This window comes from Micromonospora sp. U21, from assembly GCF_018070045.1.
Lineage (GTDB): Bacteria > Actinomycetota > Actinomycetes > Mycobacteriales > Micromonosporaceae > Micromonospora.
The window spans coordinates 115,344-170,756 of record NZ_JAGPYK010000014.1 but is presented as its reverse complement, the minus strand read 5'-3'; the positions used below and the strand labels follow the sequence as shown (position 1 = coordinate 170,756).

Genomic DNA, 55,413 nt, shown 5'->3' with positions numbered 1-55,413 from the left:
CCGGGGGCCACACGACAGCGATGTCGTTCACCGTGCCGTAGCCACCGGTCCCGGTCTTGTCAGCCACGATCCAGCCCCGCGGCACGCCGGCCCGGATCCGCTGCGCGCCGACGCTGGTGGCGTTGCGCTCCAGCAGGTCCCGAAGAAAGGCCCGCTTGTCGGGCGGCAGGGCCTCCCCCAGCACGATGTGGTGGTAGTTGGTGCTCAACGCTCGCGGGGTGGTCGTGTCCCGCGGGTCCCCCGGTGTGGCGGTGGCGACCGCCGGCTCGGTCCGATCCATCCGGGTGACCGTGTCGCCGAGGCCACGGGTGTACGCCGTCAGCTCGCTCGGCCCACCCAGGTCGCGGAGCAGGAGATTGCCGGCCGTGCCGTCGCTGTAGCGGACCGCGGCGTCGCACAGTTGACGGATCGTCATCCCCCTCGCCACATGCTGTCGGGTGATGACGGAGCTCTCCATGAGATCGTCTCTGGTGTACCTGACGACGCTGTTCAGTTCTGACAGCGGATGACGATGCAGCACCGCCGCCGCGGCGAGCCCCTTGAACGTCGAGCAGAACGGGAAGCGTTCGTCCGCCCGATGGGCGATCGTGGCCCCGGTGCCGGTGGCCAGTGCGTACACGCCCAGGCGCGCGTCGAACTTTCGTTCCAACGAGACCAGGCGATGGTGCTGGTCGTTCGCCGAGGCGGTCGCGGGAGAGACCGGAGCGGAGGACGGCGAGGCGGAGGCGGAGGAAGAGACCGGCGGGGTGTCGCGCTCCGTGCATCCGGCCAATGGCACAACGACCGCTGCCCCCAGGAAGGCGCGTCGGGTGATGGTCGGCTGCGATGACGTCATCGTCTTTCCTCCGCTGGTGAGTAGCGAGGATGACGCGGCCGGGCCACCCCCTAGGCGACACGCGCCGCCGACCACCAACGGTTGCATTCCTGCCCTCACCGGCAGGCCGAACACCCGGACGAGGGCGGGTCACGCGACTGCGGAAACCCGAATGGCTGGCGTGTCGTCGTTGATGTCCGGCCCGAAGAACTTGAACACCACGAGGTCGTCCTCGCCCGTGTTCTCCACGAGGTGCGGTGCCGTCGCCACGTCGTGGGTCACGAGGAGTTCGTCGCGGTCGGACTGTCCCGCCTGCACGGCGTGACCGCAGTACCGCCCCCGGCCCGACCAGGTCAGGATCGAGTAGACGCCGCGTTCGGTCGTCGTGTGCCGTCCGTCAGGTGGGACGACGAGCTTCTTCCCGCTGAACTTCGGGGTGTTGTAGAAGATCCACGACTCGTGGCCGCCGGTCGGCTCTCCCGAGTTGATCGGCTGCGGCGTCAGGTGGTTGTTCTCGTAGAAGAACGGATCGCCGTTGAGGTCCCACTTCACAAATCCGAGCGGAAACCGCTCGGCGTGCCGGCGCCGGTCGGCGGGCGACACGTCCTTGAAGAGCAGGTCCTTGGAGATGATGCGGCCGGCGTTGAGGGCCTGGAACATGGCGAACACGTCCGAGTCCTCCTGAAGCTCCACGGTCAGCGCCGTTCCCGGCGCGTGCAGCACCCCCGACGGAACCTGGAATCCTTCGTCGGGCACCTGCAACTCGGCGCGCGCGTGCCGCAGGATCAGGTCGCTGTCCCAGTCGACGAGGTACGGGAGCAGGACGTCGTAGGCGGCGTCGCGGGCGATCCACGGGTGTACACCGAAGAACGTCTCCGGGTGCGGGCCCGTGTCGACCCCGGCGGGAAAGTAGTAGGCCTCGTCCTTCGACCGGCGCCCGACCAGTTCCGCGAACCGTTGCGGCGGGTGCACGTGGTACGGGATGCGGGCACCGTAGTCGAGAAGCTTCGCCAGCCGACCGAGCCCCTGCGGGTGGGTCGCCGCATACGTCTCGCCCATGATCGCGGCGGGGTCGGCCCGGACGGCGTTCCGCAGTGTCAGCCGCCGTCGCCCCGCGCCGTCGACGACGTGGCTGAGCCCTTCGTCGGCCGGGCCGATCCGGTTATCGGCCCTGGTGGTCGAGCCGAGCCACCGTTCGCAGACGAAGCCGCGCTCGCCGAGGTCGTACGCGTCCTCCGCAAGGCCGAGCCGTCGCCCGGGCGGCACCAGGTCCCGCGCGACGAACGCCGGCGCGAGGCGCAGCACTCCCCCGCCCTCGTTCAGCAGCTCCTCGACCAGCGGTCTCAGCGAGGCGACTTCCCCGTCGGTCATCCCTTGAGCCCGCTCATCGAGATGCCCTGGATGAATCGGCGCTGGAACACCAGGAAGGTGATGACCATGGGGAGCGTGGCGACGACCGAGCCGGCCATCAACAGGTTCCAGGACGTCCGGTTCTTGACGACGAAGAGCGCCAGGCCGAGCGGGGCCGTGTACTTGTCCGAGCTGGAGATGACGATGAGCGGCCAGAGGAAGTCTTCCCAGGCGTAGGTGAAGGTGAAGATGGCCGTGGCGGCGAGGGCGGGTCCGGACAGCGGCAGGACCACCCGCCAGAAGACCCGGAACTCTCCGGCACCATCGATGCGGGCCGCGTCGAGCAGCTCGTCCGGGATCGACATCATGTACTGCCGGAGCAGGAAGATGCCGAACGCGCTGACCGCGCCGGGCAGGATCAGGCCCCAGTACGAGTCGAGCCATCCGTGGCCGCCGTTACCAAGGACGTCGTTGCCCCCGAAGAACGGGATGTGCTTGAGCACCAGGTAGTTCGGGATCAGCGTCACCTGCGGCGGCACCATCATGGTCGCCAGGAAGACCAGGAAGATGGCGTCGCGGCCGGGGAACTTGCGCTTGGCGAAGGTGTAGGCGGCCAGGGCGTTGAAGAACAGTTGCAGCACCGTCACCGAGCCGGCGACGAACGCGCTGTTGAGGAACCAGCGCCAGGCGCCCTCGCTGCCCTGCGCGTCCTCGCCGGCCTTGCCGATGTCGAAGAAGCCCTTGTAGCCGTCGAGGGTCGGGTTCTTCGGGATCCACTGCGGGGGCCAGGAGAAGATGTCACCGACGTGCTGGAACGAGGCGCTCACCAACCAGGCGAACGGCGCGACGAACAGGATCGCGCCCGGCACGAGGATGGCGTAGCAGAAGGTCAGCCACAGTCGCCGCGCGACGACCGGGCGGCGGGGCGGGGTCGACGCCCGCGGCGGGGCGGCCGGCGGGTCCTTCACGGTAGCCGTCACAGGTCCGCCTTTCTGTAGAGCCTGAGCTGGAATGCCGTGAAGACCAGCAGGAGTACGAACAACCCGTAGGCGAGGGTGCTCGCGTACCCCATCTCGTAGAACTTGAAGGCGGCCTCGTAGATGTAATAGACCATCGTCGTCGTCCGGTTGACCGGGCCGCCGCTGGTCATGATGTAGATCTGCGTGAAGACCTGGAATGAGCCGATGATGCCCATGACCATGAGAAACAGGGTCGAGGGCGAGAGCATGGGGAGTGTCACGTACCGGAACCGGGCCCACGGCCCCGCCCCGTCGATCCGCGCCGACTCGTAGAGCTGGTCCGGAATGGCCTGCAACGCCGCGAGGTAGACCACCATCGAGAATCCGACGCTGGCCCAGACGCTCATCAGCACCACGGCGGGCATCGCCAGGTTCTTGTTCGACAGCCACACCAGTGGCTCGCTGATGAGGTGGGTCTTGAGGAGGTAGAAGTTGATCGGCCCGAAGTCACCGTTGTAGAGCCATTTCCAGACGATGGCCGACACCACGAACGGCGTGATGGTCGGCAGGAAGTAGAGCGTCCGGAACAGGCCCCGGCCGCGGATCGGCTGGTTGAGCAGGAGGGCGACGCCGAGCCCGATGGCCATGCCCAGCGGGACGGACGCGCCGGTGAAGTACGCGGTATTGATGATCGACCGGCGGAAGTCCTCGTCGTGGACCATGTCGCGGTAGTTCTGGAGGCCGACGAACGGCGTCTCGGGCTCGAGGATGTTCCATTCCCGGAACGTGAGGTAGAACGCGAACAGCAGTGCGAACACGGTGAACACCGAGAAGACGATCAGGCCGGGCGCGAGGAAGCCGTACGCCGAGCGCTCCCGCCAGATCAGCCGCGACGTTCGTCGCAGGCCGCGTCGGCGGGGTCCACGGCCGCCCTTGCGGGGGGCGCGTCGCCCGGTCTCGCCGCCCCCACCGGGAGACGGGGTCTGCGGGGTTGCCAGCGCCGTCATGCCGTCACCATCCCCGAAACCTGCGGCACGCCCGCGCCCGGCCCACACCTCACCTGATGACCTTCTCGGCTTCGGCCGCGGCCGCGTCGAGCGCCTGGGCGGCCGTCTGCTCGCCGTAGATCGCCTTGGCCAACTGCTCGTTGAGACTCTCCTCGATCTTCGGCCAGTCGGGGTTGGCGACCACGTTGCTGACCCCGCACTTCATGGCCGCGGCGAAGCCCTCCAGCACCGGCTTGGTCTGCACCAGGTCCGGCGAGTCCAGCAGGCTGCTGATCGGAGGAAGGGTCGTGCCGTCCTTCGACTTGTAGGTCCAGAAGGCGACGTTGTCGGGCTTGGAGAGGAACTCGATGAACTTCCACGCGGCGTCGGACTTCTTGCTCTGGCTGAAGATGACGAGGGCGTCACCGGCGATCGTCGTGCCGCACCCCGCCGAACCCTGGGGCAGCGGGGCGGTGGCCCACTTGCCGTTGATGGCGGGGAACTCGTCGGTGAGGGTTCCGGCGAACCACGATCCCGCGACGTACATCCCGACCTGACCGTTGGCGAACGCCTGCCGGCCGTCGTACGAGTTGGAGTTGAGGTAGTCCTTGGGGGCGTACTTCGCCATGTTCACGTAGAACTCGGCGGCCTTCTTGCCTTCGGCGTTGTTGAACAGGACCTGCTTGCCGTCCTCGGAGAGCAGGTGCCCGCCGCTCTGCCAGAGCCAGGGGTACCAGTAGTAGGCGGCCTCGGGCGAGCTGGTGAACATGGCGTGCCCGTAGGTCCGCTTCGCCGGGTCGGTCAGCGCCTTCGCCGTCGACTCGTACTGCTCCCAGGTGGTCGGTGGGCTCATCAGGCCGGCGGCGGCGAACATGTCGGTCCGGTAGTACAGCGCCGTCGACTCGCCGTCGAACGGCAGCCCGTACATGTTCTTCTCGAAGGTGGTGAAGGTCTTGAAGGCGGGCACGTACGCGTCGGCCTTCACGATGTCGCTGCGGCTGATGTAGTTGTCGAGGTTGACCAGCGCCTTGCGGGACGCGAAGTTGGCCACGGTGCTGGCGTCCATGTAGGCGACGTCCGGCGGGTTGCCGCCGGCGATCTGCGCGGTCAGCTTCTCGTTCGCCTCCTCGGCCGGCACGTTCTGCGCCTCGATCTTGATGTTGGGATGTTCGGCCTCGAACTTCTGGATGAGCTGCTTCATCTCCGGGATCTCGGCGACCCAGGAGGCGAACGAGATGGTTACCGGCGCGGTGGGCTCGGGAACCGGGCCCTCTCCGGCGCCTTGGTCGGTTGACGAGGACCCACCGGTCGAGCAGCCGGTCAGGGCCAGCGCGGCAGCAGTCGCCGCCGCGACCATCGCCAGGGAACCACGGGACGCGCGATACTTCATCGGATCACTCCCAATGTCGTTGCCGGCCAGTGACGTGCAGATCACACTTCGGATGCCCTGTGCAAAACGATTGGCATGCTGCGGCTAGGGTCTGCCGCCTGCACCAGGCTTGTCAAGGGATCGCGGGTAACGAACGCAACAGAACCGTCATCAGCTGTTCTTCTGCGCCCGCGCCGTGACGGCGCTGTCGCCCACGGTGCGCCCGGCCGAGGGCGGCTGACCGAACCGGCGCCGGTAGGCACGCCCGAAGTGCGACGGGCTGTTGAAGCCGGCCGCGTGGCAGATCTCGGTGACGCCGAGCGTGGTCGACGCCAACAGCGACCGGGCGAACCGCAGCCGCCGGTTCTGCAGGTACGTCTGGAAGGACGTGCCGGCCAGTCGGCTGAACCGTTCACTCAGGTAGTTGGGCGACAGGTGCACGTGCGCCGCCACCTCGGCCAGCGTCAGCGGCTCGCGGAAATGCCGCTCGACGTACTGGACGGCACGCCGGATGTCGGCGGCGGCGTCCCTCGGCCGCGGCGGGTCCGGTTCACCGTCGACCACAGGGGTCACGCACCGCCGGGCGAGTTCGATGAGGATGCATCCGAGCACGGCGTCGGCCAGCGCTGCCGCTCCGGGACGGCGGCCGTCGGACTCCCGCCACAGCCGGTCGAAGTCCGGCCCGAAGTCGGCACAGTCGTCCGCCAGCCAGGGTGGCCCCGTCACGGCGGCCGGGTGTGACCCCAACGAGTCCAGCCACCGCTCGACGACGCGCGGCTCGATGACGACGTTGTAGCAGGACAGCGGCGCGGCGGAGGTGACGCGCAGTTCGTGGAAGTCGGTGGGCGTCAGCAGGAAGACGCCGCCGGGCCCGAGCGGGCGGGGCACACCATTGACCACGTGCCGCGCCGACCCGTCGACGACGTGCCCGAGCTCGTAGTAGTCGTGCCAGTGGGCCGGCACGTCGCGCAGGAGCGGGCGCATCACCCGGACGCTGGCGTCGCCCTCGACCAGTCCGTCGATCATGTATCGATCGAGGAGTCGGGTCATCGCGCCTCCCGGGACGCATCGTGGCTCGCGAAAACGTTTTGCTACCGTACGAAGTCAAATCGCAGTGGTCAACGGCGCGAGAGGGCGATGTCGATGTCCGACAAGCAGCCGGCGGCACCGACGCCCGACGAGACCCGGGTGACCCTGGTGCAGGTGGCGAAGCTCGCCGGGGTCAGCCCGACCACCGTCTCGCACGTGCTGTCCGGCAAGCGCTGGGTCGCCGAGGGCACCCAGGAGACCGTCCGCGACGTGATCCGGCAGCTCGGTTACCGACCCAACAACGTGGCACGGAGCCTGCGGACCCGGCGGTCCCGGATGGTCGCCGTCGTCGTACCGGACATCACCAACACGTTCTACGCCGTGCTCACCCGCGGGCTCGCCGACGCGGTCGACGGCGCCGGATACGGCACCTACGTCTGCAACACCGACGGCAACGCGGAACGGGAGGACGCCTTCCTCGCCGACGTGCTCGACCGCGGCGTGGACGGGGTGGTGATGGCCGCAGGAAGGGTCGGGGCGCAGGTACGCATGGGCCCCGCGGGCTCGGGCGTTCCCGCCGTCTGTGTGGGCGGCGCCCTCGACGACGACCCGCTCATCGACCTGGTGATGCCGGACGACACGGTGGGCTCGCACGCCGCCGTCACGCACCTGATCCGGCGGGGCGCGCGCCGCATCGCGATCATCGAGGGCCCCCTGCCGTCCGGGTCGGCGCGCGAGGAGGGATACCGACAGGCGCTCCTGGAGAAAGGGATTCCGGTGGATCCCGACCTCATGGTGCGCGGCGACTGGACGCGGCCAGGCGGCCGCACGGCGATGCATCTGCTGATGGCGGTGCCCGAACGTCGCCCCGACGCGGTGTTCTGCGCCAACGATCTCACCGCGATCGGCGCCATCGACGCCGTGCACGAGCTGCACCTTGCCGTGCCGGCCGACGTCGCCATCGTCGGGTTCGACGACGTCGACGCGGCCACCATCGTCAACCCGCCGCTCACGACGGTCCGTAACCCGGCGTACGACATCGGCCGGACGTCCGGCGAACTCCTGCTGAGCAGGATGAACGGCACGTACGACGGCGAGGGCCGAAAGGCCGTCCTGCCCTGCCCGCTGATCGTCCGCCAGTCCGCCTGAGGGCGGCCCGACAGCCTCCAACGGTGACACCGCCCGCCGGGGCGGTGTCACCGTTGGTCAGTCGAACACCACCGTCGCCTTGACGAACCCGGCGGGCTTGTCGCGTGCGGCCCGGAACGCGGCACCGATGTCGTCCGGCGCGAAGCGGTGTGTCACCAACTCGCGCAACGACAGCACGCCCGAGGCGAGCAGACGCATGCCGACGGTCACGCCACGCATGATGGTGTCGATGTCCCGGTAGTGCGCGTTGATGATGCCGAACGCCATCCAGTTCCAGTGCCCCAGGTTGATGGCGCGCGGTGCACCCTGATGGAACCCGACGAGCACGACCGTGCCACTCATCCGGGTCACGTCACCGACCACATCCAGCGCCGCCTGCCCGCCGGTGCATTCGAACGTCACATCCGCGCCCCGGCCCCCGGTCAGCTGACCGACGACGTCGGCGAGCGACTCGGTGCGCACGTCGACCACCCGGGTGGCACCGAGCGCGGTCGCCCGTTCCAGCGCGTCGGGCCGGGTGTCGGCCACGATGAGATGCCGCACCCCGCGCAGCCGCACCAGCTTCTGCACCAGGTTGCCCATGAACCCCGCGCCGATCAGCACCACGTCGTCACCGAGCCGGACGTCGGCCTCCTCCACCGCGTTGACCGCGCACGCGAGCGGCTCGGCCAACGCCTCGTCGAGCGGGACGTCACCGGCCGGCCGGCAGTGCACGGCCTTCGCGGCGACGTACTCGGCGAAGCCGTGGGAGGTCACCCAGACACCGACCGGATCGCCCACCGCGAACGATTCCACATCGGAGCCGACCGCGGCGACCGTCCCGCTCACCTCGTGACCGAGGTGGCGGGGATAGTCGGACGGCTGCTCGCCGCTCCACGCCGCCAGCTCGGACGTGCAAACCCCGCAGGCCCGTACCCGCACCAGAACCTCGTCCGGCCGGATCTCGGGCGGCGGCACCTCGGCGATCTCGAACCGCTCCGGACCGGTCAGCACCGCGATCCTCATTCCGCCCCACCTTCGAGGACCACGATGGCGTACGGGCCGAGCGCGTCCAGCGTGACCGCGTGGATCCTCCCGTCGACGCGCACGTCGACCGGCGTCACCTTGCCGTCGCAGGAGTAGGCCGTGCCCACCGGCAGCCGCTCGGGCAGCCGGACGCGCAGGTCGAGCCCGGTGAGCGGGCGTACCTCGTCGTCGTCCGGCCGGTAGTCGTAGTTGACGAGGTGGACGGCGACCGAGCCGTCCGCCAGCCGGGCGGTGTTGGCGGCGACGGCGGCCGTGCCGGCGGTGGCGGTGAGCTCGATCTGGGGGCCGTGCGGCAGCAGGGTCGACAGGTCGGCCGGCTCGGACACGCTCATGCCCGGGTGGTTGTTCAGCACGGCCCGCTCGTCCTCGGCGAGGTTGTCGCCGATTCCCGCTGTCCGCACGACCCGCCCGCCGCCGTCGAGGTAACCGTGCAGGGCCGCGACCTGGGCCGCCGTCAGGTAGGTACAGGCCGGCAGGAGCACGGTGTCGTAGCGCCGCAGGCTCTCCGCCGTGATCCGGTCCGGCGCCGTCCGGGCGTCGGGGAAGATGACGACGTCGAAGGGCACCGCGGCCGCGGCGAGCGCCTCGGTGACCTGCCGGTAGGGCACTCGTACGCTCTCGTCGCGCGCGTTGCGCAGGTTGTCGCTGATGTCCTGCCGGGCGATGAGCGCCCGGTTGCTCTCGACGCTGTAGACGACCGCGACCTCGTTGCGGCTGCGGCGGTCGAACAGGCGCTCGTTGTCGGCGAGGAACCCCTGCACCTCGGCGGCGACGTCGTGCGGTGCGTAGAAGGCGTCCTGGATCGTCGCGCCCATCCAGGCGCCGTACGGCACCGCCATGTTGACGCCGAACGCCGCCGCCTCGTAGCACGACAGCCGCAGCAGATCGTGCCCCCTGCCCACGCGGAGCAGCTCGACCAGTTCGGGCACCACGCCGCCGTACGGGTTCTCCACGACGATGACGTCCTTGTCGCCGGCGAACCCGGCGACGTAGCGGTACCACTCCGGCTGCCGGTAGGTGGTGTTGCGCATCTCGGTGACGATGACGTCGACGTCGTCGGCCAGGCCCAGGTACTGCGGGTCCATGTTGAAGAAGTTGCCCGACACCAGCACCTCGCGGCCCTTCGAGCGGGCGTAGTCGCGGGCGTGGGTGGCCAGCTCGCCGAAGTGGCGCCGGATCGCCTCGCACTGGAACCGGTAGTACTCCGGGTAGAGCGGCGTGGAGTCGAGGCGCCCCGTGAAGTCGTACCCCTGTTGGAGCAGCCACGTCCCGTAGTGGAAGGTGTCCAGGTCGACGCCGGTCAGATGCGGGCTGCGCTCGTTCTCCGGCAGCGCCTTCAGGTACGCCCGGAAACTCTTCACGCAGTCCTTGCAGAAACAGCCGCCGTACTGGAGGGACCCGAGCGGCAGCTCGGTCTCGTCGAGCTGCACCCCGTCGACGCCCGCGTCGATCTGGATCCGGATGACCGCCTTGAGGTACTCGCGCCACACCGGGTTGTTGCGGTCCATGTAGTAGCACCGGTGCTCGCGGTCCGGGCACTCGACCCAGCGCGCGTGCAGCGCCGTCTGATGGATGTCCCGGGCGCAGCACTCTTCGATCAGGTCGGTGACCGGCTCGCCGTCGCTGTTGAGCAGCCCGCCGGGGAAGTAGCTCTCGAACGGCTTCCACAGTTTCGGGTACCGGTTCTGGGTGAACTCCCGCAGGCCGATCCAGTCACGGTGTCCGGCGCCCCGCAGCTCGTTGAGCGCGAGGATCTCGTCCTCCCCGTCGCTGAACTCGGCGGGGAACTCCCAGCCCTGTGCCTCGAAGACGATGCCGAAGACCTTGATGCCGCGTTGCTGCGCGGCGGCGATGAACTCGCTGTCGTTGACGAAGCCGTAGAAGCGGGCCCGGGCGTCGACCGCGCCGAAGGCCTCCTGCTCAAGGTAGGGCAACGAGATCGAGCCACCGCCCAGGGACGCCCAGACCAGCGTGGTCGCCCGGTAGTCGACGAGGTCATCGATCATTCGCAGCCGGCGCGGCGGAAGACTGGGGTGGTAGCAGTGCTGTCGGGGGAACCAGGCGTCGAAGTAGACACCACGTTGCATGCGTTGGGCTCCTTCTCCTTACGCGACGATCAGCTGGCCGAGGGTGCGCTCGGCGATCACCAGGCCCTGCCGCACCTTCTCCGGCGAGCCCGACCACACCGGGTCCTCGTGTTCCACGGAGACGAACCCGTCGTATCCGCCCTCGTAGAGGACGTCGAGCAGCCGGCGCCAGTCCACGTCGCCGAGCCCCGGGACCCGGTAGCGCCACCAACCGCTGGCCCAGGGTGACTCCCGCCCGATCAGCTGGCCGAACACCCCGAACCGGTCGCGGGCGCCCGGGTCGACCTGCGCGTCCTTGGCCTGCACATGCCGGACCAGGTCCAGGTTCTCGGCCAGCGCCGTCACCGGGTCGATGCCGAGCCAGACGAGGTGGGAGGGGTCGAAGTTGAGGTGGAAGCCGAGCCCCGCGAGCCACCGCCACAACTCCGGCGAGTAGGCGAGGTTCGCCGGATAGCCGTCGGGGTGCCAGCCCTCCATCGGGCAGTTCTCGACCACGAGCCGCACCCCGCGGTCCCTCGCGTACGTGACGAGGGGCGGTAGGACCTCCTCGGCGAGCCGCAGGTTCTCGGTCACCGACAGGGTGATGTCCCGGCCGATGAAGGTGCCCACGTACGGGCAACCGAGCAGCGCGGCCGCGTCGACGCAGCGCCGCAGGTGCCGGTGGATGCCGTCCCGGACCTCCGGGTCGGCGTGCAGGTTGTTCTCGTAGTAGGCCACCGCCGAGATGGCGAGGCCGTGCGAGTCGAGAAGCTCCCGTACCCGCGTCGCGGCTGGCGCGTCGAAGCCGTCGACGTCGAGGTGAGAGGCCTCCCACGGGCGTCCGGGGTCGCGGGGCCAGGCCGCCACCTCGAGCCCCTGGTAGCCGTGGGCGGCCGCCCACCCGGCGATGTCGTCGAGCGACTCGCCGGGCAGGCAGGCCGTCAGGAGCCCGAGCTTCACCGCGGGTCCGGCTGGTAGGTGTTGCCGGCGCTGTCGCGGCCGCGGGCGAGCCAGATCTGCCATCCGTCGTTGGCCGGAACGGGGAGCACCTTCACCGACGCCGGGAAGTACCGCATGGTGTAGCCGGTGCGGCGCAGATCGCTGGTGTTCGGCTCCGCCCCGTGGATGATCCGCCCGTCGTGCAGCGAGCACTGACCGCGTTCGAGCTCGAAGTAGACCGCCGTGCTCTCGTCGACGCCCGGGATCTCGGCGTGGAAGGTCTGCGTCGTCTTGTCGGTGGGGACGTACTCGGAGAAGCCGTTGTCGTGGGTGCCCGGGACGACCCGCATGCAGCCGTTGGTGCGGTTGCTCGGGCCGAGCGCGAGCCAGACCGTGACGATCCGGTCGTACTCGCTGAGCCGGCCGTTCCAGTAGGCGCTGTCCTCGTGCCAGGGCGTGGCCCGACCCACCTTCGGGTCCTTGGAGATGAAGTGGCTGGTCCACAGCGCGATGTCGGGCCCGACCAGTGGTTCGACCAGATCGAGCACCTCGTCGGAGAGCAGGAAGTCCATCAGCCGCGAATCGCGGAAGTGCGGGGTGTCCAGCTCGTCGGAGAGCTTGTCGCCCTTGTCGGCGAGGTGTTCGTCGAAGATCTGCTCGAGGGTGTCGAGTCGTTCCGGGGAGAAGAGCTGGTCCCGGTTGAGGTAGTAGCCGTTCGTCCGGTAGAAGTCGACCGCCTGTTGGTCCAGCACCGGTGCACCTCCTGTTGGTTGGCCGCCTGGACGTGGCGACATCGTCGGGCTCGACGCTAGTTGCGGCCCGGCCGGGTGGGCGGCACCTATCTCCGGCCTGAGTCGACCTATCTTCCGCTCTGCCTCAGATCCGGGCATCGGAGTGGGTGGCCATCACGCGGATCAGCTCGGCGAACAGGTCGAGATCCTCGATGAAGTCCTCCGGATCCGTCTTCGGCCGGCGGCCCTGGGTGACCATCTCGTGGAAGTACTCCAGCTCATGGGTGTACGGATCCTTGAGGTGCGGGCGGGAGACGACGCGGTGCAGACTGTCGCCGCGGGTCTCCTCGGTCACCAGCACGGTCGGTAGATGGCGGATGTACGGGGTGTCGTACTGCAACCGCATGGTGGCGTGCTCCCCGTACACCTCGATGTGCGCGTCGAAGCGCAACTGCTCGTCGACGCCGGTCTCGTAGGTGACCAGGAAGTCGTCGTACTCGAGCAGCGCCGTGATGAACCGGCCGTCGCGCCACTGCCTCGCGGCGACCACGCCGCGCGGCCGGCCGAGCAGTTCCCGCATCGCGGACAGGTCGTGGCTACCCAGGCCGCACAGCAACCGGTACGCGCCCGCCAGTACGTCCGGCACGTCGCCCAGCGCGTCCGTGACCAACGCCCGCCCCTTGGCCCAGCGTGCTTCGACCGCGGAACGGGGTACGTCGGAGGGCCGGTCCACGAAGACCGTCTGGTCGATCATCAGCTGGTTGCGGCCGATGATGTCGTGGACCCGCGCGTAGTTCAGCTGGCCCAGGGCGCCGATCTGCTGGCTCGCCTCGACGAAGGCGGGTGCGAAGCGCCGCATGTAGCCGACCATGACCGTCGCACCCGACCGGTCACGGGCCTCGATGATGGCCTGCGCCTCACGGGGGCTCAGGCACATCGGTTTCTCCACCAGCACGTGGACGCCGCGGTCGAGCGCGGCGATGACCGCCTCTGCGTGGTACTCGTCGCTGTTGAGCACGAGTACACAGTCGAGCCCGTTCTCGTCGAGCATCTCGATGTAGTCCGCGTAGCGGCGGGCGACGCCGTAACCGCCACCGACGCGCTGGAGCAGGCCGGGGGAAATGTCGCAGACGGCGGTCACCTCGTAGAGATCGGGGAGCGACCGCAGAACGGGGAGGTGCACGACCTGCGCGACCTCGCCCAGTCCGATGATGCCCATGGAAAGCCGGCTCAAGGCGGAACCCCTTCCGATGCAAAACGTTTGGCAACGGGTCGCCCGCAGCCTAACCGCCGCCAATCGAGCGGGGCAACCATGTCTTGTCCGGGGCGGCCGTGCACCGTAGGCTGCTCACGAGCGACTTGGCAAAACGTTTTGTAACTTCGTGGCACGTCGATCGAAGGAGTCGGCACCATGAGTGACGTCCACCCCCTGTCCCGCCGATCCCTGCTTCTCGGCGCCGCCGGAGCCGCCGGCCTGGCCACCGCCGGCGCGCTGGGCGCCCCCGGGGCGGCAAGCGCGGCACCCGCCGGCACCGGGCCACTCGCCCGGACCGGATCGCAACGCCCGCCGCTGTGGAGGCTGGCCAGACCGAACGGCCTCGCCTTCGGCACCTCGGTGGCCACCTGGCAACTGACCGACGCCCCCTACCAGCGCCTGGTCGACCGGGAAGCCGCCCTGCTCTTCACCGAGGACGACCTGCTCTGGTACCGGCTCAAGCCGACACCGGACGCCGAACTGGACTTCACCTACGCCGACCAGATCGTCGCTTACGCCGAGGCGCAGCAGATGGCCGTCTTCGGCGCCCACCTCGTCTGGGACGAGGGCTTCGGCGAGGGATGGACCGAGGACGACCTGTGGGGCCTGAGCGAGCAGGAGGCACGCGAACTGCTCCTCGGCACCGCCGAGGCCGTCGTCCGCCGCTACCGGGGCCGGGTCGGCACCTGGAGCGTGGCCAACGAGGTCACCAGCCCCGAAGGCCGGCGCGGCTACCGCACTGACGTGCCGTGGTGGGAGCCGATCGGCAAGTCCTATGTGGCCGACGCCTTCCACGTCGCGCACGCCGCCGATCCGTCGGCCGTGCTCGTGCTGAACGAGTTCGGCTTCGAGACCGTCAACGAGTACGGCGACGAACCGGAACCACGGCGCCGCGCCACTCTCCAGGTCATCGACGACCTGCTCCGCGACGGCGTGCCGGTGCATGCCCTGGGCGTGCAGGCCCACCTGCTCGCCGACCGGTTCGCGGACCGGTTCCGGGCCAACGCCTACCTCGACTGGTTCTCCGAGGTGGCCGACCGTGGCCTGGACATCCTCATCACGGAACTGGACGTGCTCGACGACGGGCTGCCAGCGGACATCGCCACCCGCGACGCCGCCGTCGCCGACGTGTACCGGCGTTACCTCGACGTCGCGCTCTCGCACCGGTCCGTCAAGGCGGTGATGGCATTCGGCCTGACCGACCGCTACACCTGGCTCGAAGAGGACTACCCACGCGAGGACGGCGCACCGCGCCGGCCACTCGCCTTCGACGACGAACTGGCGCCGAAGCCCGCCTACCGGGCGATCGCCAACGAGCTGAGCAACGCCCCGCGACGCTCCCCGCTGCGGAGCCTGCTGCCGTGACGACCGATCGCCGCGCGCTGGTCGTCCGGGGCGGCTGGGAAGGGCACCAGCCGGTCGAGACGACCGAACGGTTCGTGCCCTTCCTCCGCGACAACGGTTTCGCCGTGGAGGTGAGCGACGATCTCGCCGACTACGCGGACGCCGAACGGATGGCGCGGACCGACCTGGTCGTGCAGTGCTGGACCATGGGCGCCGCCACCGACGAGCAGATCGCGGGGCTCGTCTCGGCCGTACGGGCCGGCACCGGATTCGCCGGCTGGCACGGCGGGATCGTCGACTCGTTCCGCACGTCGACGCCGTACCTCCAGATGACGGGAGGCCAGTTCGCGGAGCATCCCGGCGGCTTCGTCGAGCACGAGATCGAGGTGGTGCCCGAACGGGCCGACCATCCGATCGTCACCGGCCTGCACCGGTGGAGTCAGGTCACCGAGCAGTACTGGATGCTGACCGACGCGGGCAACGACGTCCTGGCCACGACCCGCTTCCACGCGACGCCGGAAACGCCATGGCGGCAGGACGTGGTGTCCCCGGCGGTCTGGACCCGTCAGTGGGGTCTCGGCCGCGTCTTCGTCTCGACGATCGGGCATCGGCCCGAGGATCTCGACCGCCGCGAGGTGCGGACGCTGACGGAGCGCGGGCTGTTGTGGGCCAGCAGCAGGCGGTCGCGTCACGTCGGTGCGTTGGTGGACGGGAACGCCTCCACGACCGCGAAGTAGTGGTCGAGGAAGGCCTGCTCTCGCACGTCGAGCGCGACCTCGTGCGACACGGCAACGCGGCCCGGCCCGGCACCGTAGCCTGCCTCCGCACCGGACTGGACGTCGTCAGCGGGCCGCCAGGTCGTGGTGCCCGCCGCCGGCCCAGCCTCGCACCTGACGGCCACCTCGCCGGCGGCGAAGGAGCAGAGCGAGGAGTCGAAGAGCGTCGCCGCCGCCAGCGGGTCGTGGAACGTGACCTCCGGCCGGTCGGCGAACCACGACGCGGCCATGTCGGCCACCGGGCGCAGCAGCGGGCCGTCGCACCGCTGGAGAAACGCGTCGGCCTTCATCCGGACCCGGTTCGTGACGTCGAGCCCGATCGAGCGGTGGACCGGTACCGCGGCGGCGTAGACGCGGGCGGCCGCATACGGATCACAGTGGATGTTCCATTCCGGGCCGGACCCGTCGGCGAAGGCGCCACCCATCATGACCAGCGACCGCAGCAACGACGGAATCTGCGGGTCGACGGCGAACAGCAGCGCGACGTTCGTCAGCGGACCGATCGCCAGCAGCGTCACCTGACCCGGGTGCGCGTGGATCGTCCGCCGCAGGAACTCCACCGCCTCGCCAGCGGGGAACGAACTGTCGTGATCCCATCGCGCGAGCGCGGCGGCCTGCGGCGGTGCGCCCTGGACGGGTGGGCTGGCCATCGGCACCGCCGCCCCCGGGTAGATCGGCACCCGGCGGCCCGCCACCTGGCAGAGCACGCTGGCGAGGGCGGCCCGTTGCTCCGGCTCGGCGGTGACCGTCGTGATGCCGAGCAGGTCACAGCGTGGCTGCGCCAGCAGATAGGCGAGGCATACCGCGTCGTCGATGTCATTGCCGATGTCGGTGTCCAGCAGGACCAGATGGCGGTTATCCATGGCGGATCCATTATCCAAGCAGGCAGGCCGAACACCAGGGGTTGCCCGGCGGTTTCCCCACGCACCGCCGGGAAACCTCCGTACGCGTAGCGACCGGACCGGCGCGAGGAGAGCGCATGTGGCGTGAACTGCGACAGCACGGCTTGACGGTCGCGATGCTGGGCGCCTTCGTGATCTTCCTTGCGCTCCAGAGCGTGTTTGGTTGGCACGTTCACAACGAAGAACTGACCCGGTACGGCAGGGACGGGTTGTCGTATCTGGCGTACCTGCGCACCGGGCACTTCGCCGAGGCGACCTTCGAGAACTGGGAGTCGGAGTTCCTGCAGATGGGCGGCTACGTTCTGCTCACCGCGTACCTGGTGCAGAAGGGTTCGTCGGAGTCCAAGCCGGTGGGCCAGGGTGACCGCGACGAGGATCGAGCCGAGAACGCGACCACCGATTCGCCGTGGCCGGCGCGGGTGGGCGGCCTTCCGTTGGTGATCTACCGCAACAGCCTGTCCATCGCCCTGCTGATGATCTTCGCCGGGTCGTTCGCCGGTCATCTGTTCGGAGGTACAGCCGACTACAACGAGCAGCAGATGTTGGAAAGTGGCGCTGCCCCGATCAGCGCCTGGCAGTTTCTAGGCACCAGTGACTTCTGGTTCCAGTCCATGCAGAACTGGCAGAGCGAGTTCCTCGCCGTCGGGGCGCTGATCGTGCTGAGCATCTTCCTGCGCCAGCACGCCTCCCCCGAATCCAAGCCCGTCACCTCCCCGCACACCGCAACCGAAGCCAGCTGATCCGCTGGATCTGATCGCCCACCGCGCGGCGTCCGTCGCCTCCCGGGCCGACTGCGGCCCACGCCGGTCCCGGCAACCTTCGAGGGGTCAGACGCCGGACGTCCGGGCCGCCCGGCCGACCAGGGTCTGGGCCACCTCGCGGACCTTACGGTTCGAGTCCTGCGACACCTTCGACAGGATCGTGAACGCCTCCGCCGGGTTGCAGCGTCGCTCGGCCATGATGATGCCCTTGGCCTGCTCGATGACCGCCCGGTTCGCCATCGCCTCCTGCATCTGGCGGGCGAGGGTGGCGGTGCTGTCGTAGAGCTGTGCGTTGGCCAGGGCGACCGCGGCGTACGCGCCGAACGTCTTGAGGATCGACACCGAGTCGTCGTCGAAGGCGTGCGGCATGTGCGCGTAGACGTTGAGTGCTCCGACGACGGCCTCCTGGATCGGCAGACCGATCGACACCGAACTGCCCACTCCGGCCTGGCGGCCACGCTGGGCCCAGTCCGGCCAGCGGTCGTCGGCGGTCAGGTCCGGGACGGACAGGACGTCACCGCTGGCAGCCGCCTCCAGACACGGGCCGCGGCCGTGCGCGTACTGCCGCTCGTCGAGGTCGCGGGCCAGTTCGTCGGTGAACGCGGCCGTGTGCCCGGTCCCGCCGCGCACCAGCGTGACCGACACCTCCACCGGGATCGGCAGGGCGCGTTTGGCGAGCTCGGCGACGCGCTGCAGAACATCGTCGAGACTGTTCTCGTCGAGCTTGATGCGGCCGAGTTCGGCGAAGGCGTCGGTGGGGTCCAGGGGTGGCCGGGTCATGGCGTCGGGTCCTCACGACCGGCGCGCCGGTCGCAGGCCGAAGCCGTGGGCACGCGGGTGGCAGCTCGCGGGTGGCGGGCCGCTGCACGGACCCACCAGGGCGGAGCCGGGACCTACGCCAGTCTCGTGACGCCGGTTCGCCGCACCCGATCGGGGGTGCGGGCTACAGGAGTGTGAATCTACTCCTGTCCGATCCCGGGCACCTTCTGCGTGAGGGTCGGTGAGCATCTCACCGTGCCGGAAGCGGCGTCGCCCCTGTCGGCACCTGCGGGGATTGTGATCAAAGCGGCAGCAGTCGGAGGCGCCGCGCGAGGTGTCGACGGCCGATACGGCAGGTAGGGTGATCGGCGGGTCAAGACATGCGCCCAGGTTGCCACCGAGCCCGACGCGGTGGCCAAGCCCACCTGACCGATGCACCATCGGGAGGCGCGATGTCGACCCATGAGCACTCCACCCGGCGTCAGATCCTGCCCGCCGAACCCATCATGACGCTGTCCCTGGTCACCGTTGGACCCGCGACCGTGATCACCGTCAGCGGTGAGGTCGACATGAGCAACGCGCACCTCATCACCGACCTGACTGAACACGCGATTGGTCGGCGGCCCGCACGACTCGTGCTCGACCTCTCCGGCGTGACCTTCTTCAGCGCCCATGGCATCAGCGCTCTGCTGCGCACGCAGAGCACCGCCGTCCGCGCCCAGGTGCAGCTGATCCTGCGCGACGCCGCCCCCTGTGTCACCACGATCCTGGCGGCGACCGGCACCCTGACGAGTCTCTGTCCAGCACGCGGCCACCGCCATGGCGAGCAGACAGCGCGACCGGTCGGTCAACTGGCCCCCCGGGTGTCCGCGCTGCCCGGTGTCTGACGGACACGGCGCCGGCTGAGGCTCCGTTCGCCGTGGCCTGGCCGTCCGGGATGTGAACCGCGACGGACCGGTTCGCGCCGTAGCCCGGTCAGTGACGTCTCCACGCTGCTGCGGCGGCCGGCAGTGATCAACCGGCGCCGCTCATCGCTCACCCGCTCGTCGCCGCCGACGGCGAACGTGTCCGCGTGCGCTGGCCGCGATCTCAGGGGCGATCGGAGTGCTCCCCCGACGTGCCCGCAGTTGGCCCGGCGGGGCCGCCGGTTGGCCCGGGCGGGCCACCGCGGCGGGAAGTCTCCCTGTCAACAGCAACAGCACCGAGGAGGACCGATGTTCAGTCACATCAAGGACCTGCAGTTCGAGGCGAAGCCGGACGGCCCGGACGCGGCGTTCGCCCGCCGGTTGCAGGAGATCCTGGGCGGCAAGTGGGGCGAGATGACCGTCGCCAACCAGTACCTCTACCAGGGCTGGAACTGCCGGCTGCCCGGCAAGTACAAGGACCTGCTGCTCGACGTGGGCACCGAGGAGATGGGGCACGTCGAGATGATCGCCACCATGATCACCCGTCTGCTGGAGAACGCCCCTCTGTCCCTGCAGGAAGCCGCCGACGACAACCCGATGGTCGCCGCGATCTACGGCGGGTCGAACCCGGCGCACTTCATCCACGGCGGCGGCGGCGCCCTGCCCACCGACAGCAACGGCGTGCCCTGGAACGCCGCGTTCATCACCGCCAGCGGCAACCTGATGGCCGACTTCCACCTCAACGTCACCGCCGAGGCACAGGGCCGCCTGCAGGTCGCCCGGCTGTTCAACATGACCGACGACCCCGGGGTCAAGCAGATGCTGCGCTTCCTGCTGGCCCGCGACACCATGCACCAGAACATGTGGATGGCCGCCATCGAACAACTCAAGCAGGACGGCCTGGAAGAAATGCCGGTACCCGACGCCTTCACCGACTCCAAGGAGTTCACCAAGGAGTTCAGCTACACCTACCTCGACTTCTCCCCTGGCCAGGACGCCGCCGAAGGCCGCTGGGCCTCCGGCCCCACCCCGGACGGCAAGGGCGAATTCACCTACGACCACAGCCCCCGCGCCCACGCCCCCGAACCGGTGCTCGCACCCGGCGACCCTCGCCTGTACGGCACCAACCCGGGCATGGCGCAGGGTGTCGCGAACAAGGTCAAGAGCAAGATCACCTGATCCCACCTCGCCGGGCCGCCCGGTACGCCGGGCGGCCCGGCACCCAGTCGTACGCGCAGGAGGTGTGCCGTGACCGAACTCGTATTCCGTCCACTCGCTGACGCGTTCATGCAGGTCGGCGTGTACGTCGCCGTCATGGTGGCGCTGTTCGGCGCGCTGCGCTGGCGCTACGGGGATCGGGTCACCGATGGGCTGACCCGGCGCCGCCGGCTCGGCCCACTGGTCGGCGCGCTGCTCGGCGTCAGCCCCGGCTGCGGCGGCGCCATCATCCTCATGCCCCTGTACGCCCGCGGCAAGGTCTCCTTCGGCACCGTGGTCGCCGCGCTGACCGCCACCATGGGGGACTCGTCATGGGTCGTGCTCGCCTGGAACCCGGCCTTCGCGCTCAAACTGCACGCCCTGCTGTTCGCCGTCGGCCTGGTCACCGGATACGTCGTCGACGCTCTCGGCATCGATCCGGCACGGGCCACCCAGCGCCGGCCGAAGCTCGCGCCAACCGCCGCACCGGTCGGCCTCGCCGCCGCCAGTGGGCTCAACCTGGCCGAGTCCCGACGCCTGCTCGGCGGGCTACTGCCCCGGGTGCCCGCGTCGACGGCGTTCTGGGGCCTGACCACACCGGCCTTCGCCGTGTCCGTGCCGGTCGTGTTCCAGCTCGTCGACCCGGCCGCGCTGACCCACGCCCTCGGCGGGGTGGACCCGTACCTGGCGCTCGGTGTGCTCGGCACGCTGACCGCGGCGCTCATCTTCGCCGCCGGGCGGGGGCGGCTGGCCGACGACACCCTCGAGACCGCGCACGCCCGATCGATCGGCGCCACGCTGCGGCACAGCGCCCACGAAGCCTCCTTCGTCACCGTCTGGGTCGCCGCGGCCTACCTCGGTTGGCAGGTACTGACCACCACCACCGGTTTCGACGGCTCACAGCTGGCCGTGACCGGCATCATCGGTGTGCTGGTCGGCGCCGGGATCGGCCTCATCCCCGGCTGTGCGGTGCAGATCGTCTTCACCGGTCTCTACGTCAGCGGCGGCCTGCCGCTACCGACCCTGGTCGCCAACGCGATCAGCCAGGACGGAGACGCACTGATCCCGCTTGCCGCGATGCGCCGGCATTCGGCCGCGCTGGCCACCGTCATCACCACCGTCCCGGCAGCAGCCGTCGGCGCCGCTCTGCTCGTCGTCCTGTAGTTCTCGGCAAGGGAGTAGTCATGTCCTCCGTCGCCACGCCACGTCTCGTCCCCCTGTCGCGGACCCGGCGTAAGCTGGCCGTCTTCACCGCGCTGACCGTCGTCGCGCTCGCCGCCGGGCTGCCGGGTCGGACCGTCGCCGCCCTGGCACTGACCAGCCTGATGATCCCCGTCGCCGTAGCCCTGGCCGGAGGAAGAGTTCTCCTTCGCGAACTGCTGCGCCTGCGGCTCACCGCAGCCGGCCGGCACGTACCGAGGACGCCCACGAGAACCCGCGCCGAGGGGTGCCAGGTGTCTGGCGGGTCTCAAACCGATCTTTAGTGGCGGAGGTTCACAGCTGGTTGCCGCGTGATGCGTGCCCGGCGGGAAAGGGGTAGCGTCGACGACGGGTCAAGACATGTGCCCGACCGGCCGTCTCGCCGCGCAACCGTCGTGGCGAAGGCGACAGACCTTCGAACCCCGCCGGAGAAATACATGTCGGACATCATGCACCGTTCCGGACCCGAGGGCCGCAACTCGTCGCCCGGACGGTTCCTGCCAGCGGACGAGCCCATCCTGTGTGTCACCGCGACGAGCGAGCCGCCGGCCACATTGATCCGCGTCTCCGGCGAGGTCGACATGAGCAGCGCTCACCTGCTCGTCGACATGGTCGGTCTGCTCACGGGACCTCCCGCGCCACAGGTGGCGCTGGACCTGTCCGAGGTCACCTTCTTCAGCGCGCACGGAATCAGCGCCCTGCTTCAGGCCCGGCACCTGGTCACGTGTGCCGGCGGCGTCCTCACGCTGCCCGCCGTGTCACCGACCGTCCGGTACATCCTCGGCGTGGCGGGTGTCGACCACTTCCTCGGCGTCCACGCTCCACCCATCCGGCGGGCGGTCCTCGGCCCGCCGGTGGCGGCCGACCGGACGGCCCCCAGGACGCCATGCCGACCGGCCCCCGGACGCCGCGGTGACGGGCTGCCCCTTGCCCGCCATCCCTGAGATCGGCTCGCGTCACGGTTCTGAGGGCCCGCCGTCGGGCACGCCACAGCAAACCGATCACACGTGACGCCCGAGTGCCCCTCCGTGCGGTGTGGATCGTAAAATGCTCTCCTGTAGCGCGTCTGCACAGACGTCGCGAACGAGCGTCAAGCAGCGGCGCCGGTCCTGACCCCACGTCGGGTCCTACAGCGGTCCGTTGCACGCGGGTCGCCCGCCCCGCGCTGTTCAGCTTCGTTCGAGGTCGACCGCGCCCGTTCCGCAAGGACGCCAGACGCATGCCACAGGCACCCCTCGATCTCACCCAGGCCCTCATCGAGCTGGGTACGATCCGGTACGGCGAAGCGAGCCTGAACGCCGTCCTGGTCAGGATCACGGAGATCGCCAAACAGACGGTGCCCGGGTCCGAGGACGTGTCGGTGACCCTCATTCAGGGCTCCAGGTCGTACACCGCGGCGTACACCGGGGACCTGGCGTTGCGGCTCGACGAGTTGCAGTACGAGCAGGGCCGCGGCCCGTGCCTGGATGCCGCCAGCAGCGGCACCGTCATCATGGTCGAGGACATGGCCACGGAGCGCCGTTGGCCGGCCTGGGCCGCGAGCGCACGCGCTACCGGGGCCGCGAGCTCTCTGTCGGTGGCGCTGCCCATCCAGGAGGCGGTGGTCGGCGCGCTGAACATCTATGGCCGGGCCCCGCGGGCCTTTACCGAGGTCGTCCAGTTGGCGCAGACCTTCGCCGGCCATGCGGCAGTCGCCGTGGCCAACGCGCAGCGCTACGACAGCGCTGCCGCGCTGGCCGAGCAGATGCGCAACGCGATGCGCAGCCGTGCCGTCATCGAGCAGGCCAAGGGCATCATCATGGGCCGTCGGCGGTGCAGCGCCGATGAGGCCTTCGCGGTGCTCGCCAAGATCTCGCAGGACTCCAACCAGAAGCTGCGTGATGTCGCCGAGGCACTGGTGGACCAGACCACCCGCAGGCGGCGATCTTGAACGCTCGGCCCTAAGGCGCGGTCTCAGCCCACCGGACGGCGGAGGGTGCCGTCTGGACCGGCAGGGCAGCACGAGCGGGAGCCCGGGTCACCCGGTCGATGGCGGCCAGCACGGCCGGCACGTCCAGCTCGGCGAGCGCCGGGTACACCGCCGTGCCGTCGCCCGGCGGACGCGGCCCGACCCAGAGCGCCTCGTGGCGGGGCCGGTCCGGCGGTGGACCCCAGTGCGCGGGCGGCACCGGGCCGAACAGCAGCACCGACGGGGTGCCGTACGCGGTGGCCAGGTGGCCGATGCCGGTGTCACCGCTGAGCACCAGACGAGCGTGCGCGACCAGGGCGGCCAGCTCGCCGAGACCGGTCTTAGCGGCCAGCACCGCGTCGTCGGGAAGCCCGGCCCGGCGCGCGACCTGCTCAGCGATGCCCCGCTCCCCCGGGTTGCCGGTGACCACCACCCGGTGCCCACGACCGGCCAGCGTCCGAGCGACCGCCGCGAAGCGCACCGGTGGCCAGCGCCGCTGCGGCGCCTTCGCGCCGGGATGCACGACGGTGACCCCGGTCGGCAGCAGTCCACCGGGCTCGGGGCGGTCCAGTGCCAGATCGCCGCGGTCGGCGGGAAGGCCGTACCAGGCGAGCATTCGGCACCACCGGTCCACCTCGTGCTCGTCGGCCCGCCACGGTGGCCCGTCCTCGTGCCCGGCCTCCGGGTTGGCGAAGGCGAGCAACCGGCGCAGCCCGACCTCGGCGAGCATCCGGTGCGACTGTGGCCCTCGGCCGTGCAGGTTGACCGCCAGCTCCGGCGGTGGGCCGGGCCACCTCAGGTGGCCCAACGCGCGGGGATCGCGTGGCGGGGCCCCGCCACCTCGCCTACATTCGACGTGATGGATGCCTTACCGACGGCGCGGCCCGGTACTGCTGTGCGGATCCTGGCCACCACCGACCTGGGCGCGGCGTTCGTGCCACTGCGGACGAGTTACGGCACGGCCGGCACCTGCGCTGGCCTGGCGGAGCTGCTGGAGCGGGAGCGGGAGGCGCAACCGACCCTCTGGCTGGACGCGGGCGATCTTGCCGTCGGGCCGGTGCAACCGCTGCTCGGGCGCCGGCCATGGCAGGAGCTGGCGCAGCTGCCCATCGACGCGGCCGCCGCCGGCAACCACGAATTCGACGAGGGCGTGCCGGCGCTGCGGGCGGCTGCCGGGCTGTTGCCCTATCCGGTGCTGTGCGCGAACGTCGACGTCGGCCTACCAGCGTCCACGATCATCGACACCTCCGGTGGTCCTGTTGGTGTGGTCGGCGTGACCCACCCGTTCACGCACCGGTTCGCCGTCGCCCCGCCGCCGCTGGACGGATGGCCACAACGGGTCGCCGAGCTCAGCGCCGACCTGCGCGCCGACGGCGCTCGCTGGGTGGTCGTCCTGCTGCACGACGGCGTGGACTGGTGGCCGCAGCCGGGCAGCACTGCCACGGGCGCCCGAAGCGACCGGCTGGCCGCGCTCACCAGGCCGTGGATCGGCAGCGTCGATCTCGTCCTGGGCGGGCACACCCCCGGCTCCTGGGTGGGCACACTCGATGGTGTCCCGTTCGGGCACCCGCACATCTTCGCGGCGTCCGTCCTCGTGGCCGACCTGCCGTCCGGCGCCGGCCGCGCCCGGATCCGTGGCGTCCATCCGGTGCCCGGCCGGCGACCGCCGCGACGCGATCCGGCCGTCGACGCTCTCGACGCCGCGGCCGCGAACGTCCTCGGGCAGAGCCGACACGACTGGTTGGGCCGTACCGGCGCTACGCACTACCTTCCCCGTCTCATCGCTCGAGCACTGCGCGAAAGCACCGGGACGGACGCGGGGCTGGTCCTCGCCAGCGAGCACACCAACCAGGGCGCGGTGGACGGCGCGGTGGCCGCGCTGCCCGCCGGGCCGGTCACCGAACTGGACCTCATGCGCCTGTTCGGGCAGGCGGACGACCGCCCAGCGGTGATCCACCTACGAGCGGGCGAGTACCGCACGCTCCTGCGAGCCGTGACCGCCGTCGCCGACCCGGCCAACCCCGCCGGCGATCATGTCTGGTGGAACTGGGGCCGGATGCCGCCCGGCATCAGCACCGGTGCCGTCGAGCCCACCACGGTCGCGGTGGCACCGTTTCTCGTACCTCGTCTCGCCGAACTGCTCGACCGCCCCCTCGACAGCGAGTTGGCGAGCGTCGGGGCTCGCCAGGCCCTGCTCGCCGTCCTGCCGTGAGTCGGATGCCAGCGGCTCGGCACAGGTTTATCCGGCAATCATCGGGTAACGGCAGAAGGTGACCTCTGCTGATCAAATGCCCGATCCCAGCCCGCAGGAGCAGCCCTACCCCGGCGAGACCGCCGGCATGGACCCTCGGCCCCGCGACGAGATGGCCGAATACACCGGCCGCGACCTGCTCCGAGGGAGGCGGGCCCTGGTGACCGGTGGTGACTCGGGCATCGGGCGTGCCGTCGCGGTCGCGTTCGCCAAGGAAGGCGCGGACGTCGCCGTGGCCTACCTCAGCGAGGACGACGACGCCCGGCGTACCGCCGAACTGGTCGAGGCGACGGGACATCGGTGCGTGCTGCTCCCGGGCGACCTGGCCGACCCCCGGCACTGCGCCGAGGTGGTCACCCGCGCGGTACGAGAACTCGGCGGCCTGGACCTCCTGGTGAACAACGTCGCCTACCAACAGAACGCCAACTCGCTCAGCGAGATCTCCGAAGAGCAGTGGCAGCACACCTTCGCGGTGAACATCCACAGCTACTACCGGGTGACCAAGGCGGCCCTCGACCACCTACCGGAGAACTCGGCGATCATCAACACGGCCTCGATCAACGGGCTCAAGGGCAATGGCCATCTGATCGACTACTCGGCCACCAAGGGCGCGATCATCGCCCTTACCTACTCCCTCGCCCAGTCCCTGATCAAGAAGCGGATCCGGGTCAACTGTGTCGCCCCCGGACCGGTCTGGACGCCCCTGATCCCCGCCACGTTCCCCGCGGACAAGGTGCAGGAGTTCGGCCAGCAGGTGCCGATGGGACGCGCCGCGCAACCGGACGAGATCGCTCCCTCGTACGTGTTCTTCGCCAGCGACCAACTGTCGTCCTACTACACGGGCGAGGTGCTCGCCCCGATCGGCGGCATCACCCTGCCCGGCTGACGACCAGCGGAACCCCGCTTCTGGGAGCCCGATCGGTGAGAGGGTGACGGGCAGGAGCGGCACGGACCGGTCGAGGAGAACGGCATGCGGATCGGGTACAAGCTGTCCACCGAAGGATTCGGCCCGAAGGAGATCATCCGACAGGCGGTCCGCGCCGAGCAGGTGGGCTTCGACTTCGTGGAGATGAGCGACCACTACCACCCGTGGCTGGATGTCCAGGGTCACTCGTCGTTCACGTGGACGGTGTTCGGGGCGATCGCCGCGCAGACCGAGCGGATCGGCCTGGCCACGGGGGTGACCTGCCCGACGGTGCGCTACCACCCGGCGATCATCGCGCAGGCGGCCGCCACTCTGGCGATCGTCTCCGACGGCCGGTTCACCCTCGGCGTGGGCGCCGGCGAGCGGCTCAACGAGCACGTCGTCGGCCAGGGGTTCCCCGGCGCGCACGGGCGGCACGAGCGGCTGCGCGAGGCCTTGGAGATCATCCGGCTGCTGTGGTCCGGTGGCTACCAGTCCTACGAGGGCAAGCACCTCCAGCTGGAGGACGCGCGGGTGTTCGACCTGCCGGAGCAGGCGCCGGTCATCGCCGTCGCGGCCAGCGGCCCCGCGTCGGTGGCGATCGCCGCCGAGCTCGGCGACGGGCTGTTCGCCACCGAGCCCGAACCCGACCTCGTGCAGGCCTACCAGCGCGGCGGCGGGACAGGGCCGCGCTACGCCGAGGTGCCCGTGGCGTGGGCCACCGACGAGCAGCAGGCCGTGCAGGCGGCCTGGCAGACCAGCCGGTGGGCGGTCACCGGCTGGAAGGTGATGAGTGAGCTGCCCAATCCGGTCAACTTCGATGCCGCGTCCCGCACGGTCACCGAGGACGACATCCGGCAGCAGTTCGCGGTCGGCCCCGACCCCGAGACCCACGTCCAGGCGGTGCGGAAGTACGTGGACGCGGGCTTCGACCACCTCGTGCTGCAGAACGCCGGTCCGGACCCCGACGGTTTCCTCGACTTCTTCCGTGACACTCTCGCCGACCGCCTCCGCGCGCTCAGCTGATGGTCGCCAGCAGATCGCGGCAGGCCTGCTCGCAGGCCCGGCACACATCGGCGCAGATCCGGCAGTGTTCGTGCATCTGCGCGTGCCTGGCGCACTCGTCACCACAGGACCTGCAGGCGGTGGCGCAGGCCTCCAGCAGGGTGCGAGTGATGTTGGCGTCATAGCCGGTGTGCCGGGACAGCACCCGGGCGGTGGTGGTGCAGATGTCGGCGCAGTCCAGGTCGGTACGCACACACTTGGTCAACTCGGCGACGCTGTCCTCGCTCAGGCAGGCGTCCGCGCAGGCCGTGCACGCCTGCGCGCAGCCGTTGATCGTGTCGATGGTCGCGGCCAGCTTCGCCCGGTCGAGGTTGATCGACTTCGGATAGGTCTCCAGCATCGCCATGGTGATCGTCATGGTCATCTCCTTGATCGGCTTCCGGTCCACCTGCGCTACCCACCTGCGTCCTGGCCATGCCCGAGACGGCCGAGGAGCCTGTGCGGGCTGGCGTGGCCGGCGCCGTCAGTCGGCGACGACGAGGGCCTGCGGAGCGGCCTGCTTCATCCTGGTACGCAGCCACTTGAGCTGGATCGCCGTCTCCCCCTCGCAGCCCTGCACCGTCGCGAGCAGGTCCTCGTCCCGGACCCCGTAGGCGGCCTGTCCGACGACGGTCCAGGCGATGTCGCACTCGGCCGCCATCAGGTACAGGTCCTGCAGGTCGCGCAGGAGACCGAGGCCGCCGGTGCGGGTGCCGGTGAACAGCTGCGAGTGCAGCCGGTCCGGTTCGTCGGGTGCCTCCTCGGCGTAGCGGGCGGCGAACGGCTGCAGGCGTTCGGCGTGTGCGTCGCAGCGCTGGGCCTGCTGCTGGCAGAGGTGCTGGATGTCGGGCTCGTCGGCGTGGGCCTCGGCGACCTGCCGGAACGCGTCCGCGAGGTTGACCTGTGCGCGGTGCAGCAGGCCGAGGTAGTGGGCGAGGTGCACGGTTCACTCCTTCCCGCTGGTGGCCTGGGCGGCCGGTCCGCCGACGGTCGCCGGCACGTCGGCGTCCGGGGGCGGTTCGCTGCCGCCGACCGTCGGCGCCGGCGAGGGTACGCCCCGCCCGTCGGCGAGTTTCGTCACCGCGACGGCGGCCACCTTGAAGATGGGCTGCTTGGAGATCGCGTCCCAGGCGGTGATGGTCAGCTCGTTGGCGGCGCGCGGCGTGCGCTCGGTCGGGTCCTGGTCGAAGTGGCCGTAGTGGAACGGCAGGAACACCACGCCGGGGCGGATGCCGCAGAGCCGGGCGCGCGCCTGTATCGCGCCGCGCGCGGAGGAGACGCCGACCAGGTCGCCCTCGGCGATGCCGAGCCGGTCGGCGTCGGCCGGGTTGAACTCCACCCACACCTCCGGGGCGGCCTGGTTGAGCTGCGGGGCGCGGCCGGTCTTGGTGCGGGTGTGGAACTGGTAGACGGTACGCCCGGTGGTGAGCAGCATCGGGTGTTCCTCGTCGGGCACCTCGGGTGAGGGCTGGTAGTCGACGACGTGCAGGAACGCCCGTCCCTTCAGCTCCTTGGCGCGGTACTCGGGCTCGGTGAACTCCGCGCCCGTGGCGAGATCCTGGCCGTACGTCTCGCAGTAGTCGGGGTCGGTGTTGAACCGGCCGTCGGTGTAGAGCCTTTCGGTGCCGTCGGGGTGGTCTTCGTTGCAGGGCCACTGGATGCCGGAGCCGCCGCGCAGCCGCTCGTAGGTGATGCCGGTGTAGTCGCACGGCCGCCCCCGGGAACACTCCTTCCACGCCTCGAACACCTCCTCCGGCCCGGTCCACCGGATCAGCGGCGCGCCGTCACGGTCGCGGAAGTCCATCCGCCGGGCGTAGTCGAGGAAGATGTCCAGGTCGGCGCGGGCCTCGCCGGGCGGGTCGACGGCCTTCTCCGAGATGTGCACGGTGCGGTCGACGTTGGTGAAGGTGCCGGTCTTCTCGCCCCACGTCGCGCCGGGCAGCACCACGTCGGCCAGTTCGGCGGTCTCGGTCAGGAAGAGGTCCTGCACCACCACGAACAGCTCCGGCTGCCGGAGGATCCGCCGGATGCGCGACAGGTCGGGCAGGGATACCGCCGGGTTGGTGGCGGAGATCCAGAGCAGCTTGATCGAGCCCTGCTCGGCGTACCGGAAGATCTGCATGGCGTGCGTTGGCGGCGCCCAGTGCGGGATGGTGTCGACCTCGACGTTCCACAGCCGCGCCAGCTCCGCGATGTGCTGCTCGTTGTCCCAGTTCCGGAGGCCGGGCAGGTCGCCGTCCGCGCCGGTTTCCCGGGTGTTCTGTGCCGTGGGCTGACCGTTCATCTGGTAGATCCCCGCGCCCGGACGACCGATCATGCCGCGGACCAGGTGCAGGTTGTTGACGGCGCAGGAGGCGGCGGTGGCCTGGTTGGACTGGTAGAAGCCCTGGAGAACCGTCGACAGCAGCCGGCGGGAGGTGCCGAGCAGCTCGGCGGCGCGCTCCACGTCGGCGGCCGGGACGTCGCAGATGTCGGCCACCCGGTCGGGTGGATAACCGTCGACCGTCCGGCACAGCTCCTCGAATCCGAGTGTGTGCGCGTCGACGTAGTCGGGGTCGTACCAGCCGCGCTGGATGATCTCGCGGAGCAGTCCGTTCATCAGGGCCATGTTCGTGCCGTTACGGACGGCGAGGTGCAGGTCGGCCTCCCGAGCGACCGGGGTGGCGCGTGGGTCGACCGCGAGCATCGCCGGCGGGTTCGGCCCGCGCCGCCGGTCCAGCATCCGCATCCAGAGCACCGTCTGGGTCTCGGCGGCGTTGTGGCCCCACAGCGCGATGGCGTCGCAGTGGTCGATGTCGGTGTACGAGGCGGGCTGCCCGTCGGTGCCGAAGCTGGCCTTCAGCGCCGCCGCGGCCGTGGCGGTGCACAACCGGGTGTTGCCGTCCATGTGTGGGGTGCCCAGGCCGGCCTTTCCGATCACACCGAGCGCGTAGTACTCCTCCAGGAACAGCTGCCCCGTGGTGTAGAAGCCGAAGTGACCCCACCCGCCCGGTCCGTCCAGTAGTTCCTTCGAGCGGGCGACGATACGGCCCATCGCCGTGTCCCAGTCCGTCTCCACCAGGCGGTCGCCGTCGCGGACCAGCGGACGGGTCAGCCGGTCCGCGCTGTGGTTGGCCTGCCAGCCGTAGAGATCCTTCGGGTCGAGCCGTCCCCGATTGACCCGGTCGGCCGCGCGGCCACGCACCCCGACGATCCTGCCGCCGGCGACCGCGATGTCCATCGCGTCTCCGTTGGAGTGCAGCACCGACGCCGACTGGGCCCACCGATCGACGTCCGCCTCGGTGCGGTCACCGTCGAGGAACCGGTCCACCCGGACCGGCCATTCCTGCCCCGGCCCGTACGGGGTCCGCTCACCCCACGGATCAGCGATCCGGTCAACCATTCCGCGCTCCCCTCGTCGACTCCTCGAACGCCGCCCACACCGGCATGGGCCGACCCGACACCCGCCCGTACAGCCAGTCCACCACGGTGACCAGCACCACGGCGCCGGCAGCGATGAGCAACTGCGTCGGGGTGCGGAGCAGGCCCAGACTCACGATCAGCGTCGTCGCGCCCGCCGGGGGATGCGACGCCTTCAGCAGCACCAGCACCGACGCGGTCACCGCCAGCGACCCGGCCGCCGCGACGATCCGCAGCCCGTCGACCCCCTCCTGGAGCGCCGAGGGGTCGTCGGACAGTCCGCAGGCGACAAGGAGCGCGTACCCGGCCAGCAGGGCCACCCCATGCCCGATGAGGGTGTTGCGTGGCGACGACTGGGGCGCGCCCGGCTTCTCCACGTGCAGCATCACCGCCGGCCCGAGACTGGGAAACAACCACGGCTGATGGGTGAGGACCGCGACCACGCCGGCAACGACGACCGCCAGCGCAGTGCCCGCGAAGGCGTGCACCGACCGCCGCGCCTGCCTCATCAGACTCCCCCTCCGCCTCTGATCGTCACACTTCTCCCGTCCTGGTCAGCACAAACACCCAACAGTCGTCGCACTTCGCCGCGGGACCGCCCACCGGTCGGCTCGAGCGGCCCGTCCGGTCCCCGGACGCGGCCGTCACCGCGGGTCGTCGAAGCCCTCCGTGGCACGCTCCCGGCGCAGGTGTGCCAGCGCCCGCCGGCCCAGGTCGGTGTCCTCGCGGCCGAGCGCCTGGTACATCGCCTCGACCTTCTCGTACGGCTGTGCCGGCGGGAGCAGCGGGATCGCCGGATCCACCATCGCCTCGATGAGCGTCGGCCGGTCCGCCGACAGGGCGCGGTCCCAGGCCGCGTCGACCTCGGTGGGCGTGGTGACCCGAACTCCGTGCAGGCCCAGCAGCTCGGCCCACCGGGCGTACGGGGCGTCGGGCAGGCGCTGGGACTCGACGAAGCGGGGATCGCCCTCCATCTCCCGCTGCTCCCAGCTGACCTCGGCCAGATCCCGGTTGTGCAGCACCAGCACCACGAACCGCGGGTCGGCCCAGTCCCGCCACCGGTGCGCGACGGTCAGCAGCTCGGCCAGTCCGTTCATCTGCATCGCCCCGTCACCGGCTAGCGCCACCATCGGGCGGTCCGGGGTGGCGAGTTTCGCGGCCAGCCCGTACGGCAGCGCCGAGCCCATCGAGGCCAGGGTGCTGGACAGGTGCGCGTCGACGCCGACGGGCAACCGCAGGTGCCGTGCGTACCAGTAGGTCACCGACCCGACGTCCACCGACACCTGCGCGTCGGTGGGCAGCCGGTCGGTGAGGGCGTGCAGCACGTACTGCGGGTTGAGCGGGTCTGCGTCGGCGGTGGCCCGCTGCTGGGCGATGTCCCGCCAGCGCGTCACCTCGCCCTCGATGCGCTGCCGCCAGCTCCGGTCAGGTCCGGGCGTGAGCAACGGCAGCAGAGCACGGATGGTCGTGGCGGCGTCACCGAGCAGCGGCACCTCCACCGGATACCGCATGCCGATGCGTCGTCCGTCGATGTCGATCTGCACCGCCCGTGCCTGACCGGGAGCGGGGTAGAACTCGGACCAGGGGTCGTTGCTGCCGACGATGATCAGGGTGTCGCACTCCCCCATCAGTACGCTGCTGGCGGTGCTGCCCAGATGCCCCATCACGCCGGTGTGGAACGGCAGGGACTCGTCCAGCACCGGCTTGCCCAGTAGCGACGCGGCCACGCCCGCACCGAGCGCCTCAGCCAGGTCAGCCACCTCGGCGACGGCGGCGCGGGCGCCCTGTCCCACCAGAATCGCCACCCGTTGGCCGGCATCCAGCAGGTCGGCTGCGGCACGAAGGTCGTCGGCGCGGGGGCGCAGCTCGGGCACCGGCATCCCGGGGCTGGTCACCATGATCCCGTGCTGACGCGCGCCCAGATCGGGGGCGGGCGCGGTCTGCACGTCGTGCGGCAGGATCACGCAGGCCGGGCTACGGGTCGCCAGGGCGGAGCGGATCGCCCGGTCGAGCAGCATCGGCAGTTGCTCGGCCGTGTACGCGGTCTGCACGAACTGGGAGCAGACGTCGCCGTAGAGCCGGACCAGGTCGATCTCCTGCTGGTAGCCGCTGCCCAGTACCGAGGTCACCTGCTGGCCGACGATCGCGAGCACCGGCTGGGAGTCCAGCCGCGCGTCGTAGAGGCCGTTGAGCAGGTGCACCGCACCTGGCCCCTGGGTGGACAGGCACACCCCCAGCCCTCCGGTGTACTTCGCGTGCCCGCAGGCCATGAACGCCGCCGTCTCCTCGTGCCGGGCCTGCACGAACTCCGGTCGGCCAGCGCGGCGCAGCGCGCCCATGACCCCGTCGATGCCGTCGCCGGAGTAGCCGAAGACCCGGTCCACATCCCAGTCCCCCAGTCGGGCGACCACCAGGTCCGACACTGTCGCGTTCGCCATCGCCGCCTCCTCGTTTCGAACCGCTCTCCAGCATGTGGCGGTACCCCCGGCTGCTGTCGTGAACCGGACGGACAGCACCAGTTCGGGTTCCGGTGGTGGCCCGCCCGCTCTCCCCTGCGCGCGCCCGGAGCGAGAGGGAGTCTCCGGCGGCCTGAACGTGACATTTCGTCACGAGTTTGGTCGGTCGCACCGTCGGGCACCTGAGTTGGCAACGCACCCGGAGGAGGACTGTGATGCCCGCGCGCAAGGACATGCCGGCGACGCTGAAGCGGTCGCCCAAGAAGGCGCAGGACACCTACGTCAAGGCGCACGACTCGGCGGTCGAGGAGTACGGCGAGGGCGAGCGCGCCCACCGCACCGCCTTCGCCGCCGTCAAACACGCGTTCGAGAAGGTCGGCGATCACTGGGAGGCCAAGTCTCGCAAGGGCCCCAGCGACAGGCAGGCGGCGCGTGGCCGCGGGTCCAAGGCAGGACGGACGGCCGGTGGCGTCGATGCCAACGCCAGCAAGGAGCACCTGATGGACGTCGCCCGGAAGCTGGAGATCCGAGGCCGGTCGCGAATGACCAAGCCCCAGCTGGTCGAGGCGATCCAGAAGGCCAACAGGCGCAGCACCAGCGCCGCCAGCCGCGCGTGACAGAGGCTGAACCACGCCCTGCCCGACGCACCCCGCTGCGGATGCCGGTGCCGCGAGCGGCCTGAGCGCCACGCCAGCGACGAGGCGCGCCACAGCGGCGCCGGTGACCACGCCAGCCGGGTGACGGGATCTGACCAGCAACCAGTGACCCTGCACGGGTTTGTCCGCCTGAGAACCGGGAATCGCGGCGACCTTACTCTGGCCTTGACAGGAGCGGACGCACGATGACGCAACGTTCCACGGCCACCACCACCGCCGCCCGACCCGGCGCGGACGTGCTGACGCTCGGCGTGGAGGAGGAATACCTGCTCATCGATCCGGAGACGGGCGTGAACATGCCGGTGGCCGACCAGGTCCTGACCGCTCTGTACGGCGGCGCCCGCGAACAGAGCCGCCAGGAGTTCCGGCACAGCATGATCGAGATGGTCACGCCCGTCTGCACGGACCTCGACGAGCTCCGGAACCAGCTCGTGGAGCTGCGCGGGGCCGCGTCGCGGGCCGCCGTGAACGCGGGAGCCCGCCTGGTGGCGGTCGGTGCGACCCCCGTCGCGGAGCCACACCGCTCGGTGCCGGACCGGCCGCGCTACCACGCCATGTCACACCGCTACGGACCCGTCGCCCACGACCCCGCCGTCTGCGGATGCCACGTCCACGTCGGCATCCCCGACCGGGAACTCGCCGTGCAGGTGTGCAACCACCTGCGGGTCTGGCTGCCGGTCGTCCAGGCCATCACCGTCAACTCACCGCTGCACGACGGGGCCGACACCGGCCACGCCAGCTGGCGCTCGATGCAACTCGAACGCTGGCCCAGCATCGGCCCCACCCCGCACTTCACCTCCGCCGCCGACTACGACGCGACCGTCGCCGCGCTGGTCACGGCCGGAGTGATGCTCGACGAGGCGATGGTCTACTGGTACGCCCGCCCGTCCGCCTCCTACCCCACTGTGGAGATCCGGGTCGGCGACGTGTGCTCCACCGTCGACGACACCGTGCTGGTCGCCGGGCTGGTCCGCGCGCTGGTCGCGACCGTGATCGAGGACATCCACGCCGGAATCGCCGCGCCCCGCGTCCGAGGCTGCCTGGTCTCCGCCGCCCACTGGCGGGCAGCGCACGACGGGCTCGACGGCACCCTCATCGACCTGCGCGCCGGCGGAGCCCGCCCTGCCTGGGACCTCATCGACGAACTCTTCGCCACCGTCGCACCGGCGCTCCTGCGCCATGGCAACCTCGGCTACGTGCTGGCCCAACTGGGCAGGCTACGCCGCGACGGCACGGGCGCCCGCCGACAGCGCCGAGCGCTCGAGCGCACCGGAGACCTCAACGCCGTGCTGGATCTGCTGGCGGCACAGACCAGCGCCCAGTGACGGCGTCTCCCGCGCGGCGCCGGTTCTGCCTGGTCGAGACCTCGCCCCGGTACAGGCCCTACCTCCGCCGTCCCGGTACGGCTTGGGCGACGGCGCGCGGCAGTGGGCTCACATCGGAACGGCGTTCGGGACGCAACGCCGCGTGCCGCTGGCCGGGACCGGCGCCGTCGCGGGCGGCGAGGGCATCCGCGACCGCCCCGGTGACGAACCCGTAGACGGACTGGTTGGGCACGTACACGTGCCACGCTGCGGTCGGTACGCCTCCCCTCCGGTGGGGCAGCGGGTGAGCCGAGCGCGACGCTGTGGATCGAGCCCCAGCCCGCGCACCCCTCACGGGATGGCAGACAGCTGGACCCTCAGCTTTGCCAGCGCCCGGGCAAGCAGCCGGGAGACGTGCATCTGAGACACGCCGATCTGCTCGGCGATCTCCTGCTGCGTCAGGTTGCCGTGGAAGCGCAGTGCGATGATCTTCTGCTCCTGGTCGTTCAGGGCGGCGAGCGCCGGCACGAGAGCCACCCTCAGCTCGGCGAGGGCGAGGTCGTTGTCGTCGCCGCCGAGCATGTCGCCCAGCTCCCTCGATGAGGTGCCGTCGCCGAACGGGGTGGACAGTGAAACCGCGTTGTAGGCGCGGGCACCTTCCAACCCCTCAAGGATCTCCTCCTCGCTGAGGTCCAGGTGTTTGGCGATGTCGGCGACGGTCGGCGAGCGGCCGAGCAGCTGGGTGAGGCTGTTGTTGGCCTCGGCGATGGCCATTCGCCGCTCCTGAAGCCGGCGGGGCACACGGATGTCCCAGGTGCGATCGCGGAACTGGCGCTTGATCTCTCCCACGATGGTGGGGATCGCGTAGTTGGCGAAGTCGACCCCACGCGACGGGTCGAACCTGTCGATCGCGTTGATCAGGCCCAGTGCCGCCGTCTGCGCCAGGTCCTCGCTGGGTTCGCCGCGGCCGCTGTAACGCCGGGCGAGGTGATGGGCCATCGGGAGCCCGGCCTCGATGGCCCGATCCCGAGCGGCGGGCCGGGACGGATGGTCGGCCGGCAGCGCGGCCATCACGGCGAGGTGGTGGCTGGCCGGCGACTCAGGCGCGTTGCCCTCGCCAGCCAGGCTGTTTGTCGGCGTGGGCCGACCCGTCGAGGTGGTGATCATGAGCATCGTCCGCGGTCCGATGTGGGTGCTGTCCGGTTGCGGTCACGATCACCGATGGCGTGCCGAGGTGGACCTTCCGCCATGAGGACGCCGACCGGGGCCGTCATGGCGTCGTGGCGGTCGCGACCACCGCGAGGGGATGCCGCACCTCGCCCAGACCGGGGCGGGCTGCCAGCCTCCGCAAACCTGTGCCCCGGTGGACAGGACACCAGGCGAGCCTTCACGGCTCGTGCGGTAGCTGGATCGCCGGTCACGTGCGGACCTCCCAAGACTCGGGATCGTGTCGGGCACGTGGCTTGACCCAGAGGAGAGCCTAGAACGGGTGGCGGACTTCTGCCACCGGTGCTGCGCCAGCCGCGGTGCCCGGCCTCCTGCCTGAGGTCAACCTCAGCGGTTGCGTGGTGTCACCAGGCCGGATTCGTACGCGAGGACCACGAGTTGGGCGCGGTCCCGGGCATGGAGCTTGGCCATGGCCCGGTTGACGTGGGTCTTGGCGGTCAGTGGGCTGATCACCAGGCGTTCCGCTATCTGGTCGTTGGACAGGCCCTGCGCGACGAGGGCGACGCTCTCGCGTTCGCGGTTGGTCAGCCCCTCCAGCCGCGTGTCAGCGGCTGAGTGGAGCGGCTCGGTGACGTACCGGTTGATCAGCTTTCGGGTGATCGACGGTGCGAGCAGGGCGTCGCCGCGCGCAGCGACGCGCATGGCGTGCAGGAAGTCCTCCGGCTCGATGTCCTTGACGAGAAATCCGGCGGCACCGGCGCGCAGGGCGTGGAAGACGTGTTCGTCGAGGCCGTAGTTGGTCAGGATGACGACGTGCACCCGGGCCAGGGCCGGGTCCGCGGCGATGCGCCGGGTCGCCTCGATGCCGTCCATGACCGGCATCTGGATGTCGATGAGCGCGATGTCGGGCAGGTGCTCCCTGGCCAGAGCCAGGCCCTCCCGCCCGTCGGCCGCCTCGGCCACCACCTCGATGTCGTCCTCCACGTCGAGGAGCGCGCGGAAGCCGCTGCGAAGGAGCGGCTGGTCGTCGACCAACAGGACGCGGATCATGACGTTCGGCCCACGGGTAGCTCAGCGAGGACGCTGAAGCCGCCCTCGTTGCGTGGTTCGGCGCGGAGGCGACCGCCGAGGGCGGTGACTCGTTCGCGCATCCCGAGCAGCCCGACGCCGGGTATCGGGGCGATGTGTGGCGTTGCCGTGCCGTCGTCGTCGACCCGGATCGCGAGGGCGTCCGGACGGTAGTCGATCCGGACCGATGCCGTGGCGGCGGTGGCGTGCCGGGCGATGTTGGTGAGGGATTCCTGAACGATCCGGTAGGCGGTGCGGTCCACCGCGGCCGGCACGTCGGGTCGGTGTCCCTCGATCGTCAAGGTCGCGTCCAGGCCGGTCATCCGGGCCCGTTCCACCAGCTCCGGCAGGTGATCGAGCCCATGCGGCGGGGTCGTGCCGTCGTCGCGCAGCGTCTCCAGGGTCGCGCGCAGTTCCCGGTTCGCCTCACGACCGGCATCGCGGATCGCCAGCAGGGACTCCGGCACCTGCTCTCCGCGCTTGCGGGCCAGGTGGACGGCCACCTCGGCCTGCACCTTGATGATCGAGATCTGGTGGGTGAGCGAATCGTGCAGCTCCCGCGCGATGTGCAGCCGCTCCTCGTCGGCGCGCCGCCGCGCGGTCTCCTCCCGGGTGCGCTCGGCGTCGTCCGCCCGCCGCTCGGCCTGCCGCAGCGCTTCCCCAGCGGCACCGGCGGCGACCAGCCATGCCAGCTCGAGGGCACCCCGGGCCCGTGCGAGCGCCTCCCCCACGGGCATGTCCTGCGGCAGGGCGAGGGCCGCGAGCGGGAGGGCCGCCAGCATCAGCACAGCCGCCACGACCGTGACGACGCGGTGGCCCGCCCGCACGGCGGCGTACACCGCGAACAGGAACGCGACGGCGGGCACGTCGAAACCGACCGCCTGGTAGCCCACCGCGCAGAGCCCGGTGACGGCCAGGACGGGAACCGGAGCCCGGCGGCGTGCCGCCAGTGCCAGTCCACCGGCCGCCAACAACGCGTAGCCGAGCAGGTCGGCACCCGCTGCGGAATGGTCCCCGGACCGCCCGGCGACCAGCAGCACCGCCGCCACGCAGACCGCGATCGCCCAATCTCGGAAACCCGCCGGAACACCGGACCGTCCTGTGCTCATGCGCGCACCCTAACCGGATGCCGTCGCGGGGCGACTCCTGCTCACGGAGGAGCGGACGCCTACCGCGCACGCAGTACCTGCGCGGCGCCTACCGCGTCTGCGGCAGCCGGGTGCGCCACCGGCGGCAGCGCGACATGCATCCGGCTGCGGGACGACCGGCGGCGCTCCAGGCGAGATGCTCAGGCTCCTATCGAGAAGCACGAAAAGGAGCGAACCATGAGCCGATTCGGAGCCCTGATGTCCGTCCGACTTGTCCTTACCGCTGCCGGAGCCGTCCTGATCGGAGGTCCCGGGTTCGCCGCACCGGCGGCCGCGCACGCCTCGGCCCAGCCGATCGCCGCCGGGGTCGACACCATGAGCGCCGGGCGACTCGGGGCATCCGTGGCCGCCGTGCTGGGGCTGGCCGGCGTGCTCATCGGTGGGCTGGCTCTGGTCCGTCCCACCAGTCGTCTCGGCACCGGCAACGGGCGACTCGGAGCGATGATGGCCCTGGCAGTGGGGCTGATCGGCATCGCCCTCGGCGGCCTGGTCGTGGCCACCTCCGACAGCGGCATCGGCACCGGCAACGGGCGAGGGGGTGCCTATGTGGCCCTGGTGGTGGGGCTGATCGCCGTGGTCCTCGGTGGTCTGGCTCTGGCTCGCTCCCGCCGCGCCGGCTGACGGTCGACCGCGACTGCACGGCTGGTGCGACGGCCGACCTCGCCCGTTGCGGGGCATGCCTCCGATGGACCATCTTCGGCTGTCTATTGCCGTGCGGCAGAACGAGTGGTAGTCATCTTGGTGATGGTTGATCACCAAGCGACCCAGGAGGCGGCGATGATCGTTGCCGCGCCCTGGCCAAACGGCCGCGACCCGGTCACCGACCAGCCCTCCGACCGCGTCGCCGCGTCCAGCCGCCCGAGCACACGGGCGGTCGGCGTCACGACCAGGTCTGTCCGGTAGGGATCGACCACAGAGTGTTCGAAACCCGTGACCCGTCCATCGCACTAAGGCATCGGGGTACGGGTGGCGGGCCCCGCCGCGCCGGCGGCGGTGATCCCCGCAGCCGGCGCGGCGCAACCCGGAGCGGCCCCGCCCTCGACGTGCGGGGCGCGCCGGCCCGGGACACGAGCGTCCCGATCCCGACCGGATCCACCGGTGGCGCCAGCGACCGCTGCGTACCTCGGGCGCGGCCCCCACCCCGCCGATCGGGCAACCCGGCACGATCCCCCGCACCCCTGAGAAAGGTGGACCCATTCATGAACCACCCGCAGAACGAAGGGCTGAGCCGGCGCCGCATGCTGGGCGGAGCAGCCGGACTGGCCGCTGGAGCCACGGTGGTCGCGGCGGGGCTGCCGTCCGGTGCCGCCGCCGCTCCGGCGCGGACCGCGCCCGACGTCGCCCGCTGGCGCAGGCAGGCCGCGCACGTCACGATCACCCGCGATGACTGGGGCATCCCGCACGTGGTGGGCAGGACGGACGCCGACGCGGTGTTCGGAATGATGTACGCCCAGGCCGAGGACGACTTCAACCGGATTGAGAGAAACTATCTGGTGAGCCTCGGTCGCCTCGCCGAGGCCGAGGGCCAGAGTGCCATCTGGCAGGACCTGCGCCAGCGGCTGTACGTCGACCCCGGGGAGCTGAAGCGCGACTACGCGCACTGCCCGTCCTGGCTGCGCAAGCTGATGCAGGCCTGGGCCGACGGGCTGAACTACTACCTCGCGACCCACCCCGAGGTTCAGCCGCGTGTGATCAGGCGGTTCGAGCCGTGGATGCCGCTGAGCTTCTCCGAGGGCAGCATCGGCGGCGACGTCGAGCGGGTGCCGCTCAGCCAGCTCGAAGCCTTCTACAGCGGGCGCTCAGTGCCGATGACCGATGAGGAACGCGGGCTGCTGTTCCGCGAGCCCAGCGGCTCGAACGGCATGGCGATCGCGCCGAGCCACACGCGCAACGGCCACGCGTTGCTGCTGATCAACCCGCACACCAGCTTCTTCTTCCGCTCGGAGCAGCACGTGACGAGCCGGGAAGGGCTCAACGCCTACGGCGCGGCCACCTGGGGGCAGTTCTTCATCTACCAGGGCTTCAACCCGAACACCGGGTGGATGCACACGTCCAGCGGCGTGGACAACGTCGACGAGTTCGCCGAGACGATCGTGACCGGGGCGGATGGCCGGCACTCCTACCGCTACGGGAACGCCCTGCGGCCGGTGCGGACGAAGACGATCACGCTGTCGTATCGCACGGCGGAGGGCAGGCTCGCCCGCCGCAGCTTCGCCACCCTCGCCACGCACCACGGGCCGATCGTCCGGGAGGCGGACGGCAAGTGGATCGCGTTCGCGCTGATGAACAGGCCCGTCGAGGCGCTGCAGCAGAGCTTCCTGCGCACCAAGACGCGGGACTACGCGGACTTCATCCAGGTGGCGGGCCTCAAGGCCAACAGCTCGAACAACACGCTCTTCGCCGACTCCAAGGGGGAGATCGCCTTCCTGGTGCCGCAGTTCATGCCGGTCCGCGACGATCGCTTCGACTACCGCAGGCCCGTCGACGGCAGCGACCCGGTGACCGACTGGCGCGGACTGCACAGCCTCCGCAGTCTCCCGCAGGCGGTGAATCCGAGAAACGGCTGGGCGTTCAACACGAACAACTGGCCCTGGACCGCGGCCGGCCCGGACAGTCCCGACGCCGCCGACCATCCGCGCTACTTCGACCAGGCCGGGGAGAACCCCCGCGGGCCGCAGGCGATCCGGGTGCTGAGCGCGCGGAACGACTTCACCCCGCAGACGCTCATCGCAGCGGCCTTCGACACCTACCTCACCGCCTTCGCCCGGCTCGTGCCCGGGTTGGTGGCGGCCTGGGACAAGCTGCCCGAGGGCGACCAGCAGAAGACGGCGCTCGCTGGCCAGATTGGCCTGCTGCGCGGCTGGGACCACCACTGGAGCGCGCAGTCGACCGCGACGTCGCTGGCGGTGTTCTGGGGGGAGTCGCTCTGGGCGCCCCTGGCCCAGGCGGCGCGAGACGCGGGCATGTCGATGTGGGACTACCTGGCCGAGCGCGCCACCGACGCGCAGCGGCTCACGGCGCTCGAGGCCGCGGCGGATCGGCTGACGCAGGATTTCGGCAGCTGGCAGGTGCCGTGGGGCGAGATCAACCGCTTCCAGCGCAACGACGGCGCGATCGTCCAGACGTTCGACGACGCCAAGCCGAGCAGCCCGGTGCCCTTCACCTCGGCGCAGTGGGGCTCGCTCGCCTCGTTCGGGGCGAGGCGCTACCCGGGAACGAAACGCTACTACGGCACCAGCGGCAACAGCTTCGTGGCGGTCGTGGAGTTCGGGCCGAGGCTGCGCGCCTGGGCCGTGACGGCGGGCGGCGCGAGCGGGCACCCGGACTCGCCGCACTTCAACGACCAGGTCGAACGCTACGCGAGCGGCAACCTCCGGCCCGTCTACTTCTACCCGGACGACCTCAAGGGCCATGTCGAGCGACGCTACCGGCCGGGTAGCTGACCAGTCGCCGCAGGCGACCTCATCGGTGGGGCGCTCCTTCAGCCGGAGACGCTGACACCGACGTAGGACAGTTCGTCGGCGCCGTCGCGTGTCCCGGCCGGCCACCCGGTCCCCGCCCGCGTCGGCGCCGGCGCTGTCCCTGCCCCGGCTCTCTTCGGACGACCTGATGGTGAAGTGCCACCACCCGTGCCGCTCAGGACGTGGCGAGGGTGTGGAGCGTTTCGGTGGTCGCCGGGTCGGCCGGAAAGAAGGCCTCGACGGCCAACCCCGAGACAGTGACATCCAGTGGCGTGCCGAAGAGTGTCGTGGTGCTGACGAAGGACAACTCCTGGTCGTTGTGGCGGTACCGGAGCGGAATGACGACGCGCGAGACGGCGTCGTTCATCGGTGCCGCGTTGGCGTTCCCGCCGGGATAGCCGCGAAGCTCCTCGTGCAGTTCGTACAGAAACGGGTCGTTGGTTGTCGCGGCCTGCTGGCGCAGCCGGTTGAGCAGGTGGGCGCGCCACTCCGGCAGATTGAGAATTCGTGATGCCATGCCGTCGGGGTGCAGGCTGAGCCGCAGCACGTTGACCGGTGGGGTGAGGAGGTGGGGCTGCGCGCCGGCGGTGAACAGGGCGACCGCAGGGTTGGCCTCGACGAGATGCCAATGTTGGTCGATGAGTACCGCGGGGTACGGGCCGTGCCCGTCGAGGATCTGCCGTACGGCCGCACGTACCGGCGCCAGTTCCGGATCGCTCAGCTCGTGGCTGGGGTAGGCGGGCGCGTACCCGCTGGCGAGCAGCATCCTGTTGCGCTCCGCCAGCGGCATCTCAAGCTGCTCCGCCAGCCGCAGGATCAACTCCGGGCTCGGGCGAGATCTCCCGGTCTCGACGAAGCTCAGATGCCGGGCCGACACCCCCGCCTCGATCGACAGGTCGAGCTGACTCATCCCGCGAGTTCGGCGCCAGTCGCGCAGCAGCTCCCCCACTGGTCGCCCGGGCCTGGTCACGGTCGTCACGCCACCGACCCTAATGACCGCAGCGGCGCACAGACCATTACCTGCGACGTAATCGACAGCCCGCCACGGCGCCGGAATCATCTCCTCCAGACCCGACCATTCGCGGCGAACGAGGAGAGATCCGTGGCGACCACATTCGACGACCTGGCCGAGCGGTACATCGCTCTCTGGAACGAGACAGATCCGGCGAGGCGGCGCCGCGACATCGACGACCTGTGGGCCCCCGAGGGCCGCTACGTCGACCCGCTGGCCGTCGCCGAGGGCCCGGACGCGATCGACGCGACGATAGCCGCCGCGCAGAGCCAGTTCCCCGGCATGACGTTCCGGTTGGCCGGCCCGGTCGACGGCCACCACAACCAGGTCCGCTTCACCTGGGAACTCGGGCCGGAAGACGTCGAGGCACCGATCGTCGGCTTCGACGTCGCAGTGACCGACGGCAACGGACGGCTGACCCAGGTGCTGGGTTTCCTGGACCGAGTCCCAGCGGCCTGAGGATCCCCGGGGGCGGCGGCCACCGCCGGCCGCCCCCGCTACTCGCCGCCACCGGCACAGGCGCCGGGAACCGACCCGAACGGAGACTCATGACCGCGTACGCGCTCGCACACCTGCGCAACGCACCCATCCACGCCGACGTGCTGGAGTACCTGGAGCGCATCCAGGCCACCCTCGCCCCCTTCGAGGGCCGGTTCATCGTCCACGGCGGAACCATCGACGTACTGGAAGGCGACTGGCCGGGTGACGTGGTGATCATCAAATTTCCCGACCTGGGCAGGGCCCGCTCCTGGTACCACTCCAGCGCCTACCAGGAGATCAAACCCCTGCGGACGAGGCACCTCGCCGGCGAGGTGATCCTGGTCGAAGGAGTTGAGACCAACCACGACTCGGCGCAGATGGCTGCCGAACTCCGTCAAGCCAATGGCCTGTAGCGGCGGCAGCCACATGCGGGTGACGATGGCGAGTGCCGCGGCACGGCCCGGCCGCGCGAACGAGGACTTCACCGGCGCCGTACCGACGGCGGCGGTGCTGATCGACGGCGCCGGCATTCCCGGCAGCGAATCGATCTGCCGGCACGGTGTGGCCTGGTACGCCAGCCGCCTGGGCGGCAGCCTCCTCAGCCTCCTGTCACTCGCGCCGGACCGCAGTCTTCCGGCGCTGCTCGCCGAGGCCATCGAGCAGGTGACGGACGATCACCGGGACACCTGCGACGTCGCCGACCCCATCAGCCCGTCGGCGACCGTGGCCATCCTGCGCCTGTCCGACGGCCTCATCGAGCACCTGGTGCTCGGTGATTCGGTCCTCGTGCTCGACAGGGCAGATGGCGCGCCGGTCGTCGTCTCGGATCCACGGGAGGTGACCATCAGCCGGTCGTACCAGGCCGCGCTCGAGGCCGTCGTCGCGGACAGCGACGAGTACCACCGAATCCTGCGGGACCTGCGCGCCAACCGGAACCAGCCGGGCGGCTTCTGGGTGGCCAAGGACGCCCCGCAGGCGGCCGGCGAGGCGATCACCGGAAGCTGCCCGGTCTCCGAGCTGACCGGCGCCGTCCTGCTCAGCAACGGAGCCAGCCGCGTCGTGGACCGGTTCCGGCTCGCCGACTGGCCAGGGGTTCTGGCCGTCCTGGCGTCGAGGGGGCCCGCCGAGGTCATCCGTCGTGTCCGGCAGGCGGAGGCGCGCGACGCGGTGGCGGCGGACGACGCGACGATCGCACACTGCACCGATTTCGTCGTCGGCTGACCATGACCGCGCAGCCGGCGGTCGTGGCCGGCCCGGTTTCCGCGCCGGTGGCCGAGGTACCGCCGCTGTGCAGGACCGAGGAAGGGACGCACCGGATGAGCGAGCGGGAACGGCACCGCGACGGCGACCGTGCCGGGGTGCCGCAGGACGCGGCGGCGAAGCGGACCCGGGCGGCGCAGGATGCGCATGGCGGCAGCATGGCCCCGGGCATGGTGGACGACACGGGCCACCCGGTCACCGAGGCGTCGGCCGACCGCGTGGCCGACACCGACAGCGCCGACTGACGGCCGTTGCCGGGAGCGAGCCGACAACGCCGTCGGCGTCGCCCCCTGCGTGGTTCGTTCAGGCCGTCGGGCCGACCTCGATCACCAGGCCGTCGACCGGTCGGGTGGGGATGCGGTGCAGGGGAATGCCCAGGTCCTGCTCCGGCACCGCGTACGCCAGGCGGGCCAGCCGCACGGCGAGGTCCCGCAGCAACGCCACGGTGATCAGCTCGCCGGGGCAGCGGTGTCCGGTGCGCGGGTCACCACCGCCCTGCGGCACCAGCTCGAACGGCCCGATCTCCCGGTCGAGGAACCGCTCGGGACGGAAGTGGTACGGCTCCGGCCACAGCCGGGGGTCGTGATTCTGCCCGTACAGATCGAGCAGCACGATCGCTCCGGCCGGGACGCGCACCCCGTTCCACGCCAGGTCGGTCACCGCCCGCCCGCCGACGAACGGCGCGAACGGGTAGAACCGGCGGACCTCGTGCGCGTACGCCTCGGTGAACGCCGAATCGGCCGCGCGGAGCCGGTCCCGGTGCGCCGGCCAGCGGTGCAGGGCGTGCCCGGCGAAGGCCACGAACCAGCTCACCGCGACGGTGGGCCGGATGATGTTGAGCAGCTCGACCGCGGCGGTGCGGGCGTCCAAGGGCGTGTCGTCGGCGTCCCGGTGCTCCGCCACCACCGCGACCGCGGAACCCGCCGGGGCCTTCGTCTCGCCCCGGCGCACCTGCTCGATCAGCGTGGCCAGCCAGTCCTTCCGGCGCGTCCGGGCCCTCCGTGCCCGCCAGTGCCGGGGGCCGGCCGTGGCGAAGCCGTCGACCATGGCGACGAGGTCGGCGGCGAGCGCCGGCACCTCGGCCGGCGCCAGCGGGATGCCGGTCCAGTCGCAGACCGCCCGGGTCAGCACCCGGCTCGCCTCGTCGAAGAGCACCACCGGGCCGCGGGTCGGCCACTCCCGCGCGGCGGTCTGCCACGCCGCGCCGACCCGCTCGACCAGGCCGTCGATGCCGCCGTTCATCAGCAGACCCACGAACAGCTCCTTGCGGACGCGGTGCGCCGCGCCGTCGAGGGTGTGCACCGCGGCGTGACCGAACAGCGTGCTCTGCACTGGTCCCGGGATCGCCCCGTGCCGGCGGACATTCTGCTCGTCATAGAAGAAGCGCGCCGCCGCCGGACCGCGCAGGGCCATCACGGGTATCCCCACCAGGCGGGTCCGCAGTACGTCCGCGTCAGCCAGGCGCAGCCGGTTCGGCAGCCAGGCGTAGCCCTCCAGGGCGAGCGGCAGGGCGTCGTCCAGGCGCAGGGTGGAGCTTTTCGGCATGGGTGCAGTCGTGCCCCGTGGGCCCGACGGCAAAACACCAGCCCGCCGGCCCGAGACGGTCGGCGGGAATGCTTGCGGCCGTTCAAGCACGAGCCGATGACCGACGTGCTGGAGGCGTACCGCCAGTTCCAGGACCGCGAGCCCGGGTGGCTGAAGGTCGCCCTGGCCGCCTGACCACCGACCTGGCGGCGCGGCGCCGGCACGGCCGGTGCCGCGCGGCCAAACACGAGAAGAGGAGACACGCCATGGCCGGGCCCCACGCCGCCCCCGGCGGCATCGTCATCTACACCGACGTGACCTGCGGCTGGTCCACCACCTCGTCGCCCGTGCCGCAGCCACCGCCACCTGACCGGGCACCTGCCGGAGTTACCGCTTCCGGGCCCGCGCGGTGGCCCGGGCGTTGGCCTTCTGGATCGCGCGGACCTCGTCGTCCTTGCTCAGGTTCTCCGGGCCGTCAATGCCGACCCGCCGGGCGACGTCGTCAAGATGTCCCTTGCTGGCGTTGGCGTCGACCCCCTGGGCGGTGTCACGGCGTCCCTGCGCCGACTCGGGTGTCCCCTGCTCAGCCTGCGGGTCCGAGGGGCCCCTGTGCTCCTTGGGCTCCCAGTGGTCCCCGACCTTCTCGTGGGTGTGCTTGAGCGAGGCGAACGCTGTGCGGTGGGCCCGTTCGCCGTCGCCGTAGGACTCCTCCGCCGACTCGAGGGTCTTCTTGTAGGTCCGTACCGCCTTGTCATCGGAGCGCGCGATGGTCGACGGCACGTCGTCGCGCATCTGTTCGGCCTGCTCATGCTTGTCCGGCATGACGACACCTTCCCTACCGTGTGTGTTGGAGGCGGCCGTCGCCCGGCGATGGCCGCCTCGCACCGGTCCCCCGACGCGAAGTCAGGCGAACCCGGCACCTCGTGCATGCCCGCCCTGCCGACAGAGAAACGCCGTCCACTCCGTCAGGGGCTTGGCCGGCATGGCGTGAGAGCCAGCGGGTACCGCTTCTCCATGGCCGATCCGATCCAGTCGCAGAAGTACCTGCGCGGCGTCGACGACGTCCTCAGCATCCTGGCGGACGACTGGCTCGACTTCACTGACGACGTCAGCGAAGCCTTCTGGCAGGCGTGACCCGCCGAGCAGGACGATGACCGACGACGCGCCCGCCGAGGAGGGCGCGCGCCACGCGCGGCAGGAGAACGAGGACGACGCCCGGCTGAACGGTCTCGCCCGTCGGCTGGACAAGCCCATGGGCGTACTGGGGATCCTTTTCCTGCTGCTGGTGGTTGGCCAGGCCCTCACCCACGACGAGCCGCTCGTCACCCTGCTGACTGTCGCCAGTTGGGTGCTGTGGGCCGTCTTCGTCGCGGAGTTCGCGCTGCGTGCCTGGCTGGCACGCAGTTGCGCCCGCGACTTCTGGAGGCGCAACTGGTGGCAGGTGATCTTCCTCGCGGTGCCTTTCCTACGGTTCGCCCGTGCCGCCGCCGCGCTGCGGGCCGCACGCGGCACCGGCGTGGTCGCCGCCGCCGTCCGCGGCTCCCGATCGGCAGGTCGGCTGCTGACCGACCGGCTGGCCTGGCTCGCGGTGATCACCGTGGCGATCATCCTCGCCGCCGGGCAGCTCCTGGTCCTCACCAACTCCTACCCGACGTACGGGCAGGCCCTGCACGATGTCGCGCTGACCACCATCACCGGTGAGCCGCTCGACGCCACCGACACCTTCGCGCAGGTCCTCGAACTGGTTCTCGCCGCGTACTCCGTGGTGGTCTTCGGCACCCTCGCCGGCGCCCTCGGCGCGTTCTTCCTCAGCCGGCAACGCGACGAGGAGCAGCCCAGACGCACGGGGGCCGAAGCGAAGCAGTGAGCGGCGAACAACCACGTGTCCGCAGCGCACGACCGCCGGGCCAGCATCGGTGTCCAGGTGAACCCGGACGAATCCCGGCCCGCCCGCGAGGCGTTACCGGCGGACGCGGACGGCGAGCGGCCATTGGGAGGGCGCGGATCAGCCGTCGGCGGACGACCTGTCCCGACCTGGCCACCGGGGCCGTAGCGACCGGCGGGTGCGGTGCAGGACGCCGAACCAGGCGGGCGCTTCCCGGGACTCGTCGAAGGCCCGCGCGATCACGACGTCGGTCGAGGAGTGCAGCAGAATGGAGATGACGATCGTCAGCGCGACGAGGTGGAACACCTCGTCGCCGGCTGCGATGCCGGACTCCAGGACCAGCAGCCCGTAGACGACGGAGGCGAAGCCCTTCGGTCCGAACCACATGGCCGCGGCCTGTTCCCTGGTGCCGAGCCCGGAGCGCAGGAATGAGATCCACAGCGCGACCGGCCGGGCCACGAAGATGGCCAGCACAGCGAAGACCCATCCGGTCCAGGAGATCTCGCCCAGGAACCGTACCGATATCAATGCACCGAATACCAGCAACGCCGCCAGTTTCAACAGCTCGGCAATGTTCTCCCCGAAATGTTCGAATGCTGCCCGCTCCCGCGGCCCGAAGGTAGCCACGGTAATCCCGGCGGCGAACGCGGCGAGGAACAGATTGCCGTGGGTCACCTTGCCCAACGCGAGCACCAACAGCCCGATCGCGACTCCGTTCAGCGGCGCGTACGCAGCGGACGCCGCGAGCCAGCGCGTCCGCTCCAGCGCGATCGCCAGCAACGGCACCAGCACACCGATGAGCAGCCCCGCACCGAGTTCGCCGGCGAGCGCTTCCAGATGCAGGTCGTCCGAGCCCGCTGCGACAGCCAGGAACAGCACCACGAACGGAAGGGCCAGTCCGTCGTTGACACCCGACTCCACGTTCAGCAGGTGCCGCAGCCGGGCCGGCACCTTGTCGTTGCCCACCAGCGCGGCCGCGAACACCGGGTCGGTGGGGGCCAGGATCGCGCCGATCAGCAGCGCCTCCGGCCAGCCGAGGCCGGCCACGTAATGGGCCAGCAACGCGGTGATCAGCAGAGTCAGCGGCAAGCCCCATCCCAGCGCCCGGCCGGGCAGCCGCCACGCCGAGCGCAGGTCAGCCCACCCGACCCGCATACCATCGGTGAACAGCACAGCGAACAGCGCGAGCTCCGCGAGTTGCGCCACGATGGGGGAATCGGAACGCAGGTGCAGCAGCCCGGTGGTGTCCTCGCCGAGAACGAACCCGGCCACCAGGAACAGCGCCGCCGTGGACAAGATGGTGCGGTGAGCCAGCGCAGAGAGCAGCACGGCGACCAGCAGGACAGCGGCGAACGACAACAACAGCACTGGTCACGCTCCAAGGACATGCGGCATCACGATGCCGACCAGACTTCCCGGCGCTCCAGTGATCCCGACGATCATAGCGTCGACTGGTAGAGAGATGCGCACTGACCGATGCGCTGCAGTCAAGCCAGCCTCCGCCTGCGAGGGCAGGTCCGACGATGAGTGCGAGGAGTGCCGGGAGTCCGGTTGGCGACCAGACCGACGTCGACCGGGATGTCCGCCACGAGGTGTGGCACCTTCGCCCCACTGAGCGTCGCTGCGCTCGCCACCTGGCAGGAAAGCATGCCCAACGGTGGCACGATCAATCGTCGTTATATCAGCGTTTGAGCTCTAGTCAGCCCCCGCTCCACTCCTTGAGGGTGGCCGCTGGCCGACGGTGTTCGTTGGCTAACGTAGGAGCTGGTGTGCCGGGAAGGCTGGTCGGCGATTCCCTCATCGACCCCACCGGAGGATCCCGATGGCCCCAGCACCGGCGAACCGCACGCCGCCACACCTGCTCAGCCGCAGGAGTTGGCCGGAGGTACGCCGCATCGGGGACATCCTCCGTACTGAGACGGTCGGTGGGGTGCTGCTGCTGATGGCCGCGGTGCTCGCGCTCGTCTGGGCAAACTCTCCATGGGCCGGCGCGTACCGGTCGATCGCGGATGTCACCATCGGCCCCGGAGCACTGCACCTGGACCTGTCGTTGGCGCAGTGGGCCGCCGATGGCCTGCTGGCGATCTTCTTCTTCGTCGCCGGGCTGGAGCTCAAACGCGAGTTCGTCGCCGGTGACCTGCGCGAGCCCCGCCGGGCGATGCTGCCCGTCGCCGCCGCGCTCGGCGGCATGACGCTGCCCGCGTTGATCTACGTAGCGTTCAATGTCGGGGCCGGCGGCGGGGCGTTGGCCGGGTGGGCGATCCCGACCGCAACGGACATCGCGTTCGCCCTCGCCGTACTCGGGGTGATCAACACGAGTCTGCCCTCGGCGATGCGGGCCTTCCTGCTCACCCTCGCGGTGGTCGACGATCTGCTGGCCATCGTGATCATCGCAGTCTTCTACACCAGCTCCCTGCACTTCGGGCCGCTGCTGCTCGCGCTGGCCCCGATGGCGCTGTTCGGTCTGCTGGTGCAGCGCCGGGTGCGGTCCTGGTGGCTGCTGCTGCCACTGGCCGTCACAACATGGGCGCTCGTGCACGCCTCCGGAGTGCACGCCACGGTCGCCGGGGTCGTGCTCGCCTTCACCGTGCCGGTGCTGCGCCGCAAGCCGGGGCCCGGCCCCGGGCTGGCGGAGCACTTCGAGCACCGGATCCGACCCCTGTCGGCCGGGGTCGCGGTGCCGGTGTTCGCGTTCTTCGCCGCCGGAGTCTCGGTCGCCGGGGCGGGCGGCCTCAGCGCGGCCCTGACCGGCTCGGTCGCCGTGGGGGTGATGGCCGGGTTGGTGCTCGGTAAGGCAGCAGGTGTCCTCGGTGCCACCTGGCTCGTGCAACGGTTCACCCGGGCTCGGCTCGCGGAAGGGCTCTCCTGGTGGGACATGGTCGGGCTGGCGCTGCTGGCCGGGATCGGCTTCACCGTGTCGCTGCTGATCGGCGAGCTGGCGTTCGGTGCCGGCACCGAACGCGACGATCACTCCAAGATCGGCGTCCTGCTCGGTTCGCTGCTGTCAGCCCTGCTGGCCACCGTCGTCCTGCGCGCTCGCAACCGCCACTACCAGGGCGTCTGCGCCTTGGAGGAGCGCGACAGCGACGCCGACGGGGTGCCGGACGTCTACGAGGAGGAGACGACCGGGACGAAGCCGGCTTGATCTTGGGCGCTCATCGGCTACGCCGGCCAGCCGAGCAGTCGGGCGCCGAGGACGGCTGCTTGCAGGGTGAATCGCTGCGTGGGCTCGCCGGGGTGGTAGCCGGTCAGGTCGCGAATACGGTCGAGGCGGTAGGTGATTGCGCGAACCGACAGGTGCATCTGCCGAGCCGTAGCGGTGTGGTTGCCCTGGTTGTCAAAGAGCAAGGTCAGGGTCTCCAGGTACGGCTCGGCGCCGCCGCGGGCCGCGGTGAGCGGCCCGAGGACCGTGGTGACCAGGTCGGTGATGGCGTCGCGATCGCGCAGAAGCACGGGGAAGACCAGCAGGTCGGCGGCGTTGAGTACGGGCGCGGTGAAGCCAAGTTTGGCCGCGTGGTCGAGGGTGTGGCGGGCCTCGTCGAGGGACGTGGCCAGGCCGTGGAGACCAGGGTGGGTGCGGCCGACCGCGATCTGCCAGTTGCCCGCGCCAAGCTCGGTGAGGAGCAGGTGGGCGAGTTCGGCCGCGATGCCGCGTAGGCCGCCGGCGCTGATGCAGACCACATCGCCGTCGCGGAGGGTGGTGAGGGTGTTGCCTTCGCCGAACCTGGAGGCCAACGCGACGTCGATGCGGTGTGTGATGCCGGGAGTCAGGCTGGCCGCACGGGCGGTCAGGACGGTGTGGCTGGCCGACAGGCGGATGCCGTATCGGTGTGCGCGCTCGGCCAGGTCACCCGGGTCCGCCCGGCCGGTGAGCAGGTCGTTGACGAACACCGCCCGTTCACTGTCGTGGCGATCCAGCTCGGCGCGGTTCTGCCGGGTGTATCCATCCACCGCGGCGGTGAGCAGACCACGGGCGGTGTCCAGCAGCGTCTCGGCGCGGGCGTGCAAGGTGGTGGCCGTGTCCGCCGTCCCGACGGGGGTGGCGCTCCAGTGGGCGGTGGCGGCATCCAGCACGCCGGCGACAAGCTCGCGCAGCTTCAGCCCGTCGTCGGCGGCGCGGGCGCCCAGGTTGACCGCTGCCTGCAGCCGGGCACTGGCTGGGACGTACAGCAGGTGCCTGCAGTCGGCAGCCAGCCAGGTGTGGTCGCTCATGGGTTGTTCCTTGTCGGCGTGCCGGTGGACGGCAGTGGACGGCGGCCACCAGCCTCGGGTTTACACACCGATGTCGCGGCGGTCGAACAGGATCACCCCGGCAGTCGTGGTTGCGGCGCCGAGGAGCACAAGGGTGAGAAGCTCGACCGGGTGCCAGCCGGTGTGCAGCGGGTCCGTGCCGATGAAGTAGTGGAACGGTGAGAGCCAGCGCACCCAGTGCCACCCGTCGAGCATGCCGCCGATGGCGTTGACCATGTAGGTGGCAACGGCGAGACCACCGGTGATCGTGAGGACGGCACCCCGCTTTCCGGTGGCGGCACCGACGAGGAAGGCGATGCCGGCGAAGCACCACACCAGGGCCACCAGGCCGGCCGAAGCGGCAGCGACCCTGGACAGAGAGATGTCCATGCCGATCCAGGGAACGACGATCATCAGTAGGATCCACGGGATGGCGGCGATCGCCGTGAGCGCGCTGCCGGCGGCGGCCACACGTTGCCAGGCGAAAGCGGCTCGCGACAGCGGATTGGCCAGCATCAGCTCCATGCCACCGTCCTCCTCCGGCCGAGCGATCGTTCGGGCGATCAGCGTGATGGCGCACATCAGGACGAGCAGTGGGCCGATCAGGCTGAAGATGGTCGCCTGCAGGTAGCCGGCGGGCGACAGCATGTCGGCGATTCCGAGGAAGTCCAGCATGCCCTGGGGCAGAGCGTCCTGCTTCAGCTCCGCCGCCCCCTGGAACTGACTGTAGAACGAGGTGTAAATCCCGGTGAAAGCGGCAACACCGACGGCCCAGCCGATCAACGACGAGCGGTCGTCACGCCAGGTCTTACGCACCAGCGCGGGAAGCATCGCCGGCTCCTTCCCCGTGGTAGTAGAACGACAGGAACGTCTCTTCCAGATCGGGCTCGGCCGACAGCATGTCCACAACCTCGTGCCGCGCCGCTGCCTTGATCAGCGGGTCCATGCGGCCGTCGATCGTGCATTTCAGCACCGGTCCGGACACGACGACGTCGCTCACCCCGGGCAGGACGCTGAACTCTGACGGCTCCACCGGATCATCGAAGTGGATCTCGACGGCGCGGACCGCCCGCTTTCCGAGTGACTCGACTCGTTCGACCGCGACCAACTGGCCGTCGCGGACGATGGCGACCCGGTCGGCGGCCTGCTGCACTTCGGCCAGGACGTGGGAGGACATGAAGATGGTCTGCCCGGCGACGCTGGCGTCGCGGACCATGGCCAGGAATTCCTGCTGCATGAGTGGATCCAGGCCACTGGTCGGCTCGTCGAGGATCAGCAACGCCGGCTGGTGCATGAACGCCTGCACCAGGCCGACCTTCTGTTTGTTGCCCTTGCTCATCGTGCGCACCGAACGGGACAGGTCCAGGTCGAGCCGCTCGGCCAGATCCGTCACCTGCGACCAGGCCACACCACCGCGTGCCTCAGCGAAGAAGCGCAGCAGGCTTTCCGCCTTGTCCCGCCCGGGGAACATGAGTTCGCCGGGCAGGTAACCGATCTGACGATGCAGTGCGGCCTTGTCCCGGCGCGGGTCGAGCCCGAGGACGGTCGCGTTTCCACGGGTCGGGCGCAGGAAGTCCAGCAGCAGCCGGATCGTGGTGGTCTTCCCGGCGCCGTTCGGTCCCAGGAACCCCATCACCTCGCCGGCACGAACCTCCAGGTCAAGGCCCTCGACGCCGCGGCGCTGACCGTAGAACTTGGTCAAGTCCTCGGCGAGCAGGGCAATGTCGCTTGTCATGTCCACATCGTCGCGGTCACCCCTGTCCGGCATCCAGGGCAGCATCCGGCCGACATCCCCCTGATGCCATTGCCGGAGATCGGCAAACCGGCGGCCCGTGCAGTCCAGTCGATCGTCGCCACGCAGACCGAGCGCCGCACTGATACCCGCTGCTCCGGTCCGCGTGGCGACGCACAACAGGTCACCCGCGCAGGTCGCGTCGTCGGTATGCGGCCGCGCCTGTGGTCGTCAGGACTCCCGCCAGACCCGTCATCACGAGTGCGCCCCGCCAATCGACAGCGGCCAAGGGCACCGGTGCGAGATGGGCGAAGGGCGAGAGGTTCGCCACCCAGGTCGGCGCGGCGGCGCTGTCCGCGGTCACCTTCAGCAGGAAGCCACCGGTAGCCGGTAGGCAGCCGAAGGCTGTGACGGCGCCGGGCGCGATGCCGGTGGCGAGGATGGCGGCGCCGGCACTGAGCAGAACGATCGGCAGAGTGTTCCACGTACCTTGCAGTGCGGCGCTGAGTGCGAAGTCGCCTCCAACGACGGTGACGCCCACCCAGGTGGCAATCGCGGCGCTGGTGACAAGGACGAGCGCTCCGCCGATCGTCGCGGTGAGCTCAGCCGTGAGCAGCCGGAGCCGGCTCAGTGGCTGGGCGGCCAGCATAATCAGGCGACGATCGAACTCCGCGGCGACGAACGCGGCCATGCGTACCGCGGTGAAGGCGCCGACGGGGAGGGCGAGCAGGGCGAAGATCGCGGCAGTGAAACCCTCGACCCTGTCCAGTTCGGTGAAGCCCGCCTGCGCGGCGGCGTCGACGAACGCGGCGTTGTCGGCCAGAAAGTCCGTCACCGAGATGCTGGTGATACCGATCAACAAGAAGTAGGCACTGACGCCGGCGGACCAGCCGGCCAACGGAGCCAGCATCCGGCGCACGGCGAACGCCTCCACCGTTGCGAGTAACCGCAGACGAGCGGGTCGGCC

Annotated in this window: 52 protein-coding genes and 1 pseudogene (2 of these 53 running past the window's edge); 23 read left to right on the top strand and 30 right to left on the bottom strand. The window is 70.4% G+C overall.

The window, feature by feature from the left end; all coding sequences use genetic code 11:
* The 6 genes from bla to KBX63_RS19845 all read right to left on the bottom strand — a co-directional run.
* Positions 1-835 carry the 5' portion of a class A beta-lactamase gene (gene bla, locus KBX63_RS19870; RefSeq protein ID WP_247662730.1) on the bottom strand. It extends 113 nt beyond the left edge of the window, so only the first 835 of its 948 coding nucleotides appear in the window; it begins with the start codon at positions 833-835; the stop codon falls past the left edge of the window.
* Positions 836-964: 129 nt separating this feature from the next.
* On the bottom strand, positions 965-2,185 hold the full coding sequence (locus KBX63_RS19865; protein WP_210912807.1) for a hypothetical protein: 1,221 nt from the start codon (positions 2,183-2,185) through the stop codon (positions 965-967).
* A complete protein-coding gene (locus tag KBX63_RS19860; protein WP_210912805.1) occupies positions 2,182-3,144 on the bottom strand; it encodes a carbohydrate ABC transporter permease in 963 nt (320 codons plus the stop codon). Before KBX63_RS19860 ends, KBX63_RS19865 begins: the two co-directional genes overlap by 4 nt.
* The gene (locus KBX63_RS19855; protein ID WP_210912803.1) at positions 3,141-4,130 is read right to left on the bottom strand and encodes a carbohydrate ABC transporter permease; all 990 of its coding nucleotides are present in this window, start codon (positions 4,128-4,130) and stop codon (positions 3,141-3,143) included. The genes KBX63_RS19860 and KBX63_RS19855 overlap by 4 nt, the downstream gene beginning before the upstream one ends.
* Before the next feature lie 49 nt (positions 4,131-4,179).
* Complete coding sequence (locus tag KBX63_RS19850; RefSeq protein ID WP_210912801.1) at positions 4,180-5,499, bottom strand: sugar ABC transporter substrate-binding protein; 1,320 nt, start codon at positions 5,497-5,499, stop codon at positions 4,180-4,182.
* A 150-nt stretch (positions 5,500-5,649) separates the two neighbouring features.
* The gene (locus KBX63_RS19845; protein ID WP_210912798.1) at positions 5,650-6,528 is read right to left on the bottom strand and encodes an AraC family transcriptional regulator; all 879 of its coding nucleotides are present in this window, start codon (positions 6,526-6,528) and stop codon (positions 5,650-5,652) included.
* A gap of 93 nt (positions 6,529-6,621) precedes the next feature.
* Here KBX63_RS19845 and KBX63_RS19840 point away from each other — a divergent pair, with 93 nt between their 5' ends.
* Entirely contained in the window at positions 6,622-7,656 is a 1,035-nt protein-coding gene (locus KBX63_RS19840; RefSeq protein WP_210912796.1) for a LacI family DNA-binding transcriptional regulator, read from the top strand.
* Positions 7,657-7,713: 57 nt separating this feature from the next.
* On the opposite strand, the gene KBX63_RS19835 is transcribed toward KBX63_RS19840, so the two are convergent.
* The 5 genes from KBX63_RS19835 to KBX63_RS19815 all read right to left on the bottom strand — a co-directional run bounded on the left by KBX63_RS19835 (position 7,714) and on the right by KBX63_RS19815 (position 13,652).
* Positions 7,714-8,661: a zinc-binding dehydrogenase gene (locus tag KBX63_RS19835; protein ID WP_210912794.1), complete on the bottom strand. Its 948-nt coding sequence runs from the start codon at positions 8,659-8,661 to the stop codon at positions 7,714-7,716.
* Complete coding sequence (locus tag KBX63_RS19830; protein WP_210912791.1) at positions 8,658-10,769, bottom strand: hypothetical protein; 2,112 nt, start codon at positions 10,767-10,769, stop codon at positions 8,658-8,660. Before KBX63_RS19830 ends, KBX63_RS19835 begins: the two co-directional genes overlap by 4 nt.
* An 18-nt stretch (positions 10,770-10,787) precedes the next feature.
* Positions 10,788-11,708, bottom strand: coding sequence for a sugar phosphate isomerase/epimerase (locus KBX63_RS19825; RefSeq protein WP_210912790.1), 921 nt, complete (start codon positions 11,706-11,708; stop codon positions 10,788-10,790).
* Entirely contained in the window at positions 11,705-12,439 is a 735-nt protein-coding gene (locus KBX63_RS19820) for a phytanoyl-CoA dioxygenase family protein (RefSeq protein WP_210912788.1), read from the bottom strand. Before KBX63_RS19820 ends, KBX63_RS19825 begins: the two co-directional genes overlap by 4 nt.
* A 124-nt stretch (positions 12,440-12,563) precedes the next feature.
* Positions 12,564-13,652, bottom strand: a complete 1,089-nt coding sequence (locus tag KBX63_RS19815) for a Gfo/Idh/MocA family protein (protein ID WP_210912786.1) — start codon at positions 13,650-13,652, stop codon at positions 12,564-12,566.
* Between the two features lie 177 nt (positions 13,653-13,829).
* Between KBX63_RS19815 and KBX63_RS19810 the strand changes: the two genes are divergently transcribed.
* Both KBX63_RS19810 and KBX63_RS19805 read left to right on the top strand, forming a co-directional pair.
* The gene (locus KBX63_RS19810) at positions 13,830-15,038 is read left to right on the top strand and encodes an endo-1,4-beta-xylanase (RefSeq protein WP_210912785.1); all 1,209 of its coding nucleotides are present in this window, start codon (positions 13,830-13,832) and stop codon (positions 15,036-15,038) included.
* On the top strand, positions 15,035-15,754 hold the full coding sequence (locus KBX63_RS19805) for a ThuA domain-containing protein (protein WP_210912784.1): 720 nt from the start codon (positions 15,035-15,037) through the stop codon (positions 15,752-15,754). The genes KBX63_RS19810 and KBX63_RS19805 overlap by 4 nt, the downstream gene beginning before the upstream one ends.
* Here KBX63_RS19805 and KBX63_RS19800 read toward each other — a convergent pair.
* Positions 15,706-16,656 carry a nucleoside hydrolase gene (locus KBX63_RS19800; RefSeq protein WP_210912781.1) on the bottom strand — a complete coding sequence of 317 codons (951 nt, stop codon included), beginning with the start codon at positions 16,654-16,656 and terminating at the stop codon, positions 15,706-15,708. The two genes, KBX63_RS19805 and KBX63_RS19800, sit on opposite strands and share 49 nt — an antisense overlap.
* Positions 16,657-16,772: 116 nt before the next feature.
* On the opposite strand from KBX63_RS19800, the gene KBX63_RS19795 reads away from it, so the two are divergent.
* The gene (locus KBX63_RS19795) at positions 16,773-17,435 is read left to right on the top strand and encodes a DUF6766 family protein (protein ID WP_210912779.1); all 663 of its coding nucleotides are present in this window, start codon (positions 16,773-16,775) and stop codon (positions 17,433-17,435) included.
* Positions 17,436-17,522: 87 nt separating this feature from the next.
* On the opposite strand, the gene KBX63_RS19790 is transcribed toward KBX63_RS19795, so the two are convergent.
* Complete coding sequence (locus KBX63_RS19790) at positions 17,523-18,236, bottom strand: GAF and ANTAR domain-containing protein (RefSeq protein WP_210912777.1); 714 nt, start codon at positions 18,234-18,236, stop codon at positions 17,523-17,525.
* A 431-nt stretch (positions 18,237-18,667) separates the two neighbouring features.
* Between KBX63_RS19790 and KBX63_RS19785 the strand changes: the two genes are divergently transcribed.
* From KBX63_RS19785 to KBX63_RS19760, 6 genes are all read left to right on the top strand, one after another.
* Positions 18,668-19,102 carry an STAS domain-containing protein gene (locus tag KBX63_RS19785; protein WP_210912775.1) on the top strand — a complete coding sequence of 145 codons (435 nt, stop codon included), beginning with the start codon at positions 18,668-18,670 and terminating at the stop codon, positions 19,100-19,102.
* A 327-nt stretch (positions 19,103-19,429) separates the two neighbouring features.
* Positions 19,430-20,299, top strand: coding sequence for a manganese catalase family protein (locus tag KBX63_RS19780; RefSeq protein WP_210912774.1), 870 nt, complete (start codon positions 19,430-19,432; stop codon positions 20,297-20,299).
* A gap of 69 nt (positions 20,300-20,368) precedes the next feature.
* Positions 20,369-21,481 carry a putative manganese transporter gene (locus KBX63_RS19775; protein WP_210912773.1) on the top strand — a complete coding sequence of 371 codons (1,113 nt, stop codon included), beginning with the start codon at positions 20,369-20,371 and terminating at the stop codon, positions 21,479-21,481.
* Positions 21,482-21,501: 20 nt separating this feature from the next.
* Complete coding sequence (locus KBX63_RS19770) at positions 21,502-21,801, top strand: hypothetical protein (RefSeq protein ID WP_210912772.1); 300 nt, start codon at positions 21,502-21,504, stop codon at positions 21,799-21,801.
* Between the two features lie 153 nt (positions 21,802-21,954).
* Positions 21,955-22,461, top strand: coding sequence for an STAS domain-containing protein (locus tag KBX63_RS19765; protein ID WP_210912771.1), 507 nt, complete (start codon positions 21,955-21,957; stop codon positions 22,459-22,461).
* Positions 22,462-22,736: 275 nt separating this feature from the next.
* The gene (locus KBX63_RS19760; RefSeq protein ID WP_210912770.1) at positions 22,737-23,447 is read left to right on the top strand and encodes a GAF and ANTAR domain-containing protein; all 711 of its coding nucleotides are present in this window, start codon (positions 22,737-22,739) and stop codon (positions 23,445-23,447) included.
* A gap of 10 nt (positions 23,448-23,457) precedes the next feature.
* On the opposite strand, the pseudogene KBX63_RS19755 reads toward KBX63_RS19760, so the two are convergent.
* A pseudogene (locus tag KBX63_RS19755) lies at positions 23,458-24,285 on the bottom strand (glycosyltransferase family 9 protein); the annotation flags it as partial.
* A gap of 39 nt (positions 24,286-24,324) precedes the next feature.
* On the opposite strand from KBX63_RS19755, the gene KBX63_RS19750 reads away from it, so the two are divergent.
* From KBX63_RS19750 to KBX63_RS19740, 3 genes are all read left to right on the top strand, one after another.
* Entirely contained in the window at positions 24,325-25,677 is a 1,353-nt protein-coding gene (locus KBX63_RS19750) for a metallophosphoesterase (RefSeq protein WP_210912768.1), read from the top strand.
* Between the two features lie 76 nt (positions 25,678-25,753).
* The gene (locus KBX63_RS19745; protein WP_210912767.1) at positions 25,754-26,602 is read left to right on the top strand and encodes an SDR family oxidoreductase; all 849 of its coding nucleotides are present in this window, start codon (positions 25,754-25,756) and stop codon (positions 26,600-26,602) included.
* Between the two features lie 84 nt (positions 26,603-26,686).
* Positions 26,687-27,646 (top strand): TIGR03557 family F420-dependent LLM class oxidoreductase, encoded by a 960-nt coding sequence (locus KBX63_RS19740; protein ID WP_210912765.1) that lies wholly within the window; start codon positions 26,687-26,689, stop codon positions 27,644-27,646.
* Here the strand turns inward: KBX63_RS19740 and KBX63_RS19735 are convergent.
* The 5 genes from KBX63_RS19735 to KBX63_RS19715 all read right to left on the bottom strand — a co-directional run bounded on the left by KBX63_RS19735 (position 27,639) and on the right by KBX63_RS19715 (position 33,501).
* Positions 27,639-28,043, bottom strand: coding sequence for a four-helix bundle copper-binding protein (locus tag KBX63_RS19735; RefSeq protein ID WP_247662702.1), 405 nt, complete (start codon positions 28,041-28,043; stop codon positions 27,639-27,641). The two genes, KBX63_RS19740 and KBX63_RS19735, sit on opposite strands and share 8 nt — an antisense overlap.
* A 105-nt stretch (positions 28,044-28,148) precedes the next feature.
* Entirely contained in the window at positions 28,149-28,607 is a 459-nt protein-coding gene (locus KBX63_RS19730) for a hypothetical protein (protein ID WP_210912763.1), read from the bottom strand.
* 3 nt (positions 28,608-28,610) lie between these two features.
* Positions 28,611-31,046 (bottom strand): molybdopterin oxidoreductase family protein, encoded by a 2,436-nt coding sequence (locus KBX63_RS19725; protein ID WP_210912761.1) that lies wholly within the window; start codon positions 31,044-31,046, stop codon positions 28,611-28,613.
* Entirely contained in the window at positions 31,039-31,572 is a 534-nt protein-coding gene (locus KBX63_RS19720) for an HPP family protein (RefSeq protein WP_210912759.1), read from the bottom strand. The genes KBX63_RS19725 and KBX63_RS19720 overlap by 8 nt, the downstream gene beginning before the upstream one ends.
* Positions 31,573-31,707: 135 nt before the next feature.
* Positions 31,708-33,501 (bottom strand): thiamine pyrophosphate-requiring protein, encoded by a 1,794-nt coding sequence (locus KBX63_RS19715; RefSeq protein ID WP_210912757.1) that lies wholly within the window; start codon positions 33,499-33,501, stop codon positions 31,708-31,710.
* A 233-nt stretch (positions 33,502-33,734) separates the two neighbouring features.
* On the opposite strand from KBX63_RS19715, the gene KBX63_RS19710 reads away from it, so the two are divergent.
* Together KBX63_RS19710 and KBX63_RS19705 are read left to right on the top strand one after the other, a co-directional pair.
* Entirely contained in the window at positions 33,735-34,136 is a 402-nt protein-coding gene (locus KBX63_RS19710; protein ID WP_210912755.1) for a ChaB family protein, read from the top strand.
* A 224-nt stretch (positions 34,137-34,360) separates the two neighbouring features.
* A complete protein-coding gene (locus KBX63_RS19705) occupies positions 34,361-35,500 on the top strand; it encodes a glutamate--cysteine ligase (RefSeq protein WP_210912753.1) in 1,140 nt (379 codons plus the stop codon).
* 330 nt (positions 35,501-35,830) lie between these two features.
* On the opposite strand, the gene KBX63_RS19700 is transcribed toward KBX63_RS19705, so the two are convergent.
* The 3 genes from KBX63_RS19700 to KBX63_RS19690 form a co-directional block, all read right to left on the bottom strand.
* Positions 35,831-36,646: a SigB/SigF/SigG family RNA polymerase sigma factor gene (locus KBX63_RS19700; RefSeq protein ID WP_210912751.1), complete on the bottom strand. Its 816-nt coding sequence runs from the start codon at positions 36,644-36,646 to the stop codon at positions 35,831-35,833.
* Positions 36,647-37,033: 387 nt separating this feature from the next.
* Complete coding sequence (locus tag KBX63_RS19695; RefSeq protein ID WP_210912749.1) at positions 37,034-37,696, bottom strand: response regulator transcription factor; 663 nt, start codon at positions 37,694-37,696, stop codon at positions 37,034-37,036.
* Positions 37,693-38,823 carry a sensor histidine kinase gene (locus KBX63_RS19690; protein ID WP_210912747.1) on the bottom strand — a complete coding sequence of 377 codons (1,131 nt, stop codon included), beginning with the start codon at positions 38,821-38,823 and terminating at the stop codon, positions 37,693-37,695. The genes KBX63_RS19695 and KBX63_RS19690 overlap by 4 nt, the downstream gene beginning before the upstream one ends.
* Positions 38,824-39,039: 216 nt before the next feature.
* Between KBX63_RS19690 and KBX63_RS19685 the strand changes: the two genes are divergently transcribed.
* Positions 39,040-39,483 carry a DUF6223 family protein gene (locus tag KBX63_RS19685; RefSeq protein ID WP_247662701.1) on the top strand — a complete coding sequence of 148 codons (444 nt, stop codon included), beginning with the start codon at positions 39,040-39,042 and terminating at the stop codon, positions 39,481-39,483.
* A 578-nt stretch (positions 39,484-40,061) separates the two neighbouring features.
* Positions 40,062-42,305, top strand: coding sequence for a penicillin acylase family protein (locus KBX63_RS19680; protein ID WP_210912744.1), 2,244 nt, complete (start codon positions 40,062-40,064; stop codon positions 42,303-42,305).
* A gap of 193 nt (positions 42,306-42,498) precedes the next feature.
* Here the strand turns inward: KBX63_RS19680 and KBX63_RS19675 are convergent, their stop codons facing one another.
* Positions 42,499-43,302, bottom strand: a complete 804-nt coding sequence (locus KBX63_RS19675) for a helix-turn-helix domain-containing protein (RefSeq protein WP_210912854.1) — start codon at positions 43,300-43,302, stop codon at positions 42,499-42,501.
* Between the two features lie 123 nt (positions 43,303-43,425).
* Between KBX63_RS19675 and KBX63_RS35310 the strand changes: the two genes are divergently transcribed.
* The 4 genes from KBX63_RS35310 to KBX63_RS19655 all read left to right on the top strand — a co-directional run bounded on the left by KBX63_RS35310 (position 43,426) and on the right by KBX63_RS19655 (position 45,320).
* Complete coding sequence (locus tag KBX63_RS35310) at positions 43,426-43,794, top strand: nuclear transport factor 2 family protein (protein ID WP_307871767.1); 369 nt, start codon at positions 43,426-43,428, stop codon at positions 43,792-43,794.
* 89 nt (positions 43,795-43,883) lie between these two features.
* Positions 43,884-44,228, top strand: coding sequence for a DUF1330 domain-containing protein (locus KBX63_RS19665; RefSeq protein ID WP_210912740.1), 345 nt, complete (start codon positions 43,884-43,886; stop codon positions 44,226-44,228).
* A 13-nt stretch (positions 44,229-44,241) separates the two neighbouring features.
* The gene (locus tag KBX63_RS19660) at positions 44,242-45,036 is read left to right on the top strand and encodes a protein phosphatase 2C domain-containing protein (protein WP_247662721.1); all 795 of its coding nucleotides are present in this window, start codon (positions 44,242-44,244) and stop codon (positions 45,034-45,036) included.
* Positions 45,037-45,038: 2 nt separating this feature from the next.
* A complete protein-coding gene (locus KBX63_RS19655) occupies positions 45,039-45,320 on the top strand; it encodes a hypothetical protein (RefSeq protein WP_210912852.1) in 282 nt (93 codons plus the stop codon).
* Positions 45,321-45,378: 58 nt separating this feature from the next.
* Here KBX63_RS19655 and KBX63_RS19650 read toward each other — a convergent pair whose 3' ends face one another.
* Together KBX63_RS19650 and KBX63_RS19645 are read right to left on the bottom strand one after the other, a co-directional pair.
* On the bottom strand, positions 45,379-46,620 hold the full coding sequence (locus KBX63_RS19650; RefSeq protein ID WP_210912738.1) for a cytochrome P450: 1,242 nt from the start codon (positions 46,618-46,620) through the stop codon (positions 45,379-45,381).
* Between the two features lie 366 nt (positions 46,621-46,986).
* Positions 46,987-47,421, bottom strand: coding sequence for a ChaB family protein (locus tag KBX63_RS19645; RefSeq protein ID WP_247662700.1), 435 nt, complete (start codon positions 47,419-47,421; stop codon positions 46,987-46,989).
* A gap of 328 nt (positions 47,422-47,749) precedes the next feature.
* Between KBX63_RS19645 and KBX63_RS19640 the strand changes: the two genes are divergently transcribed.
* Positions 47,750-48,466, top strand: a complete 717-nt coding sequence (locus KBX63_RS19640) for a hypothetical protein (RefSeq protein ID WP_210912736.1) — start codon at positions 47,750-47,752, stop codon at positions 48,464-48,466.
* A gap of 138 nt (positions 48,467-48,604) precedes the next feature.
* Here KBX63_RS19640 and KBX63_RS19635 read toward each other — a convergent pair whose 3' ends face one another.
* The gene (locus KBX63_RS19635) at positions 48,605-49,852 is read right to left on the bottom strand and encodes a sodium:proton antiporter (RefSeq protein WP_210912734.1); all 1,248 of its coding nucleotides are present in this window, start codon (positions 49,850-49,852) and stop codon (positions 48,605-48,607) included.
* Positions 49,853-50,306: 454 nt separating this feature from the next.
* Between KBX63_RS19635 and nhaA the strand changes: the two genes are divergently transcribed.
* On the top strand, positions 50,307-51,629 hold the full coding sequence (gene nhaA / locus KBX63_RS19630) for a Na+/H+ antiporter NhaA (RefSeq protein ID WP_210912732.1): 1,323 nt from the start codon (positions 50,307-50,309) through the stop codon (positions 51,627-51,629).
* A 17-nt stretch (positions 51,630-51,646) separates the two neighbouring features.
* On the opposite strand, the gene KBX63_RS19625 is transcribed toward nhaA, so the two are convergent.
* The 4 genes from KBX63_RS19625 to KBX63_RS19610 form a co-directional block, all read right to left on the bottom strand.
* The gene (locus KBX63_RS19625; RefSeq protein WP_210912730.1) at positions 51,647-52,696 is read right to left on the bottom strand and encodes a CdaR family transcriptional regulator; all 1,050 of its coding nucleotides are present in this window, start codon (positions 52,694-52,696) and stop codon (positions 51,647-51,649) included.
* A 60-nt stretch (positions 52,697-52,756) separates the two neighbouring features.
* Complete coding sequence (locus KBX63_RS19620; RefSeq protein ID WP_210912728.1) at positions 52,757-53,545, bottom strand: ABC transporter permease subunit; 789 nt, start codon at positions 53,543-53,545, stop codon at positions 52,757-52,759.
* A complete protein-coding gene (locus tag KBX63_RS19615; RefSeq protein WP_210912834.1) occupies positions 53,523-54,449 on the bottom strand; it encodes an ABC transporter ATP-binding protein in 927 nt (308 codons plus the stop codon). Before KBX63_RS19615 ends, KBX63_RS19620 begins: the two co-directional genes overlap by 23 nt.
* 181 nt (positions 54,450-54,630) lie before the next feature.
* Positions 54,631-55,413, bottom strand: the 3' portion of a protein-coding gene (locus KBX63_RS19610; protein WP_210912726.1) for a hypothetical protein. 537 nt of this gene lie beyond the right edge of the window; only the last 783 of its 1,320 coding nucleotides appear in the window; its start codon lies off the right edge, out of view; its stop codon occupies positions 54,631-54,633.

What these genes read in the sequence shown, in the direction of transcription:
- KBX63_RS19810 (WP_210912785.1), top strand. Translation starts at nt 13,830, where the DNA reads ATGAGTGACGTCCACCCCCTGTCCCGCCGATCCCTGCTTCTCGGCGCC.
- KBX63_RS19865 (WP_210912807.1), bottom strand. Translation starts at nt 2,185, where the DNA reads ATGACCGACGGGGAAGTCGCCTCGCTGAGACCGCTGGTCGAGGAGCTG.
- KBX63_RS19780 (WP_210912774.1), top strand. Translation starts at nt 19,430, where the DNA reads ATGTTCAGTCACATCAAGGACCTGCAGTTCGAGGCGAAGCCGGACGGC.
- KBX63_RS19800 (WP_210912781.1), bottom strand. Translation starts at nt 16,656, where the DNA reads ATGGATAACCGCCATCTGGTCCTGCTGGACACCGACATCGGCAATGAC.
- KBX63_RS19745 (WP_210912767.1), top strand. Translation starts at nt 25,754, where the DNA reads ATGCCCGATCCCAGCCCGCAGGAGCAGCCCTACCCCGGCGAGACCGCC.
- KBX63_RS19650 (WP_210912738.1), bottom strand. Translation starts at nt 46,620, where the DNA reads ATGCCGAAAAGCTCCACCCTGCGCCTGGACGACGCCCTGCCGCTCGCC.
- KBX63_RS19740 (WP_210912765.1), top strand. Translation starts at nt 26,687, where the DNA reads ATGCGGATCGGGTACAAGCTGTCCACCGAAGGATTCGGCCCGAAGGAG.
- KBX63_RS19785 (WP_210912775.1), top strand. Translation starts at nt 18,668, where the DNA reads ATGTCGACCCATGAGCACTCCACCCGGCGTCAGATCCTGCCCGCCGAA.
- KBX63_RS19655 (WP_210912852.1), top strand. Translation starts at nt 45,039, where the DNA reads ATGACCGCGCAGCCGGCGGTCGTGGCCGGCCCGGTTTCCGCGCCGGTG.
- KBX63_RS19715 (WP_210912757.1), bottom strand. Translation starts at nt 33,501, where the DNA reads ATGGCGAACGCGACAGTGTCGGACCTGGTGGTCGCCCGACTGGGGGAC.
- KBX63_RS19625 (WP_210912730.1), bottom strand. Translation starts at nt 52,696, where the DNA reads ATGAGCGACCACACCTGGCTGGCTGCCGACTGCAGGCACCTGCTGTAC.
- KBX63_RS19665 (WP_210912740.1), top strand. Translation starts at nt 43,884, where the DNA reads ATGACCGCGTACGCGCTCGCACACCTGCGCAACGCACCCATCCACGCC.
- KBX63_RS19700 (WP_210912751.1), bottom strand. Translation starts at nt 36,646, where the DNA reads ATGATCACCACCTCGACGGGTCGGCCCACGCCGACAAACAGCCTGGCT.
- KBX63_RS19615 (WP_210912834.1), bottom strand. Translation starts at nt 54,449, where the DNA reads ATGACAAGCGACATTGCCCTGCTCGCCGAGGACTTGACCAAGTTCTAC.
- KBX63_RS19680 (WP_210912744.1), top strand. Translation starts at nt 40,062, where the DNA reads ATGAACCACCCGCAGAACGAAGGGCTGAGCCGGCGCCGCATGCTGGGC.
- KBX63_RS19830 (WP_210912791.1), bottom strand. Translation starts at nt 10,769, where the DNA reads ATGCAACGTGGTGTCTACTTCGACGCCTGGTTCCCCCGACAGCACTGC.
- KBX63_RS19705 (WP_210912753.1), top strand. Translation starts at nt 34,361, where the DNA reads ATGACGCAACGTTCCACGGCCACCACCACCGCCGCCCGACCCGGCGCG.
- KBX63_RS19685 (WP_247662701.1), top strand. Translation starts at nt 39,040, where the DNA reads ATGAGCCGATTCGGAGCCCTGATGTCCGTCCGACTTGTCCTTACCGCT.
- KBX63_RS19690 (WP_210912747.1), bottom strand. Translation starts at nt 38,823, where the DNA reads ATGAGCACAGGACGGTCCGGTGTTCCGGCGGGTTTCCGAGATTGGGCG.
- KBX63_RS19640 (WP_210912736.1), top strand. Translation starts at nt 47,750, where the DNA reads ATGACCGACGACGCGCCCGCCGAGGAGGGCGCGCGCCACGCGCGGCAG.
- KBX63_RS19725 (WP_210912761.1), bottom strand. Translation starts at nt 31,046, where the DNA reads ATGGTTGACCGGATCGCTGATCCGTGGGGTGAGCGGACCCCGTACGGG.
- KBX63_RS19845 (WP_210912798.1), bottom strand. Translation starts at nt 6,528, where the DNA reads ATGACCCGACTCCTCGATCGATACATGATCGACGGACTGGTCGAGGGC.
- nhaA (WP_210912732.1), top strand. Translation starts at nt 50,307, where the DNA reads ATGGCCCCAGCACCGGCGAACCGCACGCCGCCACACCTGCTCAGCCGC.
- KBX63_RS19850 (WP_210912801.1), bottom strand. Translation starts at nt 5,499, where the DNA reads ATGAAGTATCGCGCGTCCCGTGGTTCCCTGGCGATGGTCGCGGCGGCG.
- KBX63_RS19840 (WP_210912796.1), top strand. Translation starts at nt 6,622, where the DNA reads ATGTCCGACAAGCAGCCGGCGGCACCGACGCCCGACGAGACCCGGGTG.
- KBX63_RS19795 (WP_210912779.1), top strand. Translation starts at nt 16,773, where the DNA reads ATGTGGCGTGAACTGCGACAGCACGGCTTGACGGTCGCGATGCTGGGC.
- KBX63_RS19645 (WP_247662700.1), bottom strand. Translation starts at nt 47,421, where the DNA reads ATGCCGGACAAGCATGAGCAGGCCGAACAGATGCGCGACGACGTGCCG.
- KBX63_RS19770 (WP_210912772.1), top strand. Translation starts at nt 21,502, where the DNA reads ATGTCCTCCGTCGCCACGCCACGTCTCGTCCCCCTGTCGCGGACCCGG.
- KBX63_RS19660 (WP_247662721.1), top strand. Translation starts at nt 44,242, where the DNA reads ATGCGGGTGACGATGGCGAGTGCCGCGGCACGGCCCGGCCGCGCGAAC.
- KBX63_RS19765 (WP_210912771.1), top strand. Translation starts at nt 21,955, where the DNA reads ATGTCGGACATCATGCACCGTTCCGGACCCGAGGGCCGCAACTCGTCG.
- KBX63_RS19750 (WP_210912768.1), top strand. Translation starts at nt 24,325, where the DNA reads ATGGATGCCTTACCGACGGCGCGGCCCGGTACTGCTGTGCGGATCCTG.
- KBX63_RS19790 (WP_210912777.1), bottom strand. Translation starts at nt 18,236, where the DNA reads ATGACCCGGCCACCCCTGGACCCCACCGACGCCTTCGCCGAACTCGGC.
- KBX63_RS19620 (WP_210912728.1), bottom strand. Translation starts at nt 53,545, where the DNA reads ATGCTTCCCGCGCTGGTGCGTAAGACCTGGCGTGACGACCGCTCGTCG.
- KBX63_RS19855 (WP_210912803.1), bottom strand. Translation starts at nt 4,130, where the DNA reads ATGACGGCGCTGGCAACCCCGCAGACCCCGTCTCCCGGTGGGGGCGGC.
- KBX63_RS19735 (WP_247662702.1), bottom strand. Translation starts at nt 28,043, where the DNA reads ATGACGATCACCATGGCGATGCTGGAGACCTATCCGAAGTCGATCAAC.
- KBX63_RS19760 (WP_210912770.1), top strand. Translation starts at nt 22,737, where the DNA reads ATGCCACAGGCACCCCTCGATCTCACCCAGGCCCTCATCGAGCTGGGT.
- KBX63_RS19710 (WP_210912755.1), top strand. Translation starts at nt 33,735, where the DNA reads ATGCCCGCGCGCAAGGACATGCCGGCGACGCTGAAGCGGTCGCCCAAG.
- KBX63_RS19835 (WP_210912794.1), bottom strand. Translation starts at nt 8,661, where the DNA reads ATGAGGATCGCGGTGCTGACCGGTCCGGAGCGGTTCGAGATCGCCGAG.
- KBX63_RS19695 (WP_210912749.1), bottom strand. Translation starts at nt 37,696, where the DNA reads ATGATCCGCGTCCTGTTGGTCGACGACCAGCCGCTCCTTCGCAGCGGC.
- KBX63_RS19720 (WP_210912759.1), bottom strand. Translation starts at nt 31,572, where the DNA reads ATGAGGCAGGCGCGGCGGTCGGTGCACGCCTTCGCGGGCACTGCGCTG.